At 34.4% G+C, this 57671-nt stretch carries 57 protein-coding genes and 2 tRNA genes (1 of these 59 cut by a window edge); 15 read left to right on the top strand and 44 right to left on the bottom strand.

Going from position 1 to position 57671, the window contains the following annotated elements; genetic code table 11:
* Positions 1-99: 99 nt before the first annotated feature.
* Positions 100-816, bottom strand: coding sequence for a purine-nucleoside phosphorylase (gene deoD, locus A9CBEGH2_RS12065; protein ID WP_115715696.1), 717 nt, complete (start codon positions 814-816; stop codon positions 100-102).
* 115 nt (positions 817-931) lie between these two features.
* Here deoD and pepF point away from each other — a divergent pair, with 115 nt between their 5' ends.
* Positions 932-2692: an oligoendopeptidase F gene (gene pepF, locus A9CBEGH2_RS12060; RefSeq protein ID WP_118277876.1), complete on the top strand. Its 1761-nt coding sequence runs from the start codon at positions 932-934 to the stop codon at positions 2690-2692.
* 223 nt (positions 2693-2915) lie between these two features.
* On the opposite strand, the gene A9CBEGH2_RS12055 is transcribed toward pepF, so the two are convergent.
* The 5 genes from A9CBEGH2_RS12055 to A9CBEGH2_RS12035 all read right to left on the bottom strand — a co-directional run bounded on the left by A9CBEGH2_RS12055 (position 2916) and on the right by A9CBEGH2_RS12035 (position 9726).
* Entirely contained in the window at positions 2916-4490 is a 1575-nt protein-coding gene (locus A9CBEGH2_RS12055) for an IS1182 family transposase (protein WP_115715574.1), read from the bottom strand.
* A gap of 107 nt (positions 4491-4597) precedes the next feature.
* The gene (locus A9CBEGH2_RS12050; RefSeq protein WP_118277875.1) at positions 4598-5947 is read right to left on the bottom strand and encodes an MATE family efflux transporter; all 1350 of its coding nucleotides are present in this window, start codon (positions 5945-5947) and stop codon (positions 4598-4600) included.
* 453 nt (positions 5948-6400) lie between these two features.
* Positions 6401-6601 (bottom strand): hypothetical protein, encoded by a 201-nt coding sequence (locus A9CBEGH2_RS12045; protein ID WP_163052405.1) that lies wholly within the window; start codon positions 6599-6601, stop codon positions 6401-6403.
* Between the two features lie 139 nt (positions 6602-6740).
* Positions 6741-7904, bottom strand: a complete 1164-nt coding sequence (locus tag A9CBEGH2_RS12040) for an RpnC/YadD family protein (RefSeq protein ID WP_163104897.1) — start codon at positions 7902-7904, stop codon at positions 6741-6743.
* Positions 7905-8280: 376 nt separating this feature from the next.
* The gene (locus tag A9CBEGH2_RS12035) at positions 8281-9726 is read right to left on the bottom strand and encodes a leucine-rich repeat domain-containing protein (RefSeq protein ID WP_115715700.1); all 1446 of its coding nucleotides are present in this window, start codon (positions 9724-9726) and stop codon (positions 8281-8283) included.
* A gap of 296 nt (positions 9727-10022) precedes the next feature.
* On the opposite strand from A9CBEGH2_RS12035, the gene A9CBEGH2_RS12030 reads away from it, so the two are divergent.
* From A9CBEGH2_RS12030 to A9CBEGH2_RS12020, 3 genes are all read left to right on the top strand, one after another.
* Positions 10023-10229: a cold-shock protein gene (locus A9CBEGH2_RS12030; protein ID WP_115715701.1), complete on the top strand. Its 207-nt coding sequence runs from the start codon at positions 10023-10025 to the stop codon at positions 10227-10229.
* Positions 10230-10305: 76 nt separating this feature from the next.
* Positions 10306-10785, top strand: coding sequence for an HD domain-containing protein (locus A9CBEGH2_RS12025; protein WP_115715702.1), 480 nt, complete (start codon positions 10306-10308; stop codon positions 10783-10785).
* A 3-nt stretch (positions 10786-10788) separates the two neighbouring features.
* Positions 10789-11607 (top strand): purine-nucleoside phosphorylase, encoded by an 819-nt coding sequence (locus tag A9CBEGH2_RS12020; protein ID WP_115715703.1) that lies wholly within the window; start codon positions 10789-10791, stop codon positions 11605-11607.
* Positions 11608-11660: 53 nt separating this feature from the next.
* Here A9CBEGH2_RS12020 and A9CBEGH2_RS12015 read toward each other — a convergent pair whose 3' ends face one another.
* Together A9CBEGH2_RS12015 and A9CBEGH2_RS12010 are read right to left on the bottom strand one after the other, a co-directional pair.
* On the bottom strand, positions 11661-12086 hold the full coding sequence (locus tag A9CBEGH2_RS12015) for a DUF3021 family protein (RefSeq protein ID WP_163052401.1): 426 nt from the start codon (positions 12084-12086) through the stop codon (positions 11661-11663).
* A 4-nt stretch (positions 12087-12090) separates the two neighbouring features.
* Positions 12091-12537 (bottom strand): LytTR family DNA-binding domain-containing protein, encoded by a 447-nt coding sequence (locus tag A9CBEGH2_RS12010; RefSeq protein WP_115715705.1) that lies wholly within the window; start codon positions 12535-12537, stop codon positions 12091-12093.
* Between the two features lie 287 nt (positions 12538-12824).
* On the opposite strand from A9CBEGH2_RS12010, the gene A9CBEGH2_RS12005 reads away from it, so the two are divergent.
* Together A9CBEGH2_RS12005 and A9CBEGH2_RS12000 are read left to right on the top strand one after the other, a co-directional pair.
* Positions 12825-13148, top strand: a complete 324-nt coding sequence (locus A9CBEGH2_RS12005) for a type II toxin-antitoxin system Phd/YefM family antitoxin (RefSeq protein ID WP_115715706.1) — start codon at positions 12825-12827, stop codon at positions 13146-13148.
* Positions 13148-13474: a type II toxin-antitoxin system RelE family toxin gene (locus A9CBEGH2_RS12000; RefSeq protein WP_118276862.1), complete on the top strand. Its 327-nt coding sequence runs from the start codon at positions 13148-13150 to the stop codon at positions 13472-13474. Before A9CBEGH2_RS12005 ends, A9CBEGH2_RS12000 begins: the two co-directional genes overlap by 1 nt.
* Positions 13475-13941: 467 nt before the next feature.
* Here A9CBEGH2_RS12000 and A9CBEGH2_RS11995 read toward each other — a convergent pair whose 3' ends face one another.
* The 15 genes from A9CBEGH2_RS11995 to phnG form a co-directional block, all read right to left on the bottom strand.
* A complete protein-coding gene (locus tag A9CBEGH2_RS11995; RefSeq protein ID WP_115715708.1) occupies positions 13942-14796 on the bottom strand; it encodes a PhnE/PtxC family ABC transporter permease in 855 nt (284 codons plus the stop codon).
* A complete protein-coding gene (locus A9CBEGH2_RS11990) occupies positions 14796-15569 on the bottom strand; it encodes a PhnE/PtxC family ABC transporter permease (RefSeq protein WP_118276861.1) in 774 nt (257 codons plus the stop codon). The genes A9CBEGH2_RS11995 and A9CBEGH2_RS11990 overlap by 1 nt, the downstream gene beginning before the upstream one ends.
* A complete protein-coding gene (gene phnC, locus A9CBEGH2_RS11985) occupies positions 15566-16363 on the bottom strand; it encodes a phosphonate ABC transporter ATP-binding protein (RefSeq protein WP_118276860.1) in 798 nt (265 codons plus the stop codon). Before phnC ends, A9CBEGH2_RS11990 begins: the two co-directional genes overlap by 4 nt.
* A 75-nt stretch (positions 16364-16438) precedes the next feature.
* A complete protein-coding gene (locus tag A9CBEGH2_RS11980; protein ID WP_118276859.1) occupies positions 16439-17404 on the bottom strand; it encodes a PhnD/SsuA/transferrin family substrate-binding protein in 966 nt (321 codons plus the stop codon).
* Positions 17405-17510: 106 nt separating this feature from the next.
* Positions 17511-17915, bottom strand: coding sequence for a DUF6568 family protein (locus tag A9CBEGH2_RS11975; protein ID WP_115715712.1), 405 nt, complete (start codon positions 17913-17915; stop codon positions 17511-17513).
* A 42-nt stretch (positions 17916-17957) separates the two neighbouring features.
* Complete coding sequence (locus tag A9CBEGH2_RS11970) at positions 17958-18716, bottom strand: inositol monophosphatase family protein (RefSeq protein WP_163104895.1); 759 nt, start codon at positions 18714-18716, stop codon at positions 17958-17960.
* A complete protein-coding gene (locus A9CBEGH2_RS11965; RefSeq protein WP_118276857.1) occupies positions 18677-19513 on the bottom strand; it encodes a PHP domain-containing protein in 837 nt (278 codons plus the stop codon). Before A9CBEGH2_RS11965 ends, A9CBEGH2_RS11970 begins: the two co-directional genes overlap by 40 nt.
* Complete coding sequence (gene phnL, locus A9CBEGH2_RS11960; RefSeq protein ID WP_115715715.1) at positions 19510-20214, bottom strand: phosphonate C-P lyase system protein PhnL; 705 nt, start codon at positions 20212-20214, stop codon at positions 19510-19512. The genes A9CBEGH2_RS11965 and phnL overlap by 4 nt, the downstream gene beginning before the upstream one ends.
* The gene (locus A9CBEGH2_RS11955; RefSeq protein ID WP_118276856.1) at positions 20204-20824 is read right to left on the bottom strand and encodes a DapH/DapD/GlmU-related protein; all 621 of its coding nucleotides are present in this window, start codon (positions 20822-20824) and stop codon (positions 20204-20206) included. Before A9CBEGH2_RS11955 ends, phnL begins: the two co-directional genes overlap by 11 nt.
* Positions 20825-20836: 12 nt before the next feature.
* On the bottom strand, positions 20837-22012 hold the full coding sequence (gene phnM / locus A9CBEGH2_RS11950) for a phosphonate metabolism protein PhnM (RefSeq protein ID WP_115715717.1): 1176 nt from the start codon (positions 22010-22012) through the stop codon (positions 20837-20839).
* A gap of 12 nt (positions 22013-22024) precedes the next feature.
* Complete coding sequence (locus tag A9CBEGH2_RS11945; protein WP_118276855.1) at positions 22025-22864, bottom strand: ATP-binding cassette domain-containing protein; 840 nt, start codon at positions 22862-22864, stop codon at positions 22025-22027.
* Entirely contained in the window at positions 22864-23715 is an 852-nt protein-coding gene (locus A9CBEGH2_RS11940; RefSeq protein WP_163104893.1) for an alpha-D-ribose 1-methylphosphonate 5-phosphate C-P-lyase PhnJ, read from the bottom strand. The genes A9CBEGH2_RS11945 and A9CBEGH2_RS11940 overlap by 1 nt, the downstream gene beginning before the upstream one ends.
* The gene (locus A9CBEGH2_RS11935) at positions 23712-24809 is read right to left on the bottom strand and encodes a carbon-phosphorus lyase complex subunit PhnI (protein WP_163104891.1); all 1098 of its coding nucleotides are present in this window, start codon (positions 24807-24809) and stop codon (positions 23712-23714) included. Before A9CBEGH2_RS11935 ends, A9CBEGH2_RS11940 begins: the two co-directional genes overlap by 4 nt.
* 3 nt (positions 24810-24812) lie before the next feature.
* Positions 24813-25394 carry a phosphonate C-P lyase system protein PhnH gene (gene phnH, locus A9CBEGH2_RS11930; RefSeq protein WP_115715721.1) on the bottom strand — a complete coding sequence of 194 codons (582 nt, stop codon included), beginning with the start codon at positions 25392-25394 and terminating at the stop codon, positions 24813-24815.
* A gap of 11 nt (positions 25395-25405) precedes the next feature.
* Entirely contained in the window at positions 25406-25828 is a 423-nt protein-coding gene (gene phnG / locus A9CBEGH2_RS11925; RefSeq protein WP_118276853.1) for a phosphonate C-P lyase system protein PhnG, read from the bottom strand.
* A gap of 190 nt (positions 25829-26018) precedes the next feature.
* Here phnG and A9CBEGH2_RS11920 point away from each other — a divergent pair, with 190 nt between their 5' ends.
* The gene (locus A9CBEGH2_RS11920; RefSeq protein ID WP_118276852.1) at positions 26019-26708 is read left to right on the top strand and encodes a response regulator transcription factor; all 690 of its coding nucleotides are present in this window, start codon (positions 26019-26021) and stop codon (positions 26706-26708) included.
* Between the two features lie 47 nt (positions 26709-26755).
* Here the strand turns inward: A9CBEGH2_RS11920 and A9CBEGH2_RS11915 are convergent, their stop codons facing one another.
* The 7 genes from A9CBEGH2_RS11915 to A9CBEGH2_RS11890 all read right to left on the bottom strand — a co-directional run bounded on the left by A9CBEGH2_RS11915 (position 26756) and on the right by A9CBEGH2_RS11890 (position 34413).
* Entirely contained in the window at positions 26756-27658 is a 903-nt protein-coding gene (locus tag A9CBEGH2_RS11915; protein WP_118276851.1) for a Ppx/GppA phosphatase family protein, read from the bottom strand.
* A gap of 120 nt (positions 27659-27778) precedes the next feature.
* The gene (locus tag A9CBEGH2_RS11910; RefSeq protein ID WP_118276850.1) at positions 27779-28870 is read right to left on the bottom strand and encodes an ABC transporter ATP-binding protein; all 1092 of its coding nucleotides are present in this window, start codon (positions 28868-28870) and stop codon (positions 27779-27781) included.
* A gap of 15 nt (positions 28871-28885) precedes the next feature.
* Entirely contained in the window at positions 28886-29056 is a 171-nt protein-coding gene (locus tag A9CBEGH2_RS12365) for a DUF6903 family protein (protein ID WP_164503372.1), read from the bottom strand.
* Positions 29046-31226, bottom strand: coding sequence for a 1,3-beta-galactosyl-N-acetylhexosamine phosphorylase (gene gnpA, locus A9CBEGH2_RS11905; RefSeq protein ID WP_115715726.1), 2181 nt, complete (start codon positions 31224-31226; stop codon positions 29046-29048). The genes A9CBEGH2_RS12365 and gnpA (A9CBEGH2_RS11905) overlap by 11 nt, the downstream gene beginning before the upstream one ends.
* A gap of 10 nt (positions 31227-31236) precedes the next feature.
* Positions 31237-32097, bottom strand: coding sequence for a carbohydrate ABC transporter permease (locus A9CBEGH2_RS11900; RefSeq protein ID WP_115715727.1), 861 nt, complete (start codon positions 32095-32097; stop codon positions 31237-31239).
* A 12-nt stretch (positions 32098-32109) separates the two neighbouring features.
* Positions 32110-32991 (bottom strand): carbohydrate ABC transporter permease, encoded by an 882-nt coding sequence (locus tag A9CBEGH2_RS11895; protein WP_115715728.1) that lies wholly within the window; start codon positions 32989-32991, stop codon positions 32110-32112.
* Positions 32992-33081: 90 nt separating this feature from the next.
* Complete coding sequence (locus A9CBEGH2_RS11890; protein WP_115715729.1) at positions 33082-34413, bottom strand: carbohydrate ABC transporter substrate-binding protein; 1332 nt, start codon at positions 34411-34413, stop codon at positions 33082-33084.
* A gap of 333 nt (positions 34414-34746) precedes the next feature.
* On the opposite strand from A9CBEGH2_RS11890, the gene A9CBEGH2_RS11885 reads away from it, so the two are divergent.
* Entirely contained in the window at positions 34747-36216 is a 1470-nt protein-coding gene (locus A9CBEGH2_RS11885; protein WP_118276848.1) for an arylsulfatase, read from the top strand.
* Between the two features lie 74 nt (positions 36217-36290).
* Here the strand turns inward: A9CBEGH2_RS11885 and gnpA (A9CBEGH2_RS11880) are convergent, their stop codons facing one another.
* A complete protein-coding gene (gene gnpA / locus A9CBEGH2_RS11880) occupies positions 36291-38435 on the bottom strand; it encodes a 1,3-beta-galactosyl-N-acetylhexosamine phosphorylase (RefSeq protein ID WP_163104889.1) in 2145 nt (714 codons plus the stop codon).
* A 257-nt stretch (positions 38436-38692) separates the two neighbouring features.
* Between gnpA (A9CBEGH2_RS11880) and A9CBEGH2_RS11875 the strand changes: the two genes are divergently transcribed.
* Complete coding sequence (locus tag A9CBEGH2_RS11875; protein ID WP_115715732.1) at positions 38693-39556, top strand: AraC family transcriptional regulator; 864 nt, start codon at positions 38693-38695, stop codon at positions 39554-39556.
* 245 nt (positions 39557-39801) lie between these two features.
* On the opposite strand, the gene A9CBEGH2_RS11870 is transcribed toward A9CBEGH2_RS11875, so the two are convergent.
* From A9CBEGH2_RS11870 to A9CBEGH2_RS11855, 5 genes are all read right to left on the bottom strand, one after another.
* The gene (locus tag A9CBEGH2_RS11870) at positions 39802-40947 is read right to left on the bottom strand and encodes a D-alanine--D-alanine ligase family protein (protein WP_163104887.1); all 1146 of its coding nucleotides are present in this window, start codon (positions 40945-40947) and stop codon (positions 39802-39804) included.
* 49 nt (positions 40948-40996) lie between these two features.
* Entirely contained in the window at positions 40997-42553 is a 1557-nt protein-coding gene (locus tag A9CBEGH2_RS11865; RefSeq protein ID WP_118361455.1) for a Mur ligase family protein, read from the bottom strand.
* The gene (locus A9CBEGH2_RS11860; protein ID WP_115715734.1) at positions 42550-43254 is read right to left on the bottom strand and encodes an alpha/beta fold hydrolase; all 705 of its coding nucleotides are present in this window, start codon (positions 43252-43254) and stop codon (positions 42550-42552) included. Before A9CBEGH2_RS11860 ends, A9CBEGH2_RS11865 begins: the two co-directional genes overlap by 4 nt.
* Positions 43255-43327: 73 nt before the next feature.
* Positions 43328-43474 (bottom strand): hypothetical protein, encoded by a 147-nt coding sequence (locus tag A9CBEGH2_RS12360; RefSeq protein ID WP_164503371.1) that lies wholly within the window; start codon positions 43472-43474, stop codon positions 43328-43330.
* A 9-nt stretch (positions 43475-43483) separates the two neighbouring features.
* Positions 43484-44167, bottom strand: coding sequence for a YjjG family noncanonical pyrimidine nucleotidase (locus A9CBEGH2_RS11855; RefSeq protein ID WP_118276845.1), 684 nt, complete (start codon positions 44165-44167; stop codon positions 43484-43486).
* 128 nt (positions 44168-44295) lie between these two features.
* On the opposite strand from A9CBEGH2_RS11855, the gene A9CBEGH2_RS11850 reads away from it, so the two are divergent.
* From A9CBEGH2_RS11850 to A9CBEGH2_RS11835, 4 genes are all read left to right on the top strand, one after another.
* Positions 44296-44369: transfer RNA gene (locus A9CBEGH2_RS11850), tRNA-Trp, on the top strand.
* 104 nt (positions 44370-44473) lie between these two features.
* The gene (gene pyrR, locus A9CBEGH2_RS11845) at positions 44474-44989 is read left to right on the top strand and encodes a bifunctional pyr operon transcriptional regulator/uracil phosphoribosyltransferase PyrR (RefSeq protein ID WP_115715736.1); all 516 of its coding nucleotides are present in this window, start codon (positions 44474-44476) and stop codon (positions 44987-44989) included.
* An 11-nt stretch (positions 44990-45000) separates the two neighbouring features.
* On the top strand, positions 45001-46026 hold the full coding sequence (locus tag A9CBEGH2_RS11840) for a M42 family metallopeptidase (RefSeq protein ID WP_163104885.1): 1026 nt from the start codon (positions 45001-45003) through the stop codon (positions 46024-46026).
* Between the two features lie 89 nt (positions 46027-46115).
* The gene (locus tag A9CBEGH2_RS11835) at positions 46116-47873 is read left to right on the top strand and encodes a M3 family oligoendopeptidase (protein WP_163104883.1); all 1758 of its coding nucleotides are present in this window, start codon (positions 46116-46118) and stop codon (positions 47871-47873) included.
* 44 nt (positions 47874-47917) lie between these two features.
* Here A9CBEGH2_RS11835 and A9CBEGH2_RS11830 read toward each other — a convergent pair whose 3' ends face one another.
* Positions 47918-48223 (bottom strand): hypothetical protein, encoded by a 306-nt coding sequence (locus tag A9CBEGH2_RS11830; protein WP_115715739.1) that lies wholly within the window; start codon positions 48221-48223, stop codon positions 47918-47920.
* Positions 48224-48366: 143 nt separating this feature from the next.
* Between A9CBEGH2_RS11830 and A9CBEGH2_RS11825 the strand changes: the two genes are divergently transcribed.
* Positions 48367-48452, top strand: a tRNA-Leu gene (locus A9CBEGH2_RS11825).
* 97 nt (positions 48453-48549) lie between these two features.
* Here A9CBEGH2_RS11825 and A9CBEGH2_RS11820 read toward each other — a convergent pair.
* From A9CBEGH2_RS11820 to A9CBEGH2_RS11790, 7 genes are all read right to left on the bottom strand, one after another.
* A complete protein-coding gene (locus A9CBEGH2_RS11820) occupies positions 48550-50052 on the bottom strand; it encodes a murein hydrolase activator EnvC family protein (RefSeq protein WP_115715740.1) in 1503 nt (500 codons plus the stop codon).
* 17 nt (positions 50053-50069) lie between these two features.
* Positions 50070-50978, bottom strand: a complete 909-nt coding sequence (gene ftsX, locus A9CBEGH2_RS11815; protein ID WP_207657653.1) for a permease-like cell division protein FtsX — start codon at positions 50976-50978, stop codon at positions 50070-50072.
* 164 nt (positions 50979-51142) lie between these two features.
* Positions 51143-52114, bottom strand: coding sequence for a rod shape-determining protein (gene mreB / locus A9CBEGH2_RS11810; protein WP_118276842.1), 972 nt, complete (start codon positions 52112-52114; stop codon positions 51143-51145).
* 276 nt (positions 52115-52390) lie between these two features.
* Positions 52391-54292: an extracellular solute-binding protein gene (locus A9CBEGH2_RS11805; RefSeq protein ID WP_118361745.1), complete on the bottom strand. Its 1902-nt coding sequence runs from the start codon at positions 54290-54292 to the stop codon at positions 52391-52393.
* On the bottom strand, positions 54289-55131 hold the full coding sequence (locus tag A9CBEGH2_RS11800) for an ABC transporter permease (protein WP_115715744.1): 843 nt from the start codon (positions 55129-55131) through the stop codon (positions 54289-54291). The genes A9CBEGH2_RS11805 and A9CBEGH2_RS11800 overlap by 4 nt, the downstream gene beginning before the upstream one ends.
* Positions 55132-56709, bottom strand: a complete 1578-nt coding sequence (locus tag A9CBEGH2_RS11795) for an ABC transporter ATP-binding protein (RefSeq protein ID WP_115715745.1) — start codon at positions 56707-56709, stop codon at positions 55132-55134. It lies immediately after the preceding gene.
* Between the two features lie 11 nt (positions 56710-56720).
* Complete coding sequence (locus A9CBEGH2_RS11790; RefSeq protein ID WP_115715746.1) at positions 56721-57254, bottom strand: type II toxin-antitoxin system RelB family anti-toxin; 534 nt, start codon at positions 57252-57254, stop codon at positions 56721-56723.
* A gap of 284 nt (positions 57255-57538) precedes the next feature.
* Here A9CBEGH2_RS11790 and A9CBEGH2_RS11785 point away from each other — a divergent pair, with 284 nt between their 5' ends.
* Positions 57539-57671 carry the 5' portion of a hypothetical protein gene (locus A9CBEGH2_RS11785; protein ID WP_118276840.1) on the top strand. The gene runs 86 nt beyond the window's last position, so the window shows 133 of its 219 coding nt (coding positions 1-133); it begins with the start codon at positions 57539-57541; its stop codon lies off the right edge, out of view.

Here is a 57671-nt window from a genome sequence, read left to right as displayed (position 1 = left end):
TGTCTTCTATGTCAAATCATCTGCATAATATAAAAAAAGTGGTCAATCGAAAATCAACCACTCTCCTATATATTCTTTTTACACTCAAGTAAAAACAGCTTATAAACTAATTGCTGCTTCTAATGCTACTTCCATCATTGCATTAAAAGAAGTCTGTCTTTCTTCTGCAGTTGTAGCTGCACTTGTTACTAATGAATCAGATATCGTCAATAAACATGCTGCATTTTTTCCTAATACTTTCGCATTGTGGAATAATGCAAAACTTTCCATTTCTACACATACACATCCATGTTTTGCATAAAATTCTTCATGTCCATCTACATTATCTTCATGATAGAATACATCGCTGGAATGAATTCTAGCACAAGTAACTTTTTTATTAACTCTTTCTGCTGCTTCTATGATTTTTTTATTCAAGTCTTCACTTGGATACATCACATCTCCATCAACATCTGCCTGTGCTTTCGCAAATGTTGATTCACTCCATGCACCATCTGCAAGTACCAAATCAAATAAATCAAGTTTGTCTGTATAAGCTCCGGCACTACCAATACGAATGATATTTTCTACATCGTAAAATTTATACAATTCATAAGAATAAATACCAATACTTGGCATACCCATACCACTACCCATAACAGAAATTTTCTTTCCTTTATAAGTACCAGTATAACCAAACATATTTCTTACCGTATTAAACTGTACTGGATTTTCTAAATATGTTTCCGCAATATATTTTGCACGTAATGGATCTCCCGGCATTAAAACTGTTTTCGCAATATCACCTTTGTTTGCTGCATTATGTGGTGTTGACATAGTATTTTTCCTCCTTCATATACGAATACATTGTAATTATAACATAAACTAAAAAAAATTCTTATTCTTGTGTATTTTTTCTTATTAGCATACAATACTAACAAGAGGTGATACTATGAAAAGAAATGAAATTGATAAAGATTTGACATGGGATTTATCCAGTATGTTTCAAAGTCAGGAAGCATATGAAGAAGAATATCATAAAGTGCTTGCTTTATTAAACGAAGTTGCAAATCAAAAAGGACATATCGCAGATACAAAAGATGTATACCTGCAGTTTATGTTGAAACTAGAAGATTTATATCGCCGTGTAGATAATGTATGTGTCTATGCACAAATGGCAACTGATGTTGACCCAGAAGATGAAGATGGGCAAAAAAATCTTTCTGCTTCTTCTTCCTTAATGCAGGCGGTTGCGGAAAAACTTTCTTTTTTAGATTTAGAAATCATTCAAAAGAAAGATAGCATTGAACAGTATTTAAAAGAAAAGGACTGTGAAGACTTTACCTATCCAATGGAAGAAATATGGCGTACGATTCCCCATCGTCAAAGTGAAGAAATTGAAGATATCATGGCTCAATACAGTGGAATCACAAGAGTTCCAGAAGAGTCCTATTCTTCTTTTCGAATGGAATTTCAACCTGTTCACATAGATGGAAAAGAAGAATTTTTAAACGGAGGAACATTAAACAAGTTTTTATTACACCCAGACAGCAATGTTCGAAAAGAGGCGTTTCAAAACTATTTTCAAGAATATAAACGTTACCAAAATTTATTTATTAATTTATTAGGCGGGCATGCGAAAACACAGGTTGTAAATGCGAAATTAAGAAACTTCCCTTCTGCATTAGAAGCGAGCCTATTTGAAGATGGGGCAGATAAAAAGCTTTATGATAAAGTTTTATATATGGCAAACGAAAAATATCATTCTTACCTGCATGAATATTTCGCTTTGCATAAAGAACTACTTCATTTAGACACCCAGCATTATTATGATACCTTTTTACCTATGGTAAAGGATATTGATATCACTTACAGTATTGACGAAAGTTTTTCTATTCTAAAAAAAGCATTGGCTCCTCTTGGGGAAGACTATGTCGAAATGCTAGAAACTGCACGTAAAGAACGATGGATTGATTTTTTGCCTCATCCAGGAAAAAGAAGCGGCGCTTATTCCAGTGGAACACATGACTCCAAACCATTTATCTTAACTAATTTTACTGGTTCTTATGACTCCTTAAGTACGCTTGCGCATGAACTGGGACATTCTATGCATTCCTACTATTCGCATAAGCACAATCGTCCGATTTTAAGCAGCTATCGTATTTTTGTGGCAGAGGTAGCTTCGACTGTTAATGAATTATTGTTAAATGAATATTTATTAAAAACAAACGATGATAAGCAATATCAGGCATATTTACTAGACAGTCTTTTAACACAATTAATAGGAACATTATATCGTCAGCCAATGTATGCATTACTAGAAACAAAACTGCATGCATGGATTGAAGAAGGAAAACCAGTTTCTTCCAAAGACTTAACACAATATTTCCTTGATATTAATCATGATTACTTTGGAGAAAGCGTTGAAGTAGATGAGTTGTATCGCTATGCATGTTATCACATTCCTCATTTCTACTATAATTTCTATGTATATAAATATACACTTGGAATGGCCGTTGCGATTAGTTTTGTAAAACAAATCTTAAATGGAAATGTAGAAGAATATCGTAGCTTCCTAACAAAAGGAGGAAGCGAAGCACCAATCGATGAACTTGTTCATGCAGGTGTCGACCCAAGAAGTGATGATGTATACAACGATGCCTTTACTTACTTTAAAGAAATTCTTGATAAATTTAAAAGACTTATGAAATAAGATTCGCATAGAGTACTAGAAAAGCAGGAATACATCCTGCTTATATGTATATAGTATGCTTAAACTATGGGGCTGTGACGAGTAAGAGAAATTATAGTTTCTCCGAAAATCACAGCTTTTTTTAATAATTCTTCCTGCTTTTGGGTATTTTAAAAACAACTATCCTTAAAATAGCTATTTTCTACCTTTGCTTTTCAATCTTCCCCCTGCTCATTGTGGAAAACTAATTCATATTTTTCACCTTTTTTCGATTATGGTACTTTCTTAGGTTATATCCTATACATACCAGAATCAATTCTACTTTTACTCCGCTTTCCCCTCGTCGATGAAGTCGCACATATTCAAAGTCCTGCTTGATATCCGCAAATGCCCCCTCTGCCTGTGCGCTGCGTTTCCTCATCAACATCTTTCCTTCTTCGCTCTTTAGATATTCATCTATTTCTGTATGCATCTTCTCTAATGCCGGTACGATCCTTGCACTTCTTCCATTTTTTGAAGTCGTGCATTTATTTCTTTGTGCACACCCACAACAGTTTTTATTTCTATAATACACTGTCATTTTTGGATACTGTCCCTGGAGATTTACTCCGATTCGCTCTTTTTCAAACACATGTCCTGCAGGACAAACTGGTGTTCCATCCTCCATGCGTTCCATATGCCGCAGCTGATAACGGTTCTTGTCAGTTACTTTTTCTTTCTTCTTTTCATATCCGCTATATTTCAATATGCCTTTGATCCCCTTGCTTTTACAGTAGCTGTAGTTTTCATAGCTCCCATATCCTGCATCCGTTACTTCCATCTTTGGATACTGCCCATACAGTTCTTTGTATCCTTCTGTAAATGGCTGCAGGGTTCTCATGTCGTTGGCATCACTGCTGATATACTGATAAGCGATGTACCCATTGTTTACTCCTATCTGTACATTATATCCAGGCTTGAACACATTCGTATGATTATAATAATCATATTTCATATGCATGAATGTGGCATCCGGATCCGTCTTGGAGAAACTGTTTCTTTCTCCAAGTATATCTTCCTGTATGGCATACTGCCACATCTTGACTGCACTTTTCTTCAGTTCATCGCACAATTTTGCGATCTCGTGTTTTCCTCTGCCTTTTCGGATATGTTCTTTTTCCTTCAGCCAGTTTTCAAGTGCTTCATCTATTTTTATCATATATTCGATATTTGGATATTTCAGAATCGAATAATGTATATCGATTTCATGTTTCTTAAAGTATCGGTTTACCTGTCTCAACAGTTCCATGCATTTCTGCCAGTGTCTTGGAAGATAACGCTTGCTCCAGCCTCTCCAGCAGAAAGTCATCTTATTGGCATTGGCCTCAAATTTCGTCCCGTCAATATAAAGAATCTGTTCTTCCAATGCCTTTTCATCTTGTACATACAGATAGATTTCTTTCGCAATGGTTTCTATCGATTCTTTCAGTGTGTTATTGATGAAGCGTTCAAAGCTCTTGTAGCTGGGAATGAAGCCGTTTGTGATACTGCGATAACGGACATCATAGCGGCAAAGTTTTTCCAGCTTGCGTAAAGAAGCGTAGCCGTCTTCAGCGAAGGCCATAAGAATGACGGTCAGCATCATGACAGGATCATAAGAACGAGAATCAAGATGATGGAAATCTATGAACTTACTCAGATCAATCCTCCTCAAGACTTCCAGGATCGTGATACTCAAATCATCCTTAAGGACATCGTTTTGAAAAGAAAATTCAAAATCCAGTAGCATATATGGCTGATATGCTGTATAATTTGGTTGGTTAATTTGAGTAATTGTCATACATAAATTATACCAAAAAAATACACCTTTTTCCTTATAGGATTGGGTGTATTTTTTTACCTTAGAGCTTTGATTTATCTGTCACAGCCCCTTTTTTATCGGATATTTTATAAAACTGCTATAGAAGAAAGCAATCTTTTTCTATGTTTTTGAAAACACCATATTCCTACAACATCTGCCAAAGCCCATCCAATTGGGACAGAAACCCAAATTCCATTTACACCAAGCATAGGGAAAGCAGAGAGTGTATAAGCAAGCACAACACGACTTCCTAAAGAAAGAATTGTTAATACGATAGACATCATGGAACGTCCTAATCCACGATACAGTCCATATAACAAAAACAAAATTCCAATTCCTGCATAAAAAGCCCCTTCTATATGTAAATAAGTTATACCAATTGATATAATCTCTATTTCTTCTGGTTTTACAAACAGCAACATAAGTTCTTTCGCAAATAGACATACAACAATAGATGCCAAACAACAGAACAGTATAGAAGTTATAAAAGCAATTCTTATCCCCTTTAGGATTCTTTCTGGTTTTTCAGCACCATAATTTTGTGCTGCATATGTAGAAAATGCATTTCCAAAATCTTGTGCAGGCATATATGCAAAAGCATCAATTTTTACTACTACTGCAAAAGCAGCACTTACCGCAAATCCAAAACTATTCACTAGACCTTGTACCATCAATATACCAAAGTTCATAATTGACTGCTGAATCGCAGTCAAAGTTGAATTCACAATTACCATATGCAATAGATTTTGATCATAAAACAGATGCTTTCTTGCAGGACAAAGTTCTTTTCCTTTTAAGAAAAAATATACCATAACACCAACTGCAGAAACCACTTGTGCACTTACGGTAGCCCATGCTGCTCCTTTTACTCCCATATGAAAAACAAGAATAAAAACAAGATCTAAAACAATATTTAGAAATGCAGAAACACCAAGAAATACAAGAGGTATAAAAGTATTTCCAACACTACGTAAGATTGCCGAAAAAAAATTATACAAAAACACAAATAGTATGCCTGAAAATATGATTGTTAAATATTCTTTCGCATAGACGATGGCTTCTTTTGGAATCTGCATCCATACTACGATAGAATTTAATAACAAATACGATAATGCCATAACAACAGCAGATACAAGAAAAATCAATACAAATGCATTTACAATACTAACTTTTACTTCCTCTTCCCTATTAGCACCATATAACTGTGAAAATACAACGCCACTTCCCATACACAGTCCTAAGATTACAGATGTCAATAAAACCATCAGTGCATAAGAGGAGCCTACAGCAGAAAGTGCCTGTGCTCCTATTGTTTGTCCTACAATTAACGTATCTACAACATTATACAGCTGCTGAAGTAAATTTCCAGCTATCATAGGCAAACTAAATAAAATCAAACCTTTTCCAATATTTCCTTCTGTTAATACTTGTTTCATACAATCCCCTATTTCATAGAACTTGATTATAGCACACTTTCTATAATCTTAATCATAGGCACAAGAAAAATGATTCGAATATCATAAAATTTTAATAAAATGTATATCAAAAAGTTATAAAAGCAACAAAAATGAGCCAAGCCAAGTGGTCAGACAAATCTACCTATTTCCAATTCAATTTTTTCAAAATTTCAATTAAGTTTATCTCAACTATTTTGAATATTAAAACCGCATAAAGATACGTTTTGTATGTAAAGTCTAATACAGAAGGGTTTCAGTTAGTTTCTCAATCAAACATTTCCTGTATATGCATTTTTATTCTACTTCTTCTATAACGTACTAAAAATGAAACCTCTTCATCTGAATATACACAAAGAGGCTTCTGTATGTAATTCTAATGTAAAAGAATTCCTGTTAGTTTTTCAATCAAAGCATTGTCAAATCCTTCTGCCTTCATTTTTCTGCTATTTCTATTTTTTCATTTTCTCTTCCTTCAAGAATACCTTCAGCCTTTCCTTTTGCTTCTCCTTCTGTTTTTAATCTTTCAATTGCTTCTTCTGGTGCAAGGTTTTCTTCTCCTTCTTTTCTTACTCCCATCATGTTGATAACATCATTTCTTATTTTTTCTTCCCACTGTTTCGTTGCTTCACACATATTAAGTGCCTCCTCTTCTTTATGTTTTTCCGCATACCTTATGATTTCTTTGTTTTTCATTATTACTCTACTTATTCTATAAAATTGTAATTGAAACCTCTTCGTATATAAGCATACAAAGAGGTTTTCGTATGTAATTCTAATGTAGAAGGATTCCTGTTAGTTCTTCTATTTCTTTTGTAGAATATCCTTTTTCCTTCATTTTTTCTGCTATTTCCATTGATTTGTTTTGTTCTCCATTTGCTTCACCTTCTATTTTTTCTTTTAGTTTTAATCTTTCAATTGCTTCTTCAGGTGCAAGATTTTCTTCTCCTTCTTTTCTTACTCCCATCATATTGATGAATCCATCTGTAATTTTTCGTGTCCATCTTTGTTCCCATCTCTTCGTTGCTTCACACATGTTGATTTCCTCCTCATCTTTATGTTCTTTTACATAGTTTAATATTTCTTCATTTTCCGTTATTGTTCCTACCAGTTCTGCTGTATCTCTTCCTACTTTTACATTCGCATAATACCTTTGCAGTTCTTCTACTTTATCACTGTATAAAAGCTGTATGATCTTTATGAAATTGAAGATATCCTGATTTTGAAATGTATTTGTGCAGGTTCCTATTTCCAGCAGCTTCATAGGATAGTCATTGAATCTTTTTTCCATCCATTTCGGCATATCCACCATCATGTCTTTCAGACTTCTTGCCCCATCCCATGGTGCTTCTCCATAATATATGACTAGTGTGAATACTGGATGAATACGATCCTTTTTTCGCATTTTAGAAAGATATTCACTGTCTTTCCTGTTTCTTCTCGCATTTACAAACTGTCTGCATTCTGCTTCATAGGTCAAAGTATCATACATCATCACACGCAAAGGCATTGCATAGTGGATACTGGATTGATTTTCAACCCCATAAATCACATATTCACAGTCTCCTGCAGATTTTCGAATGACATCTCTTACTCTTGCAAGGGGAATCTTCATCCCCTGCGTATGGATATACAGCGATGAATCCGTATCCAGTTCTTCCAAATCATCAGGTTTAACAACCTGTATACCATTGTATATGCCTGTGTTAATTAAATCCGCAAAGCGATCATTATTTTTGAAATAAGATTTTAGTCCGATATCCTGTTTTCCCATATTCATCAGCTCCTCTTTTGATACTTCTTGATCGGATATAATATTGATGAAGGAAAGATAAGAGATATCCATCTTCATTATAAAATAAGAATATTGTTTGTCTATACCGATATCGTGATATATGGAAAGCATGATTGGATACACTTTATCCTTTTCACTATACATATACGAAACCAATAGGTAAAAATACAAAAAAACATAGAAAAAAAACATAAAAAAGTAGAAAAGCTTTGATATTTTATGGAACCAATCTTTATTAAAATCAAAACAGACATTCTATAAAGACTAAATTTTCATACTTTTGTTGTTCATCTTATCTTTCACCAAACATCTTTTAGATAAAAATAATCCCTACATTGGAAATCACTTACTGGGAAACTCAATCATATATAAAAAAATGAGATTATCATTATTCTTTTCATACTATGTTTTCATTACAAATCCAAAATACAAATTAACTATAAACAATTCATAAATACATCTGCAATCATAAAGAAGGAAAATATCCTCTGCTTTCAAAAAAAACTTGCAAAATGCAAGTTTAATAAGAGAACATTTCATAATACTCCATATCTTCTAATGGCGTAATATCTTCAATTGGATTATCATCCAAACGAAGTTCATATAAATGTTTTAATTTTTTTAAAGGTGTAATATCTGTTACATAATTTCCTTTTAATGTTAAAGAACTTAAATATTCCATATTTGATAATGGTTCTAAATCCATTACCCCATTATGATCTAAACGAAGGGAACTGACTTTTGTTAATTCTTTTAAAGGTGTAATATCTGTAATCACATTATCATATAAATCAACCGTGGAAAGATTTACCAAACCTTTTAAAGGATCTAAATTCGAAATATTGTTGTATGCTAAACCTAGACATTCTAAATTCTTCATATCTTTTAATACGGAAATATCTTTTACATCATTTTTCCCAATATCCATCGTATTCATATGTTCGCATCCCTTTAATATATCAATATTTTTTATAACATTGTTGTATACATTTAATTCCTCTAAATTCTTTGCATTTTTTAAGAAATCAATATTTTTTAAATAACATCCACTTGCCTTAAAGTAACGTAAATGTTTCATATCTTTTAATATCTCTACATGTTCCAAACGATTTTCAGATACATCAAGTTTTTCTAGATTTGTTAACCCTTTTAAACAGCGAAGATCTTTTAAACCTCCCTGTACTACACGTAAATCACGTAATTTTTTTAATTTCAACAAGAAAGAAAAATCTTTAATATTATCAAAAGAAAGATCCAATACTTCAAGGTTTTCAAACTCTTCCAGTAAAGAACAATCCGTTATATACTGATTATTTGATAAATTTAAACTACGCAATGTTTTTTTCATATACAGCAATGGTGACAAATCTGAAAATAAATTTGTAGATAAATCCAATACTTCTATATGTTTCAAATAATTTAAATCCGCAATATCGTATAACCACATTTTATTCATATGTAGTTCTTTAAGGTTTGGTAAAGTACCTAATATACTTAATGGAAAAGGTCCATTTTCAATTCCTACATATAGTTTTTCCAGTTTCTTTACACTCTCTAAGTATACTAAATTATCTACTTTGCAGCGTTCTAGATTTAATTCTTCCAAATTGATGGTACCAGCCAGGGCACTGATATCCATCGTATATAAATTATTTCTTGATAAGTCTAAACGTTTTAATTGACGATATTCTCTCAACGCCTGAATATCACGAAGCATATTTTTAGATAAGTTTAAATATTCTACTTCTTTTAAATCTTTAATCGGCTCCAAGTCTTCTATATGATTTCCACATAAATCTAAATAATTTAAATTTACAGCATGTTCTAATCCTTTCAAAGATACGATATCTGCATAGCGTGCAGATAAACTTGTTAGCTGAGACATAGCTTCTTTTGTAATTTCTTCTTCCTTTATATGCAAGCTTCTTGCGACTGCTTCTCTTAATTTTTCATCTTTTATAAGCATAAGACATACCTCCCTTATTACTATAGCTATTATACCGCAAAAATACTATTTACAAAACCGCTTTCATATTTTATTTATTGTTTTAAAAAATATTGCTTATTTATTATCTTCTCATTGACTTCCAAATCAAATCATGATACTGTAAAGACATAATAAAAAGCAATAATTATGAGTATTTCAAAATTCACACATTCTGGAATGTAATAATTATTAACTCAATATGTAACATATCCCGAACGTGAGAATTTCTACATATCTGAGAGCTTCTTATTAGCATTATAGGAGGTACCGTTAGTATGTGTACAGGTAAAGTAAAATGGTTTAATGCTGAAAAAGGATACGGATTCATTACTTCAGATGAAGGTAAAGATATCTTTGTTCATTATTCAAGCATCCAGGCTGATGGATTCCGCACTTTGGAAGAAGGTCAGAAAGTTACTTATGAAGTAGTTGAAAGTGATCGTGGTCAGCAGGCAAGCAACGTAACAGTTGTTGTAGAATAAACCAAAACATAAGAGACTTCGGTCTCTTTTTTTATGAAATCCTATATGATAAAATAAGATAAAGGATGATAAAGATATGAATCGAATACATTTTGTACAGCAATGCGTTGATAGAGAAATCGAAAAACTACATAACAGTGAACTAAAAAAACTTGCTTACATCCATACCTATGGAGTTTTTCAACTGGCAGCTTTATTAGCACAAATGCGTCACATAGATATAGAACTTGCCTCCATTTGTGCTTTACTGCATGACATTAGTCAGTATAGTGAAAATGCAGCAAGAAAAGAACATGCGAATAAAAGCAGCAATTATGCTAAGAAACTATTAAGTGAGTCATCTTTCTTTACAGATGAAGAAATACAGCAAATATGCCATTGCATTTCTGTACACAGCAATAAACAAAATCATAATGATGGAGCACTTTGTGAACTGTTAAAAGATGCTGATGTGTTTCAGAGATTTCTTTATGATCCATCAACTCCTTTAGAAAGAAATCATCAATTACGTGTGGTTTCGATACTAAAAGAGTTAAAACTGAATAAAGGAGAATAACCTATGGAATTTTATGAAATGCTGATGGAATCTAAATCGTATTTAGAAGAACATACTTCTTATCGCCCTGAATTAGGTATGATTTTAGGAAGCGGTTTAGGAAATATTGGTGAATTACTAGAAGAAAAACAAATTATAAATTATGCAGACATTCCTCATTTTCCAAAAGGAAATGTTGCAGGACACAAAGGAAACTTCCTTTTTGGAAAATTAAAAGGAAAACAAGTTTGTATCATGCAGGGACGTTTTCATTATTTTGAAGGATTAAGCATGAAAGAAATTACGTATCCTATCTATGTTATGAAACAGCTAGGTATTAAAAACTTAATCGTAACAAATGCCTGTGGCTGTATCAATACAAATTTTAAAGTGGGAGATTTGATGTTAATTGAAGATTTTGTATCATTAGTCAGTGTAAACCCACTAATTGGAGCAAACGATGATCGACTAGGACCTCGTTTCCCTGACATGTCACAACCTTTCTCTTTCTCCTTTATGGATCTAGCAAAAAAATGTGCATATGCAAATAACATTTCTTTTAGAGAAGGTGTTTATGCCTTTTTCCAGGGACCTTATTATGAGACAAGAGCAGAAATCAGGGCAATCCGTACATTAGGAGCTGATGCTGTAGGTATGTCTACCGTTCCAGAAACCATTGTTGCAAATTATTTGGGAATGAAGGTTTTAGGTATTGCCTGTCTAACAAACATGGCAACTGGTTTACGTGTAGGAAATCACTCCCATGAAGAAGTATTGCAGATAGCAAATCAATCCAGTGAAAAACTATCCACATGGCTTCTTCACATTATAGAGGAATTATAAAAACTTGTACAAATTTACGTACAAGTTTTTTTATTTCTATTCCCCTTTTAAAATTACAAATGTTCTTTATATGTTTGAAGCATTTTATTGATTTCATCTGCCTGTAACTTGTTTTTTTGTGTTAAATAATAATATAATAACACATATATAAAAGTATAAATAATCGTATACGTTACCAATGAATGAATCGAAAAAGACATGATGTTGGCAAGATAAAAAACAAGAAAACTTGAAATAAATGTAGCTGTAAAATTTACGATATGATACATCATGTTGGATTTAAAATCCCATCTGCTGATAAAGAAATTTATACATTGTACAACGCATACTACCAGTAAAAATAACAAAATCATCTGCCAAAACATTTTATTCTCACTTCCTGAATCGGCTTGAAAACAATTAAATAAAGAAGTAAAAAGCATAACTAAAGTAAATACGACACATGTGGAAGAAATATATCTGTAAATTGTATTTTTCATCATCTTACACCTCACTGTTCCTCAAATACTCTTTTAAATCCTGAATATAATTTCTAGAAATAAGTAAAGATTCTCCATTTGTCAAAGTAGCTTTTAATCGATGATTCGCATAGGGTTTTACATAATTCAAATAACGCACATTCAATAAGGTTGTTTTTGAAATACGCAGAAAACTTGTTGTTTTCAATTCTTCTTCTAACTTCGTCAATGTTCCTTTATAACAGTACACTTCTTGTTCACTATATAAAAACGTTTTGCGATCGACTGTTTCTGCATACATAATATCATTTACATCCACCTGTACGATTCCTTCCTTTATTTGTGCTTCGATTCGCATTCCAAATTGTTGAATCATAGAAGCAAGTTTATGGATTCGTGATGTTTTACGTCTGCATTGTATCTTTACTATTTCTTCTGTATAACTTACATTTTCATCTATCTCTATTTTCATATAACCTCCCCTTCTACAAAAGTACTTTTGTTATCTATGTTATATAAAATTAAAGACAGCTTTACAACCCTTATTGTATCAGCTGCCTTATTTTGCCACTAAAATACCCTTTTCAACTTCATTTCCATTATCAATACCTTAAAGAATATGTTCAAAAAAAACCATTAAGTATAATTCTATATAAAACAAAAACAATAAGAATATACATAGATAAATATAAATAAGTCGATAAATTTATTGACATTTTTATTGATAAATCATATATTATAAATAAAGAGGTGAATGCCATGAATATGATTAGAACAATTTTAGAAAGTACTGTTCCAATTTCACAATTTAATCGCGGAATGGCTGGTAAAATTTTTGATGAAGTCAAAAAACATGGTGCTAAAATTGTTATGAAAAATAATGAACCTGAATGTGTTCTTTTGTCACCAGAAGATTATATTGCTTTAATTGATCAGGTCAATGATGCAAAACTTCTACTTTTAGCTAATGAAAGAATGGAAAAATATGATGCAAACAAACTTGTGTCACATGAAGATGTTATGAAAAGATATGGAATTACAGCTTCTGATTTAGAAGATTGTGATGATATTGAGTTCGAATAATGTGGGATGTTAAATATTTACCAGAAGCACTTGATGACTTGGATGAACTTGATGGAAGTCAAAGAAAATTAGTATTAAAATCAATCGAAAAAGTGAGAAAGAATCCATTATCACAACAAGAGGGTGGTTATGGAAAATTGCTTGGGAAAAAAGGAAATACGGATTTAACTGGGTTCTTGAAAATCAAATTAAGAGCATCTGGACTAAGGTTGGTATATAAAGTCATTAAGCAAGAAGATAGAATGTTAATTGTGGTTATTGGAGCTAGAGAAGATGAAGAAGTTTATTCTATAGCAGAAAAACGTATCAAGAAGAATGATTTATAGAGTTATTTCTACATGTATAAACTTATTGATAGGAGGAAATTTGCTTAAGTTTCCTCTTTTGTTTTGGGTTATAATATCTCCTGCGTATGAAATAATTTTTCTGATACATTGATTCTAACTAATAAAAATCTATCTTATCCAATACTATATTCCTCTTCATCGATGGATACTACCTGTTAAAGTTGATAATGCCTACTGCAAATCCTTTAACAAACTTTCCACAACAGCAAAAGATGTATTCCTTCTAACCATTGAAGAAATACATCTTTTGCTTGTCGCATGTAGTATCACATGCATCTTCTTAAAGCATAATTTTTTTTAGGAAAAGGAAAAAGTCAGTTTCTTTCTTTTAAAGATCACTGCTTTTTATTGGAGGACAGAGTTTTATCTCCCTGTCTGTCTATATCTTATACCTTTTTTATAAAATATTTTTTACAATTCTGTTATGTTCTTGTTACAAATCTGTTTTATCCTTCACTAACGATTGATTTCTGTTTAAATCGAGTAATAAAAAGTTCAAATGCTAGTGCAGCAAGTATAATCATTAAAATACAAGCACCCATGAATGCATAATTCCCTTCACGTCCACATTTATTGATTAATGAACCAATGGTACCAGGCACACCAACTGCTGGACCGATGACAACTGCAGCCGCAAAGTTCATTTCGCTTCGCATCGCAATCCATGACAGCAACCTTGTAAAAGAAGATGGAAGTACCGCATTAATTACGATCTGCCACCAGCTTGCTCCAGTTGCGCGCAATGCCTCCAATGTCCCATCATTCACTTCTTCAAACGCTTCGGAATACGATTTAATAAAATATGCCACACTGTGAAAACACATACCTACAAGTGCAGTCGTTGCTGTTAATCCAAAACCGGATACAAATAACAATACCCAGATAATCGTAGGAACTGCTCGGATAAACCCGGCAAACCCGCGTATGATCGTACAAAGAATTGGATTCGATAAATTTCTTGCGGAAAATAATCCTAAAAATAAACCAATCACAATCGATACAATCGTTGTCACAATCGATAAGAGAAGTGTATTAAGTAACGTAGAAAAGATTTTTATCCAGTTTTCTAAAGGCACACTTGTAATTGCGAAAAACTGTCCAACAAATTTTTGTACTAAGTCAAGACGTACCTGATCCCATTTATATTCACACATAAAGCATACAAAATAGACAAATGCCGCAAGAAATATAAACAAGGTTCCCCAAATATATTTCTGACTATGATCTTTTTTCTTTATTTTATATTTCTTCTTGCCTCTTTCTAATGAAATAGAGGGCGTTTTTTCCAATACTGTTTCCATTATAATATCCTCTTTCTAATTTGTGTTGAAATCTGATCGGTAGCAATTACCACAATCACCACCAGTAAAATACTTGTACATAACAGCTGATATTTCATAAACCCTTTATAGATGCCAATCAAATATCCTATACCGCCACCAGCAAGCATACCAACAATGGTTGCGGAACGTATATTATTCTCTGCTGCATACAAGCTCCATGAAAGTAAGGATGGTAACGTTTCAGGTAATACTGCATGAAAGATGATCTGCCAGTAACTTGCACCTGTGGACTGCAATGCTTCCATCGCATTGCGATTCGTTTCATCAATAGAATCGGCAAATGCTCTGGTAAGAAATCCATAAGAGATGATACACATAACAAGAAAGCCAAGAAATTCACCATACCATAAACAAGGAATCAAAATGATTGCCCATACAGCTTCCGGTATGTTTCTGGATAAAGAAGCTAAAGCACGTACCACATATTTTAAAACAAGATTGCTAGAGGTACTGGATGAAATACACAGTGCAGAGAAAAAAGCAAAAATCATACCGACAAATGCACCTGCGATAGAAATAATAATCGTTACCCATAACTGATAAAGCTGAGAAGATAATTCAGAAAAATCCATAGGAAGATATATGTCCATAAAACGAGAAACAGAACGATGAAAATCAGTAAAAATTCTAGACCATTCAATCCCTAGACGAAGCGTGCATATTTCTAAAATCAGCAATGTTCCTATTAGAATAATCGCATAGCGAATACGTTTCCTCTTTAAATATTTCATGCATATTCTCCTTCTGTTACCTGTTCAACCTTGGAAATCAGCTCCTGTACAGGAACACCATATATTTTCTCAATTACTGCATCATTTAACTCAGCAGGTGTACCTTCAAATACAATTTCTCCCTGATGCATTCCAATAATACGATCCGAATATCGAAGCGCAACATCCACCTGATGAAGATTGACGATACATGGAATCTTCATCTTTTTGGCAATCATATGTAAATGTTCCATAATAATTTTACTTGATTGAGGGTCTAAAGATGCAATCGGTTCATCACAAAGCAGAACTTTTGGATCTTGTAAAAGCGCTCTTGCGATTCCCACACGCTGTTTCTGTCCTCCAGATAAATCCGAACATCTGGTATACAAGCGATCGGATAATCCAAGCATATCCAAAAGCTGTACTGCTTTTTCTACATCTTCTTCCTTATACATACCTAATGCACTTTTCCATGTACTGTAAGATGCCAGCTTTCCATGTAAAACATTTTCCAAAACATTTAAACGATATACCAGATTATAATGTTGAAAAATCATTCCGATATTTTTTCGTATTTCTTTAATTTCTTTTTTATCGGCTTTTGTAACATCCATACCCATAAATTGAATTTCTCCCTGTGTTGTATCAATCATACGATTGATACAGCGAAGCAAGGTACTTTTTCCGCTTCCACTAGGTCCAATAATAGAAATCAGTTCTCCTTCATATAAAGAGAAACTTGCATCTTTTAATGCCTTTACACCATTGTCATATGTCTTTGCTACGTGTTTTAACTCTAAAACTTTTTCCACTTGCAATTCCTCCTGCCTGTAAAAGGAAGCTCTGCATTGCAGAGCTATCATTTATCAAATTTGCTTTTTTATTGCTTACTGATCTTTATACATATCGATGATGAATTTATAATGATCGACATCTGTCTTAAAGAACTTGTAGTTTGATGGATCATCTTCTGCTTCAAAGAAGAAACCGCCATCTTTATTAAAGAAGTTTTTATTGATTGCGTTTTCTGAAGTCAGATTTGTAAAGTGTTCTACCAGTTTATCAATTGTTTCCTGATCCATATAATCTTTATTTACCCACATTGGTCCATTTGGTACAAAAGATTGTGAAATTACATATAAATCATCTTTGTATTTATCCCCATACGTACAGCAGTAAGCACCTGCATATACTTTATCGTTCGCAATCAGTTCTACAGAACCCTGATGATCTCCTCCATACTGCACTTCAGAGAAGAAACCGCCTTCTTTGTTTGTCTTTGTTGTAATCTGATCTTTGCTAGTTAATTCTTTTGTTCCATCTGGTCCATACAACTTCCAGAAAGTTGTTGTTGGTACGACACATCCACTTGTAGATGTACTAGATACAAAAGAGAAGGATTTTCCTTTTAACTGTGCAATTTTTTCTTCTTCACTTTTTCCTTCAAAATCGGCTTTATGTTTGATATTTGTACCAATATAAGCATTGTATCCTGATTTTTCTGGATCTCCTTGTGGTCCATAAGATAAAATTGGCACTACATTTTCATTTTGCATATACGCAGAAGTAAATGTTGCCCCACTTTCCCACGCGATATCTGCGGTTCCTGTTAAGATTGCTTCCGCAACCGCATTGTAATCATCTAGTGGTGTTACTTTTACTTCGACACCATCTCCCAATGCTGCCTGCACTTCCTCTTTCAACATGTCATAAGCAGCTTCACTTGCCTGTGAATCTGTTTCATTAGGCAAAAATGCAATCGTAATTTCTTCTTTTGCTTTCCCTTCACTGCAGCCAGTCATAACCCCAAGTCCTAACATGGCTACCATACATAAACGCATTAGTTTTTTCATAATTTCCTCCATTTAACTTTCTTTGTTTACATGCATATTATAGAAAATAAAACTGATGCTTTTGTTTTAACGCTGTAAAATAAACGTTAACAAAATGACAAGGAAACTATAGATTCTTAACATTTGTATGTATCCATTTTGCTAGTTCTTCCATCGTTTTGTCTTCTGGTTTTTCTAATACAGATACTACATTTCCATCTTCTATATAGTACAGTGTCGGTGTTTGTGTTAATTGTGGAAAAAAACTCTGTATTTGTTTTGTATCATGTTCCTGTGCAAGATTTATTTCATAAATTGTCTCTTTATGTGTTTTTAAATAGCTGCTTTTTATTGCTTGAAATTGTTTACAGGAATCACATCCACTTTGCGTAAACAAAAGTAAAAAATCATCTTTCTGCTGTATTTTTTCATATCCCTGTTTCCATGTCATCATGATGGTTTCTCCTTGATATGTATTTTTCTGACAGCCACAGCATAATACCAGAAGAAACACTGCGATTATTTTTTTCATTCCTGCCTCCTGTGTAAAAAAATTCCGGATAAAACCGGAACGTTATTCTTGTATATATCGTTGTATCTCCTTCAACAAGGAAGTGCAGCTGCAAAAGATTGCCTCTGTTTTTTCCATTGTGAAAAAATCATTTCGTATCTGCCATGTTCCATTTACCTCTTTCAACAAGATACAGGCTGCTGCATAATCCCAGCATTTTACATGAGAAGAAAGTGATGCCTGTAATTTTCCTTGTGCTATATGTGCAATTGCCAAAGATGCACATCCTAACGCACGATGTCCCCTGCTTTCTTTTTGTATAGAAAGCATATCTGCATGCTTCTTTGTGAAATCTATAATACTTCCATAACTGCAATCCCATACACTTTCTGATAATGTTACCTCTGGTAAAGGCAGAAGTTTTTGTGAGTTGCAGAATGCTCCTTTTCCTGTATAGGCATGAAACATTTCTTCTTTCATCACATCATAAACAATGCCAAAAACAGGTTGTTTCTTTACATAAAAAGCAAGTGAAACTGCGAAATTTTCGTGAAAGGATACATAATTGGTCGTTCCATCAATGGGATCTAATATCCACATGTAATCTCCCATCTGATGCTGGGCTTCCTCATTTACCACAATAGATCCTTCTACCAGTTTCATCAGCGACACACTCAATACATTTCCTATATAGGTATCCATATCGCTAACTAGATCCTGTTTTCCAGTTTTATAATCCAAATGGGTATACGTTTTTGTTTTTAAGATATTTCCACATTCCTTTACAAGTTTTCTTGCCTGTTCATAAACTTCATAATACATGCTTCTACATCTCCTTCCCACATCAAAGGATTGCTGTTGCCAATTTCTGGTTCCTTGCCATATTTCCCATGACAATCACTTCCTCCAACCTCCAGCAATTGATTTGCCAATGCAAAACAATGACTGTATCGAATCGCATCTTCACTTTGAGAACTATGCCATGTTTCAATACCATCCACACCCAGTCGAATAAAATGACTAATCAATGCTTCTACACGGCTTAATCTTGGATGTGCAAGGATGGCAACTCCCTGATCTTGATGAATGGCTTCTATCACATCTTCTACTTTTGGATATTCTTTTTTATGCATGCAGATTCCCTTATTTTTAAACAGCTGATGGTATTCCTCCCCATAAATTTCCGTTGCATAGCCATGATCGATCAACACCTGCATAATATGCTGTTTATAAACAGAAGTGGAAGGTTCTGCTTTTCTTTTTACTTCTTCCCAAGTGATATCATAACCATTTTCAATCAGCTGTTTTACCTGCCATTTCGCAATTTTTTCCATGTTTTTTAAGGTATATCCGCAAAGTTTTTCAATATGCACTCTTTCTTTCATCCCATATGCCAATATATGCACATCTTTTCCATGAAGATCATCATGGGCACTGATTTCAATTCCCATGAGAAGTCCTTTGGGCCATGTTGACAAGTTGTCATATGCCGCAAAGGTATCATGGTCACAAATAGAATACCATGTTAACTGTTTTCTTTGTGCTTCTTTTATAATGTCTTCAACGGAATAGCTTCCATCAGAATACGTACTGTGAATGTGTAAATCGATTTGATTCATGAAAGCATTCCTTTCTGCATATTAAATTCTCGATCACATAGTCCTTCCATAAATTCTAAATCATGAAAAATTCCAAGCATGGTCGTACCTTCTTTTTTTAGCTGTTCAATTAAATCTCGAACTTTTTCCTTACTTGCATTATCAAGACTTGCCGTTGGCTCATCTAATAATAACAGACGTGGTTTTTTTACCATGGCCGCCGCAATGTTCAAACGCAGTTTTTCTCCTCCGGAAAACGTATTTGGATACACATCCCATAACGCCTTATCCAAATCAAAGTGCTCCAGCATTTGAATTGCTTTTTTCTGGGCACTTTCTCTGTCTTCTCCCATTTCCATAACCGCATTTTCAATGACTTCTCTTGCGGTTGTTCGCGGCATGATATGCAGAAACTGGGATACATATCCAATCTCATGTTTTCGTATCCAAAGAATCTGACGCTCACTTGCCGTACATAAATCAATTTCTCCAAAACGCTCACTTTGATATAAAATGGTTCCTTTTTGTGGAAGGTTTGTACGATATATACCCTTTAAGATCGTAGATTTTCCACTGCCGCTTCGTCCCGTAATACCGATAAATTCTCCTTTTTTTAAATTTAGCGATATATTTTGACAAGCTTGAATTTCTTTTTTATTTAAATGCATCTGAAAGTTTTTTGATAATCCTTCAATTTCCAGCAGGTTTTCTTTATTTTTCATTATTTCCTCCATATTTTCGTAAAAACGCATGTATATCCATTCGAAAATCCATCCAGTTTTGACGAATTTTTTCATCTTCCCAATCCCACCATTTTAATGTTTCTAATTGTTCGATAATTTCCTGTGGAAAACGAAAGCGTAGCACTTTGGCAGGCACTCCCGCTACAATTGCATAGGGTGGTACATCTTTGGTCACAACTGCATTACTTCCCACAACAGCGCCATTCCCAATCTGAACACCTGCCTGTATGACCGCTCCATGTCCAATCCAGACATCATGTCCAATGCTTGTTATCTTTGCACAGCGTTCTTCAAAAAACAAAGTATCGTTTTCCTCTGCCATCTGATACATTTTGCTGCGATAGGTAAAATGATGCGTTGTCGGCCTTTGCAGTGGATGCTGCGTTGCGCCAATGCGTGCACTTCGTGCAATATCACAAAACTTTCCGATGTTTGCATTTTGAATCATTCCATATGGTTCACAATAGGAATAATCTCCTAAAGTAGAGTTTTCAATCACACTATCATGCCCGACTTTGCACCAGTTTCCAAAACTGGTATTGCTAACTTCACATCTTTCTTCAATCGTAACTTCCGGTGTTAATTCCATAACCTGCTCCTCCTACATACGATAATGATTTCTTTGGGTCAACTGTCCATCTACAAATACATGGGTAATGGCAGGAAGTCCATTTGGCAGCTTCATGATAATCAGCAAATCTGCCTTTTTATTTTTTTCAATAGAACCGCAAATATGATCGATTTGTGCAGCACGTGCTGGCTGAATCGTTACCTTTGCAATCATATCTTCCAGTTTTTGTCCGTATTCTTCCATTTTAAACACAGAATGCAAAAGGGAAGCCGGATAATAATCTGAACATAAAATATCTGCACAGCCTGCTTCGATGGCATCTCTTGCGGACATATTTCCTGAATGAGAACCGCCAAGAAGAATATTAGGTGCACCAACAACGGTATACATACCACGTTTTTTTGCTTCTTTTGCTACCTCTAACGTAATTGGAAATTCAGAAATCGTTGCCCCAAAACTCTGTACAACATCTAACTTTTCTATCGTATCATCGTCATGAGAAGCAACCGCAATTTCCTTTTCTTTTGCTAAATCTGATGCACATCGAATCGCATCCATCGTTAATTTCTGCGTATTCATTTTCTCTTTCAGCATTTCTTCAATTTCTTCTTCACTTCGTGTTCCCTTATCATCAACAAGATAGGTTTTCTTATATATTTCCAAATCTCGATACTGTCCCTGTCCAGGGGTATGATCCATAAAAGAAAGAAGATGCACATACCCTTTTTTTAAGTATTCCATCATAAGAGGAAACTGTGTAAAATTATCAATTTCAAAACGCATGTGGAAACGATTATGAATCAAGTGAAGCTGTGAATGACTTTCTTCAATAATTTCGACCAGTTTTTTCACATTTTCTGGATTGCGCATAGGAGTTCCAAGTTCATTATCCAGCATACTTACGGAATGAAACATTGTCGTTATCCCATGACTGCAGCATTCTTTTTCAAATTCATACACCGCCAGCTGCATATCCATCACACTTGTTTTTCTAGGGGCAGCCATTTTTTCAATATAATCGGAATGAATATCAATAAACCCCGGTGTTATATATCCTCCACAAGCATCAAAGACTTCCTCTACATGCAAATCATCCGCCACATCTTCCTTTATGATGTCTTTGATACGATCATGTTCAATGACTAATGCATAACCTTCTAAAATTTCATGTTCCAGTACAATTTTTCCTCTTCGAATAAGTTTCATAACCCATCTCCTTTACAACAATGAATATACAAGCTGCTGTGTATATGGATGCTGCGGATCTTCCATAATTTGATCCGTTAATCCCTGTTCAATAATTTTTCCATCCAGCATAACGATCGTACGATCTGCCAGCATGCGAATAACACCAAGATCATGCGATACCACGATCATACTCACTCCTAGTTCACGCTGAATCTGCTTGATCAAATCCAATACATTTGCCTGTACAGATAAATCCAGTCCGGTCGTCACTTCATCTAACAATAAAACAGGCGGTCGATTGCTTAATGCCTTGGCAATCTGTACACGCTGCTGCATCCCTCCAGAAAAAGTAGATGGTGCATCTTTTCTTCTTCGATATGGAATTTTTACTTTATCCAAAAGCTGAACTCCTCTTTCTTCCATGGTTCCTACATTTCGCTCACCAGCTGCCAATAGTTTTTCCGCAATGTTTCCAATACTTGAAAAATCCATTTTCAATCCCAGGTATGGATTTTGATAAACCATCCCCATAACATAATTTCGAATATAACGCTTCTGCTGTGATGTTTCTTCAAAAATATTTACTTTCCCCTCTTTATAGGTGGAAAGATAAGCAGCCCCGGAAGTAATATCCTGATCAAAATACAAACATTTCATCATGGTTGATTTTCCACTTCCACTCTCCCCAACAACACCTAGAATTTCACCATCATATACATCAAAACTAATATCGCGCAAAGCATACACTGTTCCACAATGCGGACAATAATTCCCTTGCAGTTCTTCTTCCTTTCCAATACAGTGTATACATCCATTTCCAAACTGTTTTCGTAAGTTTTTTACCTGCATGAGCGGCTTTTCAAATTCCATTATTTACACTCTCCCCTCTGTGCATTTCTTCTTTTTAAACAATAGCTTGTATCGTTGCACTGATAGCTGACACTGCCATCTTCCTCATGGATGATTTCATCAAGAAATACATGTTCTGCACCACATAATGCACAAGTTTTTCCATGAAACTGCTCTGCTTCAAATGGATAGTCTTCAAAATCCAAAGATACAATAGAAGTATAAGGAGGAACTGCATAAATTTTCTTTTCACGTCCGGCCCCTAAAAGAATGAGCGATTTGCTTTGATGCATTTTTGGATTATCAAATTTAGGAATTGGAGAAGGTGCCATGACATAGCGATCATTTACCATTACAGGATGATCTGCCCCTGTTGTCATCGATCCATATTTCATGATTTGTTCAAACAGCAGCAGCCATGCTCCTGTATATTCTTTTTCCGCATGATACTGTTTTGTTTTTCTTTCACTTGGTTCATATTCCCGTAAAGGTTCCGGTTCTGGTACCTGCAGTACTAAAATCTGATCCTCTCTAAGAGGAACTTCAGGAATGCGATGCCGCGATTGAATTAAAGAAGCTTCCTCTGTATTCCTTACGATATTTACATCGGTTGTAGCGCTAATTAAGTTTTTGATACTAACCGCATTCACACTTTCATCACTTCCCTGATCAATCACTTTTACATGATCTCCATGTCCACATAAGGATAATGTCAGCTGTAAGCCTCCCGTTCCCCAGCCTCTTGCGATAGGAAGTTCTCTAGACGCAAAAGGAACTTGATAGCCGGGAATACAGATTGCCTTTAGTGTTGCCCTTCGAATTTCTCGTTTGCTTCCTTCATCAAAAAAGGCATAATGATAGTGCTGTTTCATTGCGTTTTCCTCTCTTTCGTTTTACGAATACTGTTTAATTTTGACTGGAAGGTTACATAATGTGGAAGTTTTAAATGAGAAATAAAGCCAGTTGCCTCCACCGAATCAATATGATACAAAACAAACTCTTCATCATTTATCGCATATTTCTTATCTTCACTTTCTAAACAGCGATCCAAAATACTCATCGCAATTGCCTTGGATTCATTTTGCCCCAATGCAATTCCATAGCCAACTTGAAATTCCAGCTGCGATTCTCCATTTTGATTTGTAATCGTATGTGGTATTAAACTTTCCACTTCACTTACACGAATATCCCCAATATAATAACTTTCTTCCTCATCCTGTGGATTCATAGGATCTGCCACATAGATTCCTAGATTTCCTACACGAAGCTCTCCTACGGTTGGATGTACACTTCCATACCCTCTTAAAGAAGCATACCCAAGAGAAATAAGTGTCTGTGTCATTCCACGTGTTAATATCTGCAAGCGTTCACTTCGCACAGTAGGAAATGTCAAAATTTCTTTTGTCACATCTTTTGGAGGAGTATCGTTATTTTCTACTTTCTCTAGTAGACCTTCTTTTCGTAAATAATCACTTACTTTGGGAAGAAACAAGTCGCTGCTTCCCTGTTTTTTTTCTGCTTCTTCAAAATGCGCCAGCATTTCTTCCAGCGCTTCTTCTTTTTCTAAAAGAAGATCAAAATCAAGCAGACGATGCTTATAATCAAAACAGGAACCTAAGATTTGTCCTCCTGGAATATCTTTAAAAGCGGCAGATATCCTTCTTTCAATACGCATATCATCACTTTCCACTGTCAGTGAATAATAATTTCTAGGCAAAGTAGAACGATAAGCACGCATTAAGAATACCGCTTCTTCTAAAGAGCCTTCCCCTTGTTTGATGGCTAGAGAAGCAAGCTGAGGAGAGTATAAAAAGCTTTCACTCATGACCTGATCTACCAAAAGACGTTCTCCACTTTGGATATCTTCTACATCTAAAACATGACCACCTTTTAAGCGTTCTAATTTTAATCGCTCAATACTTTCTTCAATCGCTTCTTTTCCACCTTTTACCGCTACATATGCCATAGATTATCTCCTTTCAATCTGTGTCGTTCTTGGAAGTGATACACAATTTCCTTCCTTATCCACAAAAAGCAAATCCACACCTAATGGAAACTCTGCATTTTTTTCCTGTCGAGAAGATATCCATGCATCATTTCCCTCAACCCCAAGATACGTTTGTCCCTGAATTCCAGGACCTTTCAAACACAAATTCCCATCTTTTCGCAATTTCTCACATTCTACAATGATCGTTGCCCCATGCTGTGGATTTTCCAATGTACCCATTGCACTGTTCGAAATAACACCTGCCAGCTTATCAAAACTATCCAGTGTAACAAATACAAAGGATGCATCTTTTATTTCCTTTTGCACACTGTAAGTTAATCTAGAAAAACGCTGTGCCAGCTTCATCGATGTACTTTCCATATAAAAAGAAGTATCCGCATCCAGCAGCATATACATCATGATCTGCATTGCATTTCCACATTCCATCTGATACGTACAATGTTTCATTTCTTCTTGTAAAGATTCTATTTTCCCAGGATAAGAAAATGTATTTAACACTTTCCTGTATGCCTTTTGAATATCATGTACCTGATTCAACTCCATAAGTATTCCTCCTATACATCCATCGTCTCGAAGTTTACTTTTGTCTTTTCAATTCCTTCTCTTCGAATACGCATTTCTTCTTCCTGCTGTTTTGCTTTCTTTCTTAATTCTTCTTCTAATTCTTTAACACCTGGAAGCTGTGCACGAAATGCGGCATCTATCACTGCCAATGCATATGCTTTTTCTTCCTCTATTCCCTGTATCATTCCAATGCCAATAACCCCATTGCATTCTACACGAGCCTCGCTAATCAACACTTCACATAAATAAAATAAAGATTTCTGCGCACTTTCTCTCATTTTTACCATTGTCAAAGACTGGGATGGTTTTTCTAATACCTGATAGGGTGCTTCTTTATCAAATCGATCTGCCCATGCCTGTAAAAATTCTTTTTCACAATGAACCAGAATTTTTGTTCGCTCTTTTCTTTTCATAGCTTCCTCCTTTTGAGACAGATTCAGTATACCTTTCTGTTTCTTTTCATTTGTTAAGTCAAAGTAAATAAAAAGTTAAAATAATGCCAAGAAATTTTTTATCAGAAATATGTCCAATCTTTAACCATTTATTAACTTTCTATTTTTAAATACATAGTTTAATAAGAGTATAAGAAAGGGGCTTTTGTTTATGAATAAAATCATAATCGTTGCTGATGACCTGCATCAGTCAAAAGGGGTTTGTTATGACTTGATAAAAGGAGGAATGGAACCAGAACTATGTTCTCTTTCTGAATTTCTATCCCATGCAGACAACATACAGAGTTCTACTTTTGTATTGGATATAACTGATCAAAATCTACAAAAAAAAGAAACACTTCTCCCCTTTAAAAAAATAAGTGAAACCTGTTTGTTTTTTGTATTATCCTATGTAAGTGATGAATGTGCAAAACTAGAAGCATTTTCTGCCGGTGCAGATGATTATATAGAAAAACCCTACCACCCCAAAGAACTAACCCTTCGTATTCGAAATCAGATGAAACGCATTGAAAAGCAACAAGACCCTGTTAGCACAAAAGACTCCCAAGTATTTCTAAATATTTATATAGATGAAAAAACTCGAACTGTAAAAATCAATTCCAAACCACTCTTACTGACAAAAAAAGAATTTGAACTTTTAAACTTCTTTTTAAAAAACCGAAACAGAGTTTTATCCAGAGAATACATTCAGGAATCCTTATGGAAAGATGAATATCCAAAACAGTCTCGTATTGTAGATGTTCATACACACAATCTTCGCACAAAACTAAAAAACAACTGTGCGAATGCGACAATTGGTTCCAGACGTGGTATTGGCTATATTCTTGAAAAGAAAAAGTAGATTAAAAAAAACCTCAACGACGAGGTTTTTTTACGTTAGTAATATAATCAAAAGCGAGCATTCGGAAGAATTTTCTTCAATACATACCCCTCACGAACTCCATATTTACTAATTTGCATCTTTTTACATCCATAATAGTTCGCTGTACTATATAAAATTAAAAGTCCTGGAAAAAACGTATGAATACGTTCCGGTTCACATCGTAAAATGATACGAATCGCATCTTCCCTGTTTAAGTAAGTAATCAATTCCTGCAGTTTTTCACAGGGAATCTCTTCCTTTGTACTTTCAATCATATGCAAATCCTTTAACAGCGCTGCACATGCACGTGCACTTCCTCCAGCTGCCAGCATTGTTTCTGATGCGTATTCTTTGTTTGGATCTTTTTCCCTTAATTCCCTAAGCATAGCTTCTATAATTTCTTTTTGTTGTTTTTCATTTGGTAAAATTTCACTTACATATGTACGAAACAAACTTAAAGAACCACTGGAAATACTATATACATTATGCATTTGACAGTCTTGAAAAGAAACGATTTCTGTACTTCCTCCACCAACATCCAAAAAAAGTCCTTTTTGCAGTTTTGAATAAATAGATGCACCTTCAAAACTTAATCGTCCCTCGTCTTCTCCCGACAACACATGGACACGAATACCTGTTCGTTCAAATATTTTTTGTAATACCACAGTAGTATTCTTAATATTTCGTAAAGGCAATGTCGCAAAGACATGTAAAGAAGCAATATGCAAATGAGATAAAGTTAACTGAAAGTCATGCAGACAGCGACATAATATCTGAATCCCCTTTTCTGACATTTTTCCATCGTTAATATAAGATACGATACCTAATGTTTTCTTCTTGGAAAACAAAATATCAAACCCTTTATTTTCATATTGATACACATTCATACGAACACTATTTGCCCCTACATCAATAACACCAAAATTCATATATCTTCCAACCTTCTTTTCTATACAGCTATACTATACAGAAAAATCAAAAAAGTTTTGTTAAAAACATGTAAAAATGATACCAAAAAAACCAATGCGATCGCATTGGCTTTCTTTTGATTAAACGATTTTATTTTCACTTTCTGGATCAAAGAAGTGTACTTTACTTAAATCCATGGCAAGTTCTAATGTTTCATGTGCTTTTGCTTCTACACGTGCAGGAACTTTTGCCTTAATATCCTGTGTACCAAATTTACCATGCAGGATAAATTCATGTCCTAACAATTCTACTACTTCTACTTCATATTTAAAGTGTGCAGTTGGGTAGGTATCGGCTACGATCCCTTTTCCATGTAAATCTTCTGGACGAATACCCATTACAATATTTTTTCCTTCATATTCTTTTAATGCATCATGGAACATTTCAGGAAGTTCAATCCACTGATCATTAATGACAAAGCATCCACGATCAATTTTACCATTTAAGAAGTTTGTAGCTGGTGCTCCCAAGAATCCTGCAACAAACATATTGGCTGGATTGTTGTAGATTTCTCTTGGTGTACCAATCTGCTGAATATATCCACCCTTCATAACAACGATACGATCTGCCATTGTCATTGCTTCTGTTTGATCATGCGTTACATAAATAGAAGTGGCTCCAATTCTTTCATGCAATTTAATAATTTCACTACGCATTTGTACACGAAGTTTTGCATCCAGGTTACTTAAAGGTTCATCCATTAAGAATACTTTCGCATTACGAACGATTGCACGACCTAAAGCAACACGCTGTCTTTGTCCACCAGACAATGCTTTTGGTTTACGATCTAAATAATCTTCAATTTCCAAAATGCGTGCAGCTTCATGAACACGTTTATCAATTTCATCTTTTGGTACTTTTTTCAGCTGTAATCCAAATGCCATATTATCATATACACTCATATGAGGATACAATGCATAAGACTGGAATACCATTGCGATATCACGATCTTTAGGTTCTACATCATTCATTAGCTTTCCATCAATGTAAAATTCCCCAGCACTGATATCTTCCAATCCCGCAATCATACGAAGTGTTGTTGATTTTCCACATCCAGATGGACCAACAAATACAATAAATTCTTTATCTTTGATTTCCAGATTGAAATCAAAAACTGCCTGTACATTATTGTCATAAATTTTATCTATATGTTTTAGTGATAATTCTGCCATTTTAAAGCCCTCCTGTTATTTGTATTTTCTGTTGTAGATATACAACAGCGTCAGCAATCCCGCAAGTCCAACAATTTCAATTCCAAGATTTGTTAAACTAACGGTTCTTTGCGCAACAATGATCATTCCTAAAAACACAAAGAACAGGATTGCCATTATGATATTCTTAATTACATTACTTTCCATTCTCTATCACCATCCATCTGATTTCACCAGGTTCCAGTTTTGCCTCGACACTGTTTCCATCCCCGTCAAAAATACGAGTAACCTGTGGTTCATTGGTATTGTTTAAGATTGCATACATGTTATTTTCTGGATAAGCGTGTACTTCACAGTATAAATTATCTGCATACCATTTTTTGAAATCTTCTTCTTTATTTGCGGCATGATATAATGCACGAAGCAAGATTCTTGTATTTTGTGTACTATATGGAAGTCCTGCAATATAAACCCCACGACCTTTTCCATAGTCATGTGATGCCATATGCACTTCTCCATTGCCATAATCAATGATCTGTGTATCTTCATATAAAGCATAGATATTTTTCATACCTTCTCCATAGTCAAAATCTTCCACAACATCATCTGTAATAAAATGTTTTTCTACAGGTGTTGTAAAATATTTATCTGTATGAAGTGTAAATCCTAATTCTTTATCTACCCCAAGAACATCTGCCAGCTGGAAGAAGTGTCCACCATTTTCATATGCCGTTGGCTCACCGATACCAACAAAACCTCCTCCATTGTACACCCATTCACGTAACATGGAAACAAGTTTTTCATTCTTCCAAACTTCTCCACCAGAGAATGCGGTCATTGCATCCCCTGCATTGATAATAACATCAATATCACTTGGTATACCATTTTCTAAAACATCATCAAAACTGATAAAGGAAACATCTACACTTGCACCGGATAAAGATTCCAGCATTCCATTATAAGAATAAATCTGTTTACAATACAATCCATGGGCTACCATATAAGCATGCCAGCTTCTTAATTTTCCCCAGCTGTTTAAGATAGCTACTTTTAATCCGCAATATGGTTTTGCCTCATGAACACGATCATAAATATCACGGAATTCATCACAAACTTTTTCAATGTAATCCACAAATTTAGGGAATTTATAAGCTAGACTTGGATATCCTCCATAACCAATTCGATCAATTGGTTTACGCATGATAGCACGTCTTGCGCTTAACCAGTTATCAATTGCTTCAATGGTTGGATCATTTCCTTCATAGAATGTATCAGGGAAGAAATATGGAAGGAAACGTCCTTCATGATATTTCACACCTGGAATATCGGAAATCAAACGAAGCGTAGCTCCTCCACCAACACTTCCTACAACTGCATCTAAGCCAATGTTTTCAAAGTATTTTCCATAAGGTTCTGTACCAATCCAGTTATCCCCTAAAAACATCATCGCTTCTTTTCCAGCTTCATGAACCAGATCCACTAACTCTTTTGCAGTTTCACTGACAAAGCGCTGCTGGAAATCAATATATTCTTTATATTCTTTTGAAGGAACACAGAAAGTAGAATTATAATACCCATTATCTACAAATACTTCTGGACGTAAACGATATCCATATTCCTTTTCAAATGCAAGAATCGCTTCTGTTGAAACACTTGCTCCATATCCACACCAGTCTACAAATTTTTCTTTTGCCAGTTTATTGAAAATCAATGTAAAGTGATAGAAGAAAGTCGTAAAACGAACTACATCACAACGTTTGTTTTCTTCTTTTTCTAACCATTCTTTTAAATAATCGACAACAAATTGACGAGAGTTTGGTTTTCTCACATCAAATGGAATTTCATGTGGTTTATCTTTCCAATCATTTGTAATATGATTATACATCTGTGTTGGATCCCATAAAATATAAGCTAAGAAAGATACCGTATATTCATGGAAAGCTTTTGCATCATGTACGACTACGACATTTTTCTTGCTGTCAACTTCCCAGTTTTTAGGATCAACAATTTCTCCTGTTGTTCGATCAATCACTTCCCACCACTCTTTTGGGTCATGATCATAATCTGGAGTTACCTGCTGATCAAAGTATTCTTCGTTAAACGCAATCTCTACTTCACTTCCTGTACATAGTGTATAGGCACTCATCAGATAAATCTGCTGACATTCATCCATATGCTTTTGCGCAAATTCATTGTGCCCTCTAGCCACGAAATATGTTGTATAAATTTTCGCATCTAAGGATTTGATATCATCATCTAATTTTGTACCATCACTATCACGAATGGCATCGGCTCCCCATCTGTCTAATAACTCCTGTGTTTCCTTTAAAAAGTTGGATTCACTAGGCAATGTAACACGTCCTGTTGTTTTTCCCATAAGTTTTCTCCTAATCTTTTAATCCACCAAGGCTCATACCTTGTGTTAATTTTTTCTGTACTAAAATATAAAGTATTAAAGTTGGTAACATTACAATTACTAAACCTGCATACATAACACCAAAGTTTGCCTGTGATTTAGAATCAGCCATTAAGTATTTTACCCCAACTGCAAGCGTTGCATTTTCTTTATCCATGAATGTAAATGCAATGATATATTCATTCCAGAAAGAAAGAAACTGGAATAAGATAACGGTAATGATACTTGGTCTAGCCATTGGAATCATAATTTTTGTCATTGTTTTAAAGTAACCACATCCATCAATACGTGCAGCTTCCTCATATGCTTTTGGAAGTGTTTTAAAATATCCTGTCAAAAGATAAATTGTAAATGGAAGTGATGTTGCGGCATATACTAATGCTAAAAAGAATTTATTATTTAAAAACAAATCAAATCCCAGCAATGTATCTGCTTTAAAAAACATCAAAAAGATAGGAAGAACGATATAATTTACATTAACAAACAATCCTGCCATAAATAAGGCATTTAAAAATTTCTTTCCTATAAAATTAAATCTTGCCAGCACATAAGATGCAGGAAGTGCAATTACCAGCAACATAACCAGTGCCATAGCAGTAACTTCAACTGTATTTAATAAATAATCTCCCATTCTTGCTTTTTGGAAAGCATCTACAAAATTGGACCATAGCCAGTCAGCAGGTAAAGCAAAAGGATTTCCACTAACTAATTCTAGCTGACTTTTTAAACTTGCAAAGAACACCCATACAATCGGTACGATGATAGAAATTGCCAAAGCAAAAAGAGCAACATAAACAAATATTTTATAAATCGAAAACTTCTCTTTTTTCATTGTTCTTTCCTCCTAATATTCTAAAACATCTCTTTCCGTTACTTTATTCAAAATAGCAGAAAGGGCAAAGGAGAATAGGAAGATACAAGCTCCAACAGCCATACCAAATCCATATTTTCCAGCAAAAGCATTGTTATACATATAGTTAAGTGCTGATTCACTTCCAAGGTTACCTTCAGAAGTCAACTGAACAAACATAAAACTTAAGTTAATCGTAGAAATAACAAAGAAAGTTAATGTTGTACGAATGTTATTCCAAATAAGAGGAAGTGTAATCATAAAGAATTGTTTAACCTTACCAGCGCCTTCCAGTGCTGCTGCTTCATAAAGGTTTTCTGGAATGCTGGACATACTTGCCATATACATAACCATGTAATATCCAATTGCCTGCCATACTAGAGCTGCAATAATTGCATAGTTGATAATATCTGGGTTTCCCATCCATTGCTGTTGCAAAAATCCTAAACCAATAGCAGATAAAAATGAATTTAAAATACCATTGCTAGGTGCATAAATAGCTGAGAAAATACCTGCAATAACAACAATACTCAAAATATTTGGAATATAGAAAATAACGCGGAAGAAATTTTTACCTTTGAAATTTTCTCTTGTCAGTAAAGTTGCAAACAATACTGCCAGTATTAATGTAAGAATAGTGATAAGCACTACATATAAAATTGAGTTTTGCATAGATTCTATGAATCTTGGATCTTGGAATAAAAGTTTAAAGTTAAACAATCCAGCAAATGTTTCTTCACTTACAAAGTTGCTTTTCTGATAAAACGCTGTTCGAAAGACATCAATTGTCGGTATCGCAATAAATAATGTTACAAGCAATACAGCTGGTGCCAGACACCAAAAGACAAACCTTCTTTCTGCTTTCTTCTTTGTCATATACATCCTCCTCTTCTTTTGAAAAGCGATGAGTATTGCCACTCATCGCTTAATCATCTTATTTTTGCATTTAAAGTCGTGAACAATAATTTATTTCAATGGGTTTGCAGCTAAATCTTTCCAAGCTTTAGAAAGTGATTTCTGCCATTCATCAACAGTTGTTTTACCTGTTGCGATTTCATCAATTGGTCCAAATACTGTTGCTTTCAAATCAAAGTTAGCCAATGTATTTGTATCATATCCAGAGAATGCACCAATTACAGTTTTAGCATCTTTATATACACTGAAGAATTCTTTTGTATAACCATCTTCCATTGTATCTACTTTATCCTGGAATCCTTTTGTAGGAACAACATTACCATATTTAGCCATGATTTCTACACCTTTATCAGAGTAGATAAATTTTAAGAATTCTTTTGCATCATCTGCATTTTTAGCTTGTTTTGGAATCCATACCTGTTCTGTCATAGATGCAACATAACGATCTCCACCTTCTTTAAGAGCTGGTAAAGGCATTAATCCCCAATGGAATCCTTTTTCAGGAGTTGTTTTTTCCATTTCATTTACAATCCAGTCACCATTTGGCATAAACAATGCTTTTCCATCAATAACAGCCTGCTGGTTAATTGTAAATCCATCTTTCGCATTAGCATTTGATACTGTATCTGGATATAAGTTTTCAGATGAAACAAGTTTAGCGATTGTGTCAAGAACTTGACGTCCTTCTTTTGTATCCCATACACCTTCTTTATATGTTAATACATTCTTTAGGAATTCTTCTCCTCCAGATTGACCAAGAAGTGCATTTAATGTGTTGTCAAAGTATCCTTTTACTGGATAAGTGAATAGTTTTACACCATTTCCTTCTTCATTTAATTGTTTTCCTAATTCCCACATATCATCCCAAGTTTCTGGCAATTCGTATTTTTTACCTGGGCCAACCAATTCTGTGTTATAGAAGAATCCAGCTGGTGTTGTTTTTAAAGGCAACAAATAAGATTTACCATCACCATAATACTGAACAACAGAACTGTTTGCATAAGCTGGGTCAATATTAATTTCTTTTACTACATCAGAAATATCCATTACTTCTTTTGTATTTAACTGTGTTTCTGTATACTGAGAAGGCTGTCCCAAGTTGTAGTAAACAACATCAGAATATTCACCTTTCGCATTTTCTTTATTTAATACCTGATCTAATTCTTTTTCTACACGAAGCTGTACATCTACATCTTTATGTGTTTCTTCAAAAGCAGTTTCCAAATCTTTAAATACCTGTTCTCCGTTTCCTCCTGAGAAAAGATCAACTTTCAAAACACGTTTGTCTGAAGAACCCCCTTCTTCTTTGTTGTTGCTAGCACATCCAGTAACAACACTTGCTGCCATTAAACCGGCACAAGTTAAAGCTACCAATTTTTTCATATTATTCATGTCCTCCTTAATTGGTTTATTTTTCCTGTCTTTATACTACTTAATGTAAGCGTTTTATGCAATCTATATCTTGCCATACTTTTTAGATATATTGCTTTTTGTTATAAAAAATCAATAATTCTCAACAAATTCCCCCTATAATCACCTATTTTTTACACATATTGCTCTATAAAATAATTCTTTATCAAGATTCTTATAATAGAAACACCCTCATTATATCACATCTGATATTTTGTCAGTATATTGTTTTTCTTTTTGTTATATATTCAAATCTGCTTTGCATTTCATTATAATAAACATAGAAAGTAACATAGAGGTGTATTTATGAAAAAAAAAGCAAATGTTTTATTGTTAATGTGTGATCAGTTTCGAGGTGACTGCTTATCCATCTGTAATCATCCTGATGTAAAAACACCGTATTTAGATTCTCTGGCAAATGATGGTGTTTTATTTGAAAAAGCTTATTCGGCTTGTCCAAGCTGTATTCCTGCAAGGGCTGCTTTATTAACAGGAAGAAGCCAGGAAGCACATGGACGTGTAGGATATGAGGATAATATCCCATGGGAATATGAACATTATATGGCAGAAGAGTTTTCGAATCATGGCTATCAAACGCAGTGCATTGGAAAAATGCATGTACATCCACCACGTTTACTATGTGGATTTCAAGGGTTAAAGCTGCATGATGGTTATCTTGGGGCTTATCGTAGTCAGGATATTCCACATTGGATGCATCAGGATGTATGTGATGATTATCTGTTTGATTTACGAAATACCTATGGTATGCATGCAGACTTCAATGCCAGCGGAGCGGAATGCAATTCCTGGGTAACCCATCCATGGATTTATGAAGAACGATTGCATCCTACCAACTGGGTAGCTGAGCAAAGCATTCGTTTTCTACAAACAAGAGATCGTACCAAACCCTTCTTTTTGATGTCTTCTTTTGTTCGCCCTCATCAGCCATTAGATCCCCCACAAACATATTATGATATGTATAAAGATAAAGATTTAGCCCCAAGTGCAAAAGGGGATTGGAATGATGAAGAGAAAACAAATGAATTTGGATATACAAGTGATTCTATTTATGGCTGCAACGATGCACAAATGCGCCATGATGCGAAAGCTGGATATTATGCATCCATTACTCATGTTGATCATCAGTTAGGAAGAATTTTATCTGCCCTAAGAGAAGATGGTACTTATGATGATACGATTATTTTATTTGTAAGTGATCATGGGGAAATGTTGTTTGATCATAGTCTATGGAGAAAAGTATTCCCATATGAAGGAAGTACACACATTCCCTTTTTAATGCATGTAGGGAAAAATGTCGCACACCTGCTTCCTCATAAAGTAGATGGTATCGTTGAACTAAGAGATGTAATGCCTACTTTACTAGATCTATGCGATATACCAATTCCCGATACCGTAGATGGAATTTCTTTAAAAGAAAGCATTTACCAAGAGAAACCTGTAGAAAGAGAATATCTGCATGGAGAACATAGCTTTCATTCTTCCTTAAGCAATCACTATATCGTAACCAAAAAGGATAAATATATCTGGTATAGTGAAACAGGAAGAGAACAATACTTTGATTTAGAAAAAGATTCAAAAGAAACACATGATGCCATTCATGATGATATATATCAAACACGTATCCAAAAGCTGCGCCAAATCTTAATTCAGGAATTAAAAAACCGAGAAGAAGGCTACAGTGATGGAATACAGCTTATTGCTGGAAAACAGCCAAAAAATATGCTGGAACATCCATTTACCAAAAAAGAAAATTAATAAGCAAAAAGAATCCCTATTCCTTGTATACATACAAAGAACAGGGATTCTTTTTATTTTTGTATATTTTTCTTTTACATCGTAAACCAGCGAATTTCACTAGCTTCTAGTTCTACTTCAAAGTTATCTTTATCTGTATAGATTATGGTTTTTTGTGGTTCATAGGTATTATTCACCACACAGTAACTGTTTGTTGATGGATATACATTCACTTCTACGTTATAGTTTTCACTATACCATTGTTTCATTTCTGCTTCTTTTCCAGCTGCATAGTAAATACTTCTATAAAGTAATCGTGCATTTTCAAAAGAGAATGGAAGTCCATTAATATATACACTATGACCTTTTCCATAAGAATTTGCCGCAAGATTTACATTATGATCTTTTTGACGAATCACAGTTGTATCACGCAATGCATAAATATTACGTACTTCCTCTCCAAAATCATCCTGTGTCAGCTGTTCACTAATAAAATGTTCTTTACATTCCCAATTGTATTTATCTGTGGACAATGTAAAACCAAGTTCTTTATCAACTCCTAACACATCATATAAAGTGAAGAATTTACCGCCATTTTCATTTGCGCTAGGCTCACCTACACCGATGAATCCTCCTCCATTATCTACATATTTTCTAAGTGTCGTAACGATTCCTTCATCAAATTCTTTTCCACCGCTGTATGCGGTATAAGCATCTCCTGCATTGATGACTACATCTATATCATCTAAAACAGATGGATTGTTGCGAATATCATCAAAACTGATAAAGCGAACATCAAATGGGAATCCACTTAAGGCTTCGATAACTCCATTATAAGAGTATGTTTGTTTATATGGAATCGCATGCGCCACCATATGCGTTCCCCATCTACGAAGTTCTCCCCAGCTATTTAATACCGCAACATTTAAATGCGTATAAGGCTTTTGTTGATTCACATGATCATATAACTCTCTAAATTCCTCACAAACCTTTTCAATATAATCAATGAATGCAGGAAATTTCATTGCGAGTTTTAAATATCCGCCATACCCAATACGATCTAGCGGCTTTCTTAAGATTGCACGACGTGCTGTTACCCAGTTTACTTTTGCTTCCTGTAAAGGATCTCCTCCTTCATGGAAAACATCGGGGAAGAAATATGGAAGAAATCTTCCTTCTGTATAGCGAACACCTTCAATATCTGAAATCAAACGCAGAGTAGCTCCACTGCCCACACTTCCTACAACTGCATCCAATCCAATATTTTGAAAGTATTTTCCAAACGGTTCTGTTCCAATCCAGTGATCTCCTAAAAACATCATGGCTTCTTTACCACCTTCATGACAAATATCCACAAATTGTTTTGCTAGTGCGCAAACTTCCCTTTGCTGAAAGTCCATAAAATCCAAATATTCTTTTGTTGGTACACAGAAAGTAGAATTGTTGAATCCCTTATTAATTATGTATTCTGGACGAAATGGATAACCGACTTCTTTTTCAAACTTCTCCAAAATATAAGGGGAAACAGAACCACTGTACCCAAACCAGTCTACAAATTTTTCTCTGGCATATTCATCAAACTGCAAAGTGAACTGATGAAAAAAAGTAGTAAAGCGAACAACATCAACATCTTCTCTTTCTTTCACAAACTTGCGCATTTTTTCTAATACATATGCCTGTGTTTTCGGCTGTCGCACATCATAGGTCATCTGGTGTTCTTCATTTTTCCATTCATTTGTCAACGCATTGTACATATGTACAGGATCCCATATAACAAATGCCAAAAAACTTACGGTATAGGCATGATATGGTTTCGTATTATTAATGATGACTTCTTGTTTTTCTGCATCATACTCCCAGGTGGAAATTACGTTATCTTCTGTTCGATCAATCACTTCCCACCATCTGTGAATATCATCGAGTGTATTTGGCTTTAACTGTTCCTTATAAAAATGTTTCATAATAGGAATATGTAACGTTGTATCTTTTGCAGTATAATACTCACTCATCAAATACATTTGCTGAATTTCTTCTGGATGTGCCTTTGCCCAGGCATTATCTTTTCTTGTTGTATAGTATGTCGCATACTGTTTGATATCCATATTTCTTAGTTCCTGCGGCATATCCGTACCATCACAATCACGAATCGCATCTGCTTTCCATCGTCGAATAATTTCTATTGTATCCTGTACCACATCCACATCGGTTGGTACGGTTACACGTCCTTTTTCTGTTTTCATGTAGAATCTCCTCGTCTTTTTTTTCTTCATTGTAGTTAGAGAAAAAAAGATTGTCAAACGCTTTCAATTATTGTACTATACATTAAATCACCAAGATTTCTAAAAAAACAAAAGGAAAGTATGATGAATACACACTCATTTCAAATGCTTTTTTCTCTTTTTTTATAAATATTGTCAACTTTTAAACTTTCGCAAAAAAACTAATACTTGTTATTGCTTTGTTCCTCACGTATAATGAATTTATCCGAGGTGATCTTATGGGAATTCAACGATTCCAATTAAAAGAAAAACAGAACATTGTAAAGGCAAATTTCCGTCTTCTCTATATATCCTCTTCTATTTATGAAAGTGACTGGCATTCTACACCACATGCACATCACTGTACCGAAATCTTTTATGTGATAAAAGGAAATGGTAGCTTTCTTGTTAATGAAGATGTTTTCGATGTGAAAGAAGACGATTTAATCATTGTCAATCCTAATGTTATGCATACAGAAATGAGTAAAGGTGGAAACCCTCTTCAATATATTGTATTAGGAATTGAAGGTCTGCAGTTTACAAGCCTGTCAAAACAGGAGGAACTGGATGATTACAGTGTTCATAATTATTGTAACTACAAGCATGAAGTTTTATTTTATATGAAAACCCTGCTGCAAGAAGTAAATTATCAAGATGAAGGATATGAAAGCGTCTGTCAGAATTTACTAGAAGTCCTAATCATTAATATGATTCGCCGTACAAAAGCTAATCTAATTGTTGCCCCTGCTCAAAAAGTCACGAAAGAATGCAGATTTGTGGAACAGTATATCAACACACACTTTCAGGAAGATATTACTTTGGAACTGTTAAGTGAAAAAGCATTTATGAATAAATTTTATTTGGTACATGCGTTTAAACAATACAAAGGAATGTCTCCTATCAACTATTTGATTCATCTAAGAATCAAAGCAGCCAAAGAACTTTTAGAAACAACAAACTATTCGATTGCACAAATTAGTGAGTCCAGTGGTTTTTCTTCTCAGTCTTATTTTTCACAGGCTTTTAAAAAAGAAACCGGTATGACACCAAATGCTTATCGTAAAACAAAAGATATTCATCGCAAAGAAATACAATTGTCCTAATCTATGTAAACCGTCTTAAAGTGACGGTTTCAGGTTGTTGACAAACTATATATTTTGAAAATATATAAAACCAATTTAAAAAAAGTGGTAGAAAGATTCCTTTTACTAGGTGATTTTTGGTAAATGATAGCTTAAAATCACCTGTTTTTTATACAAAAGTGGGGATAAAAAAAGACCGAATGACAAAGTCTGCTCAAAGAGCGACTTTGTCAACGGTCTGAAACCGTCTTAAAGTGACGGTTTTTTTATTTTAATTTTCCCTGCCCTTTCTCATACATGGAAAGTAAATTTGTATTCCAGCTGTGTATTTTATTATGTGATATACGATATTTCTTTAATCCCATCTGTAATACATCATCTAACAGTTTTGAAAAAGACACTCCACTTTTTTCCCAAAGGTAACAAGAAAGTGAACCAGGTATGGTATTAATTTCATTCACATAAATCGAACCATCACAATCAATCAAAAAATCTATACGGCATACCCCTTCACATTGCAAAGCATGAAATGTATTTACTGCATACTGTTTTATTTCTTCTTCCATATCGGAAGAAATATCTGCTGGAATCTTTCGCTTTAAAGATGCCATACCCTTTCCTTTTTCTCCTCTTTCATACTTATCCCTAAAAGAAAGAATTTCATCTTCTTTTACGACTTCTTCTAAAACACTCGTTTTACATTGTGCTTTATCCCCTAATACAGAACAGTTTATTTCTTTTAGATGCACGATTGCCTTTTCAATCACAACAAGGGAATCATATAAAAATGCATCTTTCATAGCCGTTAAGAGTTGTTCCTCATCTTCTACCCAGTGAATTCCAACACTGCTTCCAAGATTCGCTGGTTTAATGATAACTGGATACCCTAAACGTTTTACTTTCTGAACAAAAGCTTCCTCCATTGTTTGATGTTCTTCCCAATAAAACCAGGGAACAATAGGAAGACCTCGATCTTGCAGCACCATTTTCATAACTGCCTTATTCTGCCCTAATGCACCACCTAAAACATCACACCCTGCAAAAGGAACATCCAGTGTTTTTAAAAATCCCTGAAAACTTCCATCTTCTCCATTTGTTCCATGCAGGATAGGAAAAACGATATCAAATGGTATCTTTTGTAAAGCAAACTTCTTTTTATAAACCAGCATACCATTTTGTTCATGTTTTATTATATGCACAGGTTTTTTATTTTGAAGTACATCATCTATATTTTGAAATGTTTCTATATCAAGAAAAGAAGGGTCGCTATACATCACTCCAGTTTTCGCAATATATAAAGGAATCACATCATATTTAACTTGCAAGACTTCTATAGCCTGAAGAGCTGATATAATACTAACTTCATGTTCAACAGATACTCCGCCAAAAACGACCAAAACTCGTAACTTCATACCTTCCACCCTTTCTGCTATCTCATAGTATGCAGAAAGGGAAAAGTTGTTAATGATGAAAGGCATCGGGAAGATCATTTTCAAACAAAACGATACATCCCTTTGTTTTGATCTTGTTAAAGATATTTAATGCCTGCGTAAAATCATTCGCGATATACACATGGCTTTTTGGGAATTCTGTTTGTTTTATTCCTTCATAATACGATGTTGTCTGTTTCGCTCCTACAAGGATAATATCGTCCGCACAATCTGTAACATAGACTCCCAGTTTTCTATTTTCTTCCTCCTGCATATCCCCTAAATCAATGCATCCAGGTGTAATGACAATACGCTGTCCATCCATTTGTTTTAAAACATCAAAAGCATATCTTGCCCCTATAGGATTAGAATTATATGCATCATCTAACAGGATATAGTCTTTGTATACTTTTTTCTCTAAGCGATGTTCCACAAAAGGTAAAAGTTCTACTTTTTTCTGCAATATTTCCCAGGAAATGCCCAGTGTATGGGCAATCGCAATAGCTCCGCAAATATTTTGCAAATTATGTTTTCCTAACAAAGGAGTGGTAAACAAGATATTATGATTTTGATAACAGATAGAAAAACTTGTATGTGTTTTATTATAAGAGATATTATGCAAATAATAATCAGCCTTTTCATTTGTACCATACCAAATAATACGGCATGTATTCTTAAGCGCATAGTCCACAATCCATGGTTCATCTATATTTAAAAAGCCAATACCATCTCTTGGTAATTTTTCTATCATCTGCATCTTTTCTTTTTGAATATTTTCCATTGAGTGAAAGGTTTGTAAATGCTGAGAACCAATAGAAGTTACAATACTCATAGAAGGTTGTACAAACTCCATTAATTCTTCAATATCATGTACATGATCTGCCCCCATCTCACACAAAAACACTTCATGAATCGGCTGCAACATCGTTCGTATTGTTTTTGTAATTCCCATAGGATTGTTATAGGAGTGTGGTGTTTTTAAAGTCATAAAGGTATTGTTTACTAAATGATATAAAATATTTTTGGTGCTCGTTTTCCCATAACTTCCACCAATTCCGACAATCAAAAGATGTGGAAGAGCGGAAAGCATAGATTTCGCCTGTCTTTGATAATATTGGGCAATCTTTTTTTCTATTGGCTGCATAAGACAGGAAGAAAAATAAACAAAGATCCAAGGTAAAAAATAAACAAAAGGAATAAAAAAGATTTGCCAAAATATCGGTAAAGAAAGATATCCTGTAAAAAAAACTCCTATTAGAAAAAGCTCCATTACCAGGATTCGCTTAACTCTTGGTGTATATACAAGTGCTTTGCGATATAATTTTCTAGTTTCTACTTTAAAATCCAAATAGGCATATATAAATAGAAGAGTAGCTAACAAATACCCATCTGGATATAAAAGCAGAAAATACACTCCGCACAAATACAAAAACTGTCTTCCTATTTCTTTTTGTTTGATCATTATATCCTTTTTTATCCATGTACTGTAACGATCAAATCGATAGCGATTTTGTTGAAACATATGCAGCGAATGTTTGATTGGCACTAACAAAAAACAAAGATAAGATATCCACAGTATGGCATTCATACTTCTCCCTCCAAAAATGCATCAACAATTCTTTGAAAACGAAGGCTTTGATAAAAATAAGCAAAGTGTCCTTCTTTTTTGAAAACAATAAGTGATGCATGGGGAAGCAGCTGCTCCATTCTTTTCCCCATCCATAAGGGAGTCTGTTCATCTTTTTCTCCCCATACTAATAATGTGTCACAGCGAATTCGAGGCAAAAGAGATTCTAAATTTTCATTTACTGCCTTTACTAAAACACCTCTCATAACAGAAGATGCCTTTTGATAATCTTCACTTCCCATTGTTAGATTGATCGATAGTTTCTTACAAAGCTTATATATAGATACTTTTAAATAATATGTCATTCCTCTTTTTGGTAAAAGACCTGCTGCTCCTGTAAGAATCAGCTTTTTACAAGGATAGCGTGCTGCATAACATATGGCAATTCTTGCGCCAAAAGAATGGGCAATAAGAATGGGATTCTTTACACCTTCTTCTTCCAGCAAACAATAAAGAAACTGTGCATATTCATCAACCGACCAGCAATAAAGCGGTTCTTCACTTTTTCCAAAGCCTGGAAGATCAAGATTAAATACAGTAAATTGATTTTGTAAATGATCCTGCAAAAACTTCATCATATAAAGATTTTGACCCCACCCATGTAACAATACAACAGCAGGTCCATGTCCTTTCTTTTCTACATGTACATATCCGTGTTCCATGTTGTTCCTCCTATAAAATATCGTATGAAACACTAGACATATTTAGACAAAAAAAGATCAGAAAATCCTGATCTTACCCATTAAAATTTACTTTTGAAAACTTTGCATTGTTTTTTTGTTTTCCTAAAGTTTTCTGTAAAGCCTTGCTTTGTGTCTTGCTTTTTGCTTTACGGCTTCTTTCCAAAAGGGCCTTCGTATCTAGTTTTTTCTTTTCACTCATAGTAACCTCCTATACCAACTCCAGCAATTCTCTTAAATCCTCAATCTCATGCGTAACATGATAATCATCCGTTTTTTTCTGTTTTTTAGGATTGTACCAGCATGTCGCTATACCAGCATTGTTTCCACCTTTGATATCACTTGATAAAGAATCTCCAATAATCAATGTTTTTTCTTTATCTAAATCCCCTATTTTATCAAAACAATAAGAAAAATATTCTTTCATAGGTTTGCGATATCCTACTTCTTCCGATACAAAGATATCTTTAAAATGCTGATCCAAGCCAGAATCTTTTAAACGAGAGTACTGTGTCGCACTTACCCCATTTGTTACGATATATAAATCATGATACTGTTTCAGCTGTAAAATTACATCCATGGCATGTTCCACCAATTCATGACTTTTTCCAAGTTCATCTTGATACGTATCTTCAAATTCCACCCCATCTAAAGGAATACCAAATTCTTCAAACAATTTTCCAAAGCGAGTATAAATGACTTCCTCTCTGCTTATTTCCCCTTTTTCATACGATTTCCATAACGCATGGTTAATTTCCATATAACGTTTTTTCATATCATCACGAAGAGGACAGTTATAAGCTTCAAAAGTCTTTTTTAAAGCTTCTTTTTCACATGCATCAAAATCCAGTAATGTATTATCTGCATCAAACAATAACGTTGTATATTTTTTCATAAATAGTTTCCTTCCTCTTTTACCCTAGCTAATATAACATAGAAGTCTTTCTGTTTCTATAAAAAATTGTATTTTTTTATTGCCAATAAGAAATGTTTATGATAATATAAGAAGGCACTAAGTTGCATAGGGGTATAGTACAATGGTAGTATAACGGTCTCCAAAACCGCTGATGGGAGTTCGATCCTCTCTACCCCTGCCAGTTAGTAAATAACGTCTTTACTTACGTAAAGGCGTTTTCTTTTTATTGCGATTTTCTTCTTAAAACGATATACTAATGGTAGTGTTTTCAAGAGGAGGATATACATGGAAACAAAGGAAATTATGGATGCTATATCTATCAAACGTTCTCTTACACGTATTACACATGAAATCATTGAAAGAAATAAGGGTGTAGAAAATATTATTCTAGTTGGAATAAAAACAAGAGGTGCTGTATTGGCTGGATATCTTGCGGATAGTATCGCAAGAGTAGAACATGTCGATGTTCCCTGTTATGCTTTAGATGTATCCCATTGGCGAGATGACAGAGAAGAGGCCTATCCGATTCCTGAACTAGAAATGCCTGTAAAAAACAAAAAGGTTATTTTGGTTGATGATGTATTGTTTAAAGGAAGAACGGTACGTGCTGCAATGGATGCGATCATGCATTATGGAAGAGCAAAAGAAATTCAGCTTGCGGTATTAGTTGATCGAGGACATCGTGAACTTCCTATTCGTGCAGATTATATTGGTAAAAATATTCCTAGTTCTTTACAGGAACAGATACGTGTAAAAGTAAATGACATTGATGGATGCGATGGTGTTTATATTAGTAAATAGAGGTGTTAAATATGAATAAAGAATATGTGTGTGATTTTGCGAAAAAACTTCTTCAAATTGATTCTCCTACAGGATATACAAAAAAAGCAATTGCTTATGTAGAAGAAGAAGCAAAACGCTTAGGATATGAAACAAAACGCAACAACAAAGGCAATTTATGGATTTATGTAAATGGAAAAAGCAATGAAAAAACGATTGGTTTATGTGCACATTGTGATACATTAGGATTAATGGTGCGCTCTATCAAAAGTGATGGGAAATTAGCTCTTACCAATTTAGGAGGACCTATCATTCCTACCCTTGATGGTGAATATTGCCGTATTTATACAAGAGATGGAAATGTGTATACAGGTACAATTCTTTCTACTTCTCCTGCAACTCATGTATATAAAGATGCTTCTACAAAAGTACGTGATATCGATAATATAGAAGTGCGTATTGATGAAGTCGTATATGCAAAGGAAGATACAGAAAAATTAGGTATTCAAAATGGAGATATTGTCGCAATCGACCCAAAAGTACAAATTACAGAAAGCGGCTTTATTAAATCTCGTTTCTTAGATGACAAGATTTCTGCTTCTGCATTAATGGGTGTATTGTACGAATTAAAACAGAAAAATATTACACCATCTTATAATCTAATTTTTATGATGAGTACATATGAAGAGGTAGGTCATGGAATGGCGCATATTCCTTCTGAAATCAGTGAACTTTTGGCAGTTGATATGGGATGTATTGGTTTAGATCTTGCCTGCACTGAACAGCAGGTATCTATATGTGCAAAAGATTCCAGTGGTCCTTATGATTATGACTTTACAACACATCTGATTACACTGGCTAAAGAAAATAACATTAATTTTGCCGTTGATATTTATCCTATGTATGGTTCTGATGTCAGTGCCGCAAGAAGTGCTGGCAATGATGTTAAAGGTGCTTTGATTGGTCCTGGGGTTCATGCTTCTCATGGTATGGAAAGAACGCATATTGATGGTGTTATGGAAACCATGAAATTAATTCTTGCCTATATTTGTGAATAATGTTTGCTGTCATTTTTTAGAATGGCAGCTTTTTTCTATGCCAAAATAAATTTATGTTATATAATAAAAAAAACAAGGGAGGTATATATATGAAAGATACATGGTCATTAGATATCTTATATAAAGGATATGATGATACTTTTCAAAAAGATATCAAAGCTTTTGAGAAAAGCGTAAAACAATGTGATGAATTAGCAGCATCTTTATCACATGACAATGAAAAAGAAACTTTAGTAAACATTTTAAAAACAATGGAAGAAATGGCACTTTTACATATGCGTTTAGGTGAATATACAGCTCTTCGACAATCTACAAATACAACCGATTCGCAAACAGCTGCCTATGACAGTCAAATCACAAGAATTGCATCTTCTTCCAGTAAGGCAATTGCTGCATTTCATCGCTATATTTCTGAAACAGATAATTTAGATACTCTTATTGAACAAGATGAATTTTTAAAAGATTATCATTATTTACTGCATACGATAAAAGAAGATGGAAAGTATCTTTTAAGTAATGATGTGGAAGATGTACTATCCAAAATGAATATTTCCGGTGGAAATGCATGGGAAATGATGCACAGCTATCTAACAAGTACATTAGAAGTAGAGTATAAAGGAGAAACAACAACCTTATCTGCTATACGAAATCTTGCTTACGATGACAGTCAGGAAGTAAGAAAAGAGGCTTATGAAGCTGAATTAAAAGCATATGATAAAATCAAAGATGCAATTAGCTTTTCTTTAAACAACATTAAACAGCAGGTATTATGCGAATGCGATTTGCGAGGATATGAAAGTCCTCTTGCTATGACACTGCATCAATCCAGAATGAAAAAAGAAACTTTGGATGCTATGTTAAGTGCTATGAAAGACTATATGCCTATTTTCCATAAATATTTACGTCGTAAAGCAGAAGTTATGGGATATAAGAACGGACTTCCCTGGTATGAATTATTCGCACCAATGGGAAAAACAAATACAAAATTTACAATTGAAACAGCGAAAGACTATTTAATCAGTCACTTTTCTCCATTTGCCAGCGATATGGCAGATATGATGAAACAGGCATTTGAAGAAGAATGGATTGATTTCTATCCTAAAAAAGGAAAAGTAGGAGGAGCTTTCTGTGCAAATCTTCCATTTGTAAAACAAAGCCGTGTTTTAACGAATTTCGATGGAAATATTGGAGATGTGGTAACTCTAGCACATGAATTGGGACATGCATATCATGGTATGATGATTGAAGATCATCGTATCTTAAACACTGACTACTCCATGCCAGTTGCAGAAACTGCATCTACTTTTAATGAAAATATCATTATGAATGCTGTTATCGAAGAAGCAAGCGATGAAGAAAAACTTGTATTGCTGGAAAATCAGTTACAGGATCTTACGCAGATTATGTGCGATATCTATTCTCGTTTCTTATTTGAAAGTGAAGTATTTGAGCGCAGAAAAAATGAATTCCTGTTTTCAAAAGATTTAGAAGAAATCATGTTAAACGCACAAAAAACTGCATATGGAGATGGATTAGATCCAAATTACTTGCATCCTTATATGTGGGTAAATAAAGGGCACTACTATTCCTCACAGTTAAGTTTCTATAACTTCCCATATGCTTTTGGAGGTCTGTTTGCCAGAGGTTTAATTGTAAAATATAAAGAGATGAAAGAAAACTTTGTACCTAAATATCGTGAAATGTTGAAAGCCACAACAGTTTCAGATGTAGAAGATGTCGCTAAAATCTTAGATATTGATTTAACATCAAAAGATTTCTGGATCAGTAGTTTAGAAACCGCAAAAAAAGATATAGAAACATTCCTTTCTCTAACAGAAAACAAATAACACAAAAAAGCTGCATAGATTTCATTCTGCTGCAGCTTTTGTATTTATTTTTCAATTTCTTTTTCTTCTTGCGTACTTTCTAGACATAAAGACATCACATGCGTTAAATTTGTAAGTTTCCCCATAACTACGCCTAATCCATAACAAAGAATAGCATATGCAAAATATGGAGCACAATAAGTAAAATAATTATCTAAAGCTGCAGTGATATTTATGCTTTGTCCAGCCTCTGCATAATTCGATATCATCACATATGTCTGCCAAATATAAAATACTGCAATACCAAGAAATACGACTGCCGCAACATAAAACAAAATGCTTGCTGCAGAGATTTTAAGCTCTTTTTTCATCTTTTTATCACCTTTCTATAACGCATTCTATTATCATATATTATTATGGGAATAAGATGTGATATATAAATTATTTCAATAACTTTTTTAGACAAAAGAGTAGCTAATTCAACAGAAATAGTGTATGATTATGGACGTAAAATGCAGAAGTGGTGGAATGGCAGACACGCTATCTTGAGGGGGTAGTGGGCGTATGCTCGTGTGGGTTCAAGTCCCATCTTCTGCACCATTGAAAATTACTGGACTACTTGCTGGTCCTTTTTATTATATATATACCAAAAGCAGCATCTTTCCTATAAATAGGATTCGATACTGCTTTTATACTTTTAATATCCCCAGAAAGTTTCTGGACGCATTCGACAAGGAGCACTTCCACAAGCTTTTGGATCTATTCCCCATCCTACTCCAAAAGATAAGTCTTTTGGATAACTATAATATCCTGTATTATATCTTTGTACTGCTGTCTCTAATGAAATATTTCCAAGATTAATAACTTCTATGTGACAGTGTGGCCCTGTTGAGCTTCCACTATTTCCAGTATAGGCAATTAGCTGTCCCTGACTGATCATACTTCCAACTGGGGCAACTGTTGATGTTAGATGATAGAAGGAAATTGCATAGGTTGTATTGTTTGCGCGAACAACAATGGTCATATTATTTCCTGTCGTATTTGGAATTCCACATTGATTTCCAAGATAACCATTATTGGCACATCCATTATATGTCCATATAACAATTCCATTTGCCGGGGCCACTACAGAAAGTCCTGTTGCACTGTAAGTACCGAAATCCATTCCTCTATGAACACCGCCATCTGGATAAGCCCATGTTCCTGCACTTCGATACCATTTACCCTGAATTGGTACAATTAACCCGCTGCTTGGCTTAAATCCTCCACCACCAGAAGAGCCTCCTCCGTTTGAGGAATCTCCACCACCTGAGGAATTACCTCCATTTGAAGAATCTCCTCCACTTGAGGAATCGCCTCCATTAGAATTATTATCATTTCCATTATCTGGTTCTTCTTTAGGAATGATAGATGTATCAATGGTAGGAAGATTGGATTGTGCTAACTGCTTACGAATCTTCGCATCTAGAAGTTCATCTTCCTGTTTTCGATATTTGCTCATCAGCTGATCATTCACTGCCTTTAGTTCTACAGCCTTTTCCTTATTATTTTTCAAAGAAGCTTTCTGTGTTTCAAGCATATCCTTTTGTTTTTGTACTTTCTCTTTATCTTGATACAATTCTTCTTTTTCTTTATTTAAAGCTTTTATTTGTTCTGATTCATACGCATTCAATTCACCTAGAATTTCTGAACGGCGCAATAAATCCGCAAAACTGCTTGAACCCATCAAAAAATCAACGAAATTGTTACTTCCTGTATAAACCTGCATCTCTACAAGTCTCTCTCTCATCTGCTTATCTCGTTTTTCAATGTTTTTTGCCTTCTCATCAATTTTCTTATTTAAAGAAACGATATTTCGTGAAATCGCATCAATGCTATTTTGCACATTAAGAATTTTAGAATCGAGATTTTTAATAGTATCATTATTTTTCTTTAATTGTTCCGTTAATTTATTAATATCATTTCCAACAGCACTCAACTGTGATTTTATATTTTGAATATCCTTGTTTAAATTTTGATTCTGTTCTTGTATGTATGCCTTATATTCTTCGCATTCTCTTTGTGTTTCTTCATCATAAATAGCAGAACATTTCTGATTCATCTCTTCTTCTCTTCCCGCAAAACTTTTTGCCTGCACTGGATAAGCACACATTATAAACAGTGAACTGCTTAATGTTAAAAGAAGTAATTTTTTTCTCATCGTATTCACACTCCTTCTTACCGTTTCCATCTAAGATAACGACTAGTTGAAAAGAAACTTCCAATAAGCCCCACAAGAATACCAATTCCTGCAAGCAGTATAGAAATATGTAAAGTCAATGGATATACCGGCTGTAAAGTAAACATGCTGCTAAGCATAATGCCATTTCCTAAATCATATATCCACTGATATATGACGATTGTTAATACAATCGGAATCACTGCACCTATAAGACCGATAATCATCCCTTCCAGCATCATAGGAAAACGAATATTCCAATTGCCGGCACCAACAAAACGCATAATCGCAATTTCAGATTTTCTTGTATAAATCGACATTTTAATTTTATTAGATATTAAAAACAATGCTACTAAAATTAAAAATGCAATAAATATCATACTTCCTTTTTGTACTGCAGAAAAAGTTTCCAGCATGGACGCGGTTGCCTCTCCTCCATAATCCGCTTTTACAATTCCTTTTTCTTTTTCAATCAAAGCTGTTGTATCCGCAATTTTACTGCTGTTTTTTACTTCTATAACAAATGTATCACGAATAGGGTTCGTTTCTCCTTCATACATATCGAATAAACTGCTTTCATCTGCATATTCTTTTTTATAAGCTTCTAATTCTTCATCACCAGTAGAAAGCTGCACACTTTTTACATTATCCATTTTCTCAATTTTTTCCTGCAAAGCAGCTTCTTCTTCCTGTTTTACAATTGGATCAATTGATGCACGTATTGTAACCTGACCCTGAATATTCTCTCCAAAGTTTGAAAGATTACTTGTTAACAGCAGGAAGGAAGATATAAGTACTAAAGTAATTGTAACTGAAAAAGCAGCTGACATTGCTAAACCGAAATGACGAGCTAAATTCTTTCCTGTCATTTTTAATTGAAATTTAAAATATCTATATAATTTCTTCATATAATCACTCATTATTCCTTACTTTATATCAATCATATGATACCTTACCCAATATAAAAAGTAAAGATTTCTAACACTTTTCACATATTCGTTTCACATTTTTAAAAAGAAAAATTTCTTGATAACAAAAACCATTCTGCTATCAAGAAATTCAAAGCATTATTTTATAAATTGTTTAACATGATATTACATCCATCAACAACACAATGCAGTGCATTTTCCGCAATATACACAGGAATTTTTAATTCTTGTTTTAAAAGTTCATCAAGTCCATGCAGCAAAGATCCACCACCTGTACAAACAAGTCCTCTTTGCACAATATCACTTGCTAATTCTGGCGGAGTAATTTCCAAGATTGTTTTTGTCGCATGTATAATTTCCTGTAAACTGTCATGGATATAAGACTCTACTTCGTTTGAATTGATTTCAATTGTATGTGGAAGTCCTGTTTCTACATCCCTTCCACTTACGGTAATAACTTCTGGATTTTCCATTTTGATAGCTGTACCAATTTTCTGCTTGATTTCATCTCCAGTCTGCTCACCGATATACATCTTTTTATGTAAACGTACCCCTTCTATAATGTCATGAGAAAGACGATCTCCTGCCACTTTTATAGATGTAGAACAAACGATATCTCCTAAAGATAATACCGCAATATCACTGGTTCCTCCCCCAATATCTAGTACCATGTTACCACTTGGTTTTCCAATTTCAAGACCTGCTCCAACAGCGGCCACTTTTGGTTCTTCTTCCAAATATACTTTTTTCGCACCGGCACGATATGCACAGTCACGAATTGCATTTTTCTCTACCGATGTAATTTTTGTTGGATGACAAATTAAAATCACATTGCGTTTGAACCATCCTTTTAAATTACATTTTTTTAAGAAATAATTTAACATCATATCGGTTGCTTCATAATCCGCAACTACTCCATCTTTTAATGGACGGATACAAATCATGCTTTTTGGCGTTCTACCAATCATTTCTCTTGCTTCTATACCTGCCGCAATACATTTTTTTGTAGATGCATCAACTGTAATAATCGAAGGTTCATCTACAATGACTCCACTGTTGTTTAAACACATTAACAAATTTGTTGTACCCAAATCAATACCTATCTTTGTTACCATTTTACTTACACTCCCATTTATCAATAAAACTACTATCATAATATACTACACATAACAAAAAAACGCAAAACAAAGAAAGAACAGAAGACAAAAAATATTACAATTCAAATATACTTGCATGCAACAAAACAAAAATTACAAGAAAAAGTATTGTTTCCTTTTACTAGCAGCATGCTGAAAACAGATATTTAACTTTACTTTTATCTAACAAAAAATCATAACCATAGTAAGAAAAAGACAGTACAAAGAGATAAATCTTGTCTGCCTTTTCCAATTTTATTCTGCATTTGATGCGATAACTTTTACTTTACTGAATAAGGAAGAAATGACTTTTTTGATTTCTCCATCATATTTGAATACTTCATCATTTTTATTTCCAGTTCTTGGAATGTACGCATTGATACCTTCATAATCTGACTTAGATAATTCTTCCATAACTTGTTTATTTGGAGACGTATATCCTACCTCACTGGAATTATTCATAGCTCCTTCATAGCTGGAAACAAAGTTAATAAACTCATGAGCTAATTCTGGATTTTTTGCATTCTTAGGAATTACCATTGCATCACTCCACAAGTTTGTACCTGTTTCTGGCATATAGAATCCCATATTTTCATTTTCACTCATAACATAAGCTGCATCTCCAGAATAAATTAATCCTAAAGCTTTTCTTCCCTGTGCCATGTTATCAATGATCTCATCCGTAACAATTTCAGGCTCCATCGTTTCTACACATTGTACAAGCCATTCATATGCTTCTTGAAGTTCATTTTCATTTTTTGTATTCATAGAGTAGCCAAGAGCTTTTAAAGCCATCATAAAACTGTCACGTTCAGAATCATATAAGTAAATATCCCCTTTGTATTTTGTATCAAGGAAGATATTGAACCCTTCTTTTTCCAAATCTTTGATATCCACTTTTGTTTTGTCATAAACAATTCCAACCGTTCCCCAGAAATATGGAACAGAATAATCATTGTTTGGATCATATGGCAAACCTTTTACACCATCTGATAATAAATCCATACAGTTTAATTTACTCTTATCCAGTTTCTGCAACAAGTCTTCACTGATTAAACGTTCAATCATATAATCACTTGGCACAATAACATCATAAGAATCCCCATTTGCCACCTTGATATACATTTGTTCATTGGATTCAAAATTTTCCATAACAACTTTCGCACCTGTTTGTTTTTCAAACATAGGAATGACTTCCTGCCCTGTATATTCTCCCCAGTTATATACATGCAGTGTTTGTCCTTTAAACTTCCCTGCACCATTTTGCATATGCTGTAATCCAAAGAAAGATGCTCCCGCAACTACAACTACAAGAAGCAGTGCAAGCAAACTTCCTTTTCTTCTGCTTTTTTGGACTGGCTGTTTTTCTGCTTTTTCTTTTTTACTGTTTCTTATCATTGGAAGTACATTAACGATAAGCAATACAATTGTAATGAGTACAACTACCAAAGTAGAAATCGCATTGATACTTGGATTCACACGTTTGCTCATCGTATACACCATGATACTTAGGTTTTTAACCCCTCTGCCTGTGACAAAATAAGAAATGATAAAATCATCAAAAGACATAGTAAAGGCAATTAACGCACCAGATATGATTCCCGGCATAATTTGTGGAACCATAACTTTTGTTAGTGCCTGCCAAGGCGTTGCCCCAAGATCCATTGCTGCATCTGCTAAGTTTGGATCCAGTGATTTGATTTTTGGCATTACCGATAACATTACATAAGGAATACAAAAGGCAATATGTGCCAAAAGCATCGTAATATATCCTTTTTCAATCTGGAACGTAATAAACAGCAACATTAATCCAATCGCTGTTACAATTTCCGGATTCATCAAAGGAAGATCATTTACCTGTGTAACAATTTCACGTACTACCTTACGTGATTTGGATAATCCAATAGCGGTAATCGTACCAATGATAGTGGATACGATCGTTGCGATAATAGCTACACTAAATGTCGTATACAGGGAAGAAACCATATCATTGGATTCTAACATGTGTGTATACCATTTCAAAGAGAATCCGGTAAAGTTTGTAAGTGATTTGCTTTCATTAAAGGAAAAGACGATCATAAAGATGATTGGCAAGTAGAAAAACAGAATCATCAAAGTCATGAGTCCTTTTCCAAACAGTCTTCTCTCTTTTTTCATGATTCTTTTTTCTTCCCTCCTCTATTTCTTTCTTCCATCTTTCTTACGCCCATCATCATAACCATCATCAAGACAGCCATGACCATGGAAATTGCACTACCAAAGTTCCATTCTCCAACGGTAATGAACTGGTTTTCAATCACATTTCCAATTAGGAAATACTGTCCTCCACCAAGTAGTTTTGGTATAAAGAAGGAACTCACAGCAGGAAGAAATACCAGTGTAATCCCACTGATGACTCCTGGCAAAGACAAAGGAAAGGTAACTCTCCAAAATGTCTGAAAACGATTTGCACCTAAATCACTACTTGCCTCCAGCAAGGAAGTATCCATTTTACTTAAAGAAGCATTGACCTGCAAAATCATAAAGGGAATAAAGTTGTATACCATTCCCAGCAATACAGCCCCTTCTGTATATAGAAGCTTTGTATCGCCAAGACCAAACCATCCTAAAATTTGCTGTGCAATACCTCCATCAGATAAAATTCCAATCCATGCATACGTACGTACCAGCATATTGATCCACATAGGAAGCGTAATCACCAGCACTAAAATATTACGTACACGATCAGAACTTCTTGCGATAAAGTAAGCAATTGGATAGCCTAAAAGTACACATATGATCGTTGTTTTAATCGCAATAACAAGAGATCTCCATAAGATAAGGAGAAAGTCAGGGTCGGTAAAAAAACGTTTAAAATGATCCAGTGTAAAAGAAAAACTAATAACGCTGTTCCCCTGCGTTGTTACAGAATATAGGAAAATCAGTAACATTGGAAGAAGCAGCATGATTGCACACCAGATCATATATGGCCATGCTAGCTGTGAAAAACGTTTCATTTAGAATCCCATCTTTTCCATGACATGGATATCTTGCGGGAAGAATGTTAAACCGACCTCTTTTCCTTCCTCCACAAAATCTGTCGTGTGAATTTTAAATTCTCTACCAGTTGTCCAGAACGTAATTTTGTATACACCTTCACTGATATTTTCATCATCGAAATCATAATCTACACTGATATCCACAGCTTCATTTTCATCAGACAGTTTCCATCCCTGTGCATTTGCCCATGTTTTCAAATCCGTATCAAGTGCTACAGATTCTTTGATTTCATCTACTGTTTTAAAGAAGTTAAATGCCATAACTGCTTCATTTGCTTTTTCATTTTTTACAAATGGCTGATTAACAACAAAAATGGTTCTTTGAATGGATGTTCCATTGGATGTAGAGAAAGTTACCGGATATTCTCCAATTTCTTCTTTTAATTCATATTCAATCTTACTAATGGAGATGTACTCATCCGTTTCTGGATTCCATGCCTGTGCATCCGCACGTGCAACGATTTCTTTATCATCTAATTCTTTCAAGTCTTCAATATCCACATAGAAATCATTCGCACTTATTTTTTCTTTTCCATTTTCTGATGTGACATCATGATTTCGAATGACATGCATATTTACGCTCACAGAAGTTCCAGGTACTGTTTCTACCATAACTTCATAATGTACTCCTTTAAATAATACACTTAAGACTTCTCCTGTCATCTTTCCATCTTTCACATCTACAATATCAATATCTTCTGGACGAATGACAACATCTACCGGCTCATTCTGTTTATAACCAAAATCTACACAGTCAAACACCTTGTCATCAAACTTCACTTTGTAATCCTCCAGCATTACTGCAGGAAGAATATTGCTTTCCCCGATAAAACTTGCGACATAGCGATTTTGCGGTTCATTGTAAATATCTTCTGGTGTTCCTACCTGCTGAATTTCTCCATCCTTCATAACAACGATCTTATCAGACATTGTCAATGCTTCTTCCTGATCATGTGTTACAAAAATAAAAGTGATTCCAACTTCCTGCTGAATACGTTTTAGTTCATACTGCATTTCTTTACGCAGTTTTAAATCCAACGCCCCTAATGGTTCATCCAGCAATAATACTTTTGGCTCATTTACCAAAGCTCTGGCAATCGCAACACGCTGCTGCTGCCCTCCGGAAAGAAGCGTTACATTCTTATTTTCATATCCTTCTAATCCAATCAGCTTCAACATTTTCATGACTTTCTGCTCAATTACGTCTTTGCTCATTTTCTTGATTTTTAAGCCAAACGCAATATTTTGATAAATTGTCATATGAGGAAATAAAGCATATTTTTGAAATACCGTATTCAACTCTCTTTTATAAGGAGGAACATTGCTGATATCTTCCCCATCAAAAATAACGGCACCTTCATTTGCCTCTAAAAAACCACCAAGGATTCTTAACAAGGTAGTTTTTCCACATCCACTAGGCCCTAACAGTGTTACAAATTCGTTTTCATAAATATCTAGATTGATTCCTTTTAATACAATCTGTCCATCGAAGTCTTTCACAATATTGCGAAACTGAATCAGTTTTTTCTTTTCCATACGACATCCTCCTAAAACATTGGCGGGGTAGTAATCCATAAAATCTTCGCATCACTATTCCCTATGTTCACAAGATAATGGCTTATTTTCCCATTAAGATAAAACGTTTCCTTTGCCTTTAAACGATACTTTTTATTTCCACGTACAAGCATCACATTGCCTTTTAACACATAGCCAAACTCTTCTCCGCTATGACATTCCATAACTTTGCTTTCCTGTCGTGGATGCAATGTCAAAAGTATCGGCTCCATTTCATTTTTCTGTGCATTGGGAATTACCCATTCCAGTGTATATTCTTCCTTTTCATCCACAAAAAAATCCTGTGTCTGAAACACAATTTTTTCTTCCTCTTCCTTACGAAAAAAATCCGAAAGGTTTGTCCCAAGAGCCTCTAAAATATCCTCTAATGTAGAGATGCTGGGGCTTGTTAGATTACGCTCAACCTGTGATAAAAAGCCCTTGGTAAGCTCACTTCTGGAAGCTAATTCCTCTAAAGTAAGATCATTCAAAATCCTAAGATCTTTTAATCGTCTACCTATATCCACGCATGCTCCTCCCTGTTTTCTTTTACTAAACATTTAATTCTAAAAATCAAACAAAACAATTATATCGTTTTTTCTACAAATTTCAATATGATATTTAAAAAATAATACAGAAAATTCAGTAAGACTAAACAAGCAAGTTTAGCAATATTTGAATTCGTGGTCTAATTCCTATTTATTATTACAAAGATTAGAATCGATCTTGCATTTTTCCATGCAAATATCAGCATAATTCTTCTGTTAAAAAATGTTAAAATAAAAAAAGAAAGAATAAGGAGGATTTGCTCATGAAAATACTTGTAGGTTCTGTTGCTCATACAGAATTAATAAAAAACACTATACTTTCTATAGATGAACCTTCATTTGTTTACGAAGGTAAAAAAGGATTGAATATGGTATTTAGTTGTCCTGATGGAGATG

Origin of the sequence: Amedibacterium intestinale (assembly GCF_010537335.1) — a bacterium.
Taxonomy (GTDB): Bacteria; Bacillota_I; Bacilli_A; order Erysipelotrichales; family Erysipelotrichaceae; genus Amedibacterium; species Amedibacterium intestinale.
This window is presented reverse-complemented; position numbering and strand designations above follow the sequence as displayed.

Coding starts and splice junctions, on each gene's coding strand:
- A9CBEGH2_RS11955 (WP_118276856.1), bottom strand. CDS start 20,824: ATGGAATTAACACCGGAAGTTACGATTGAAGAAAGATGTGAAGTTAGC.
- pepF (WP_118277876.1), top strand. CDS start 932: ATGAAAAGAAATGAAATTGATAAAGATTTGACATGGGATTTATCCAGT.
- A9CBEGH2_RS12050 (WP_118277875.1), bottom strand. CDS start 5,947: ATGAAACAAGTATTAACAGAAGGAAATATTGGAAAAGGTTTGATTTTA.
- A9CBEGH2_RS12020 (WP_115715703.1), top strand. CDS start 10,789: ATGGAATTTTATGAAATGCTGATGGAATCTAAATCGTATTTAGAAGAA.
- A9CBEGH2_RS11940 (WP_163104893.1), bottom strand. CDS start 23,715: ATGAAACAGCACTATCATTATGCCTTTTTTGATGAAGGAAGCAAACGA.
- A9CBEGH2_RS11805 (WP_118361745.1), bottom strand. CDS start 54,292: ATGAAAAAAGAGAGAAGACTGTTTGGAAAAGGACTCATGACTTTGATG.
- A9CBEGH2_RS11855 (WP_118276845.1), bottom strand. CDS start 44,167: ATGAAAAAATATACAACGTTATTGTTTGATGCAGATAATACATTACTG.
- phnL (WP_115715715.1), bottom strand. CDS start 20,214: ATGAAAAATAAAGAAAACCTGCTGGAAATTGAAGGATTATCAAAAAAC.
- A9CBEGH2_RS12030 (WP_115715701.1), top strand. CDS start 10,023: ATGTGTACAGGTAAAGTAAAATGGTTTAATGCTGAAAAAGGATACGGA.
- mreB (WP_118276842.1), bottom strand. CDS start 52,114: ATGGTAACAAAGATAGGTATTGATTTGGGTACAACAAATTTGTTAATG.
- A9CBEGH2_RS11820 (WP_115715740.1), bottom strand. CDS start 50,052: ATGAGAAAAAAATTACTTCTTTTAACATTAAGCAGTTCACTGTTTATA.
- A9CBEGH2_RS11935 (WP_163104891.1), bottom strand. CDS start 24,809: ATGGCATATGTAGCGGTAAAAGGTGGAAAAGAAGCGATTGAAGAAAGT.
- A9CBEGH2_RS11920 (WP_118276852.1), top strand. CDS start 26,019: ATGAATAAAATCATAATCGTTGCTGATGACCTGCATCAGTCAAAAGGG.
- A9CBEGH2_RS12040 (WP_163104897.1), bottom strand. CDS start 7,904: ATGTATAGTGAAAAGGATAAAGTGTATCCAATCATGCTTTCCATATAT.
- A9CBEGH2_RS12015 (WP_163052401.1), bottom strand. CDS start 12,086: ATGAAAAATACAATTTACAGATATATTTCTTCCACATGTGTCGTATTT.
- A9CBEGH2_RS11945 (WP_118276855.1), bottom strand. CDS start 22,864: ATGGAATTTGAAAAGCCGCTCATGCAGGTAAAAAACTTACGAAAACAG.
- A9CBEGH2_RS12005 (WP_115715706.1), top strand. CDS start 12,825: ATGAATATGATTAGAACAATTTTAGAAAGTACTGTTCCAATTTCACAA.
- pyrR (WP_115715736.1), top strand. CDS start 44,474: ATGGAAACAAAGGAAATTATGGATGCTATATCTATCAAACGTTCTCTT.
- A9CBEGH2_RS11910 (WP_118276850.1), bottom strand. CDS start 28,870: ATGGCAGAATTATCACTAAAACATATAGATAAAATTTATGACAATAAT.
- A9CBEGH2_RS11915 (WP_118276851.1), bottom strand. CDS start 27,658: ATGAATTTTGGTGTTATTGATGTAGGGGCAAATAGTGTTCGTATGAAT.
- gnpA (WP_115715726.1), bottom strand. CDS start 31,226: ATGGGAAAAACAACAGGACGTGTTACATTGCCTAGTGAATCCAACTTT.
- A9CBEGH2_RS11895 (WP_115715728.1), bottom strand. CDS start 32,991: ATGACAAAGAAGAAAGCAGAAAGAAGGTTTGTCTTTTGGTGTCTGGCA.
- A9CBEGH2_RS11975 (WP_115715712.1), bottom strand. CDS start 17,915: ATGAAAAAAATAATCGCAGTGTTTCTTCTGGTATTATGCTGTGGCTGT.
- A9CBEGH2_RS11865 (WP_118361455.1), bottom strand. CDS start 42,553: ATGAATGCCATACTGTGGATATCTTATCTTTGTTTTTTGTTAGTGCCA.
- A9CBEGH2_RS11800 (WP_115715744.1), bottom strand. CDS start 55,131: ATGAAACGTTTTTCACAGCTAGCATGGCCATATATGATCTGGTGTGCA.
- A9CBEGH2_RS11860 (WP_115715734.1), bottom strand. CDS start 43,254: ATGGAACACGGATATGTACATGTAGAAAAGAAAGGACATGGACCTGCT.
- A9CBEGH2_RS11965 (WP_118276857.1), bottom strand. CDS start 19,513: ATGAATCAAATCGATTTACACATTCACAGTACGTATTCTGATGGAAGC.
- A9CBEGH2_RS12035 (WP_115715700.1), bottom strand. CDS start 9,726: ATGCTTATAAAAGATGAAAAATTAAGAGAAGCAGTCGCAAGAAGCTTG.
- gnpA (WP_163104889.1), bottom strand. CDS start 38,435: ATGAAAACAGAAAAAGGACGTGTAACCGTACCAACCGATGTGGATGTG.
- A9CBEGH2_RS11990 (WP_118276861.1), bottom strand. CDS start 15,569: ATGAAATATTTAAAGAGGAAACGTATTCGCTATGCGATTATTCTAATA.
- A9CBEGH2_RS12045 (WP_163052405.1), bottom strand. CDS start 6,601: ATGTGTGAAGCAACGAAACAGTGGGAAGAAAAAATAAGAAATGATGTT.
- deoD (WP_115715696.1), bottom strand. CDS start 816: ATGTCAACACCACATAATGCAGCAAACAAAGGTGATATTGCGAAAACA.
- A9CBEGH2_RS11890 (WP_115715729.1), bottom strand. CDS start 34,413: ATGAAAAAATTGGTAGCTTTAACTTGTGCCGGTTTAATGGCAGCAAGT.
- phnG (WP_118276853.1), bottom strand. CDS start 25,828: ATGAAAAGAAAAGAGCGAACAAAAATTCTGGTTCATTGTGAAAAAGAA.
- A9CBEGH2_RS12365 (WP_164503372.1), bottom strand. CDS start 29,056: ATGGAAAGTAATGTAATTAAGAATATCATAATGGCAATCCTGTTCTTT.
- A9CBEGH2_RS11835 (WP_163104883.1), top strand. CDS start 46,116: ATGAAAGATACATGGTCATTAGATATCTTATATAAAGGATATGATGAT.
- A9CBEGH2_RS11840 (WP_163104885.1), top strand. CDS start 45,001: ATGAATAAAGAATATGTGTGTGATTTTGCGAAAAAACTTCTTCAAATT.
- A9CBEGH2_RS12360 (WP_164503371.1), bottom strand. CDS start 43,474: ATGAGTGAAAAGAAAAAACTAGATACGAAGGCCCTTTTGGAAAGAAGC.
- A9CBEGH2_RS11885 (WP_118276848.1), top strand. CDS start 34,747: ATGAAAAAAAAAGCAAATGTTTTATTGTTAATGTGTGATCAGTTTCGA.
- A9CBEGH2_RS11795 (WP_115715745.1), bottom strand. CDS start 56,709: ATGGAAAAGAAAAAACTGATTCAGTTTCGCAATATTGTGAAAGACTTC.
- phnM (WP_115715717.1), bottom strand. CDS start 22,012: ATGAAACTTATTCGAAGAGGAAAAATTGTACTGGAACATGAAATTTTA.
- A9CBEGH2_RS12000 (WP_118276862.1), top strand. CDS start 13,148: ATGTGGGATGTTAAATATTTACCAGAAGCACTTGATGACTTGGATGAA.
- A9CBEGH2_RS11875 (WP_115715732.1), top strand. CDS start 38,693: ATGGGAATTCAACGATTCCAATTAAAAGAAAAACAGAACATTGTAAAG.
- A9CBEGH2_RS11980 (WP_118276859.1), bottom strand. CDS start 17,404: ATGAAAAAACTAATGCGTTTATGTATGGTAGCCATGTTAGGACTTGGG.
- A9CBEGH2_RS12055 (WP_115715574.1), bottom strand. CDS start 4,490: ATGACAATTACTCAAATTAACCAACCAAATTATACAGCATATCAGCCA.
- A9CBEGH2_RS11830 (WP_115715739.1), bottom strand. CDS start 48,223: ATGAAAAAAGAGCTTAAAATCTCTGCAGCAAGCATTTTGTTTTATGTT.
- A9CBEGH2_RS12025 (WP_115715702.1), top strand. CDS start 10,306: ATGAATCGAATACATTTTGTACAGCAATGCGTTGATAGAGAAATCGAA.
- A9CBEGH2_RS11900 (WP_115715727.1), bottom strand. CDS start 32,097: ATGAAAAAAGAGAAGTTTTCGATTTATAAAATATTTGTTTATGTTGCT.
- ftsX (WP_207657653.1), bottom strand. CDS start 50,978: ATGAAGAAATTATATAGATATTTTAAATTTCAATTAAAAATGACAGGA.
- A9CBEGH2_RS11995 (WP_115715708.1), bottom strand. CDS start 14,796: ATGGAAACAGTATTGGAAAAAACGCCCTCTATTTCATTAGAAAGAGGC.
- phnH (WP_115715721.1), bottom strand. CDS start 25,394: ATGGAGTTGAATCAGGTACATGATATTCAAAAGGCATACAGGAAAGTG.
- A9CBEGH2_RS12010 (WP_115715705.1), bottom strand. CDS start 12,537: ATGAAAATAGAGATAGATGAAAATGTAAGTTATACAGAAGAAATAGTA.
- A9CBEGH2_RS11970 (WP_163104895.1), bottom strand. CDS start 18,716: ATGTATTATGAAGTTTATGAACAGGCAAGAAAACTTGTAAAGGAATGT.
- A9CBEGH2_RS11870 (WP_163104887.1), bottom strand. CDS start 40,947: ATGAAGTTACGAGTTTTGGTCGTTTTTGGCGGAGTATCTGTTGAACAT.